Origin of the sequence: Pseudooceanicola aquaeponti, from assembly GCF_050897975.1 — a bacterium.
Classification (GTDB): domain Bacteria; phylum Pseudomonadota; class Alphaproteobacteria; order Rhodobacterales; family Rhodobacteraceae; genus Pseudooceanicola.
The window spans coordinates 447370-504028 of record NZ_JBPAXY010000005.1; the positions used below are offsets into that span (position 1 = coordinate 447370).

At 68.8% G+C, this 56659-nt stretch carries 47 protein-coding genes and 2 tRNA genes (1 of these 49 cut by a window edge); 18 read left to right on the forward strand and 31 right to left on the reverse strand.

Features of this window, described 5'->3' with window-relative positions; genetic code table 11:
- The first annotated feature begins 50 nt into the window (after nt 1-50).
- Complete coding sequence (locus ACRARE_RS14615; protein WP_432657183.1) at nt 51-1025, forward strand: glycosyltransferase family 2 protein; 975 nt, start codon at nt 51-53, stop codon at nt 1023-1025.
- A gap of 9 nt (nt 1026-1034) precedes the next feature.
- Here ACRARE_RS14615 and ACRARE_RS14620 read toward each other — a convergent pair whose 3' ends face one another.
- The gene (locus ACRARE_RS14620) at nt 1035-1598 is read right to left on the reverse strand and encodes an anti-sigma factor domain-containing protein (RefSeq protein WP_432657184.1); all 564 of its coding nucleotides are present in this window, start codon (nt 1596-1598) and stop codon (nt 1035-1037) included.
- Nucleotides 1595-2137, reverse strand: a complete 543-nt coding sequence (locus ACRARE_RS14625) for a sigma-70 family RNA polymerase sigma factor (RefSeq protein WP_432657185.1) — start codon at nt 2135-2137, stop codon at nt 1595-1597. Before ACRARE_RS14625 ends, ACRARE_RS14620 begins: the two co-directional genes overlap by 4 nt.
- A 170-nt stretch (nt 2138-2307) precedes the next feature.
- On the opposite strand from ACRARE_RS14625, the gene cobS reads away from it, so the two are divergent.
- The 3 genes from cobS to ACRARE_RS14640 all read left to right on the forward strand — a co-directional run bounded on the left by cobS (nt 2308) and on the right by ACRARE_RS14640 (nt 4518).
- Entirely contained in the window at nt 2308-3291 is a 984-nt protein-coding gene (gene cobS / locus ACRARE_RS14630; protein ID WP_432657186.1) for a cobaltochelatase subunit CobS, read from the forward strand.
- A gap of 12 nt (nt 3292-3303) precedes the next feature.
- A complete protein-coding gene (locus ACRARE_RS14635) occupies nt 3304-3981 on the forward strand; it encodes an aspartate/glutamate racemase family protein (RefSeq protein WP_432657187.1) in 678 nt (225 codons plus the stop codon).
- Nucleotides 3982-4074: 93 nt separating this feature from the next.
- A complete protein-coding gene (locus ACRARE_RS14640) occupies nt 4075-4518 on the forward strand; it encodes a hypothetical protein (protein ID WP_432657188.1) in 444 nt (147 codons plus the stop codon).
- A 147-nt stretch (nt 4519-4665) separates the two neighbouring features.
- Here the strand turns inward: ACRARE_RS14640 and ACRARE_RS14645 are convergent, their stop codons facing one another.
- Both ACRARE_RS14645 and ACRARE_RS14650 read right to left on the reverse strand, forming a co-directional pair.
- Complete coding sequence (locus ACRARE_RS14645) at nt 4666-5703, reverse strand: zinc-dependent alcohol dehydrogenase family protein (protein ID WP_432657189.1); 1038 nt, start codon at nt 5701-5703, stop codon at nt 4666-4668.
- Between the two features lie 205 nt (nt 5704-5908).
- Nucleotides 5909-6922: an AraC family transcriptional regulator gene (locus ACRARE_RS14650; protein ID WP_432657190.1), complete on the reverse strand. Its 1014-nt coding sequence runs from the start codon at nt 6920-6922 to the stop codon at nt 5909-5911.
- Nucleotides 6923-7158: 236 nt separating this feature from the next.
- Between ACRARE_RS14650 and cobT the strand changes: the two genes are divergently transcribed.
- The 3 genes from cobT (at nt 7159) to ACRARE_RS14665 (ending at nt 11590) form a co-directional block, all read left to right on the forward strand.
- Nucleotides 7159-9036, forward strand: coding sequence for a cobaltochelatase subunit CobT (gene cobT, locus ACRARE_RS14655; RefSeq protein WP_432657191.1), 1878 nt, complete (start codon nt 7159-7161; stop codon nt 9034-9036).
- Nucleotides 9037-9357: 321 nt separating this feature from the next.
- On the forward strand, nt 9358-11169 hold the full coding sequence (locus ACRARE_RS14660; protein ID WP_432657192.1) for an aminopeptidase P family protein: 1812 nt from the start codon (nt 9358-9360) through the stop codon (nt 11167-11169).
- Nucleotides 11170-11248: 79 nt separating this feature from the next.
- Complete coding sequence (locus ACRARE_RS14665) at nt 11249-11590, forward strand: DUF427 domain-containing protein (RefSeq protein WP_432657193.1); 342 nt, start codon at nt 11249-11251, stop codon at nt 11588-11590.
- A gap of 259 nt (nt 11591-11849) precedes the next feature.
- On the opposite strand, the gene ACRARE_RS14670 is transcribed toward ACRARE_RS14665, so the two are convergent.
- Nucleotides 11850-13538, reverse strand: a complete 1689-nt coding sequence (locus ACRARE_RS14670) for a chloride channel protein (protein WP_432657194.1) — start codon at nt 13536-13538, stop codon at nt 11850-11852.
- Between the two features lie 329 nt (nt 13539-13867).
- Here ACRARE_RS14670 and ACRARE_RS14675 point away from each other — a divergent pair, with 329 nt between their 5' ends.
- Both ACRARE_RS14675 and ACRARE_RS14680 read left to right on the forward strand, forming a co-directional pair.
- The gene (locus ACRARE_RS14675) at nt 13868-15550 is read left to right on the forward strand and encodes a helix-turn-helix transcriptional regulator (protein ID WP_432657195.1); all 1683 of its coding nucleotides are present in this window, start codon (nt 13868-13870) and stop codon (nt 15548-15550) included.
- Nucleotides 15551-15600: 50 nt separating this feature from the next.
- Nucleotides 15601-16128, forward strand: coding sequence for a hypothetical protein (locus tag ACRARE_RS14680; RefSeq protein ID WP_432657196.1), 528 nt, complete (start codon nt 15601-15603; stop codon nt 16126-16128).
- Nucleotides 16129-16392: 264 nt separating this feature from the next.
- On the opposite strand, the gene recN is transcribed toward ACRARE_RS14680, so the two are convergent.
- The 13 genes from recN to ftsW all read right to left on the reverse strand — a co-directional run bounded on the left by recN (nt 16393) and on the right by ftsW (nt 31400).
- Nucleotides 16393-18045: a DNA repair protein RecN gene (gene recN / locus ACRARE_RS14685; RefSeq protein ID WP_432657197.1), complete on the reverse strand. Its 1653-nt coding sequence runs from the start codon at nt 18043-18045 to the stop codon at nt 16393-16395.
- Between the two features lie 91 nt (nt 18046-18136).
- The gene (locus ACRARE_RS14690) at nt 18137-18985 is read right to left on the reverse strand and encodes an outer membrane protein assembly factor BamD (RefSeq protein WP_432657198.1); all 849 of its coding nucleotides are present in this window, start codon (nt 18983-18985) and stop codon (nt 18137-18139) included.
- Between the two features lie 225 nt (nt 18986-19210).
- Nucleotides 19211-20131, reverse strand: a complete 921-nt coding sequence (lpxC, locus tag ACRARE_RS14695) for a UDP-3-O-acyl-N-acetylglucosamine deacetylase (RefSeq protein ID WP_432657251.1) — start codon at nt 20129-20131, stop codon at nt 19211-19213.
- Between the two features lie 248 nt (nt 20132-20379).
- Complete coding sequence (gene ftsZ / locus ACRARE_RS14700) at nt 20380-22188, reverse strand: cell division protein FtsZ (RefSeq protein WP_432657199.1); 1809 nt, start codon at nt 22186-22188, stop codon at nt 20380-20382.
- A 167-nt stretch (nt 22189-22355) separates the two neighbouring features.
- Nucleotides 22356-23693: a cell division protein FtsA gene (gene ftsA / locus ACRARE_RS14705; RefSeq protein WP_432657200.1), complete on the reverse strand. Its 1338-nt coding sequence runs from the start codon at nt 23691-23693 to the stop codon at nt 22356-22358.
- A 64-nt stretch (nt 23694-23757) separates the two neighbouring features.
- Nucleotides 23758-24699 carry a cell division protein FtsQ/DivIB gene (locus ACRARE_RS14710; protein WP_432657201.1) on the reverse strand — a complete coding sequence of 314 codons (942 nt, stop codon included), beginning with the start codon at nt 24697-24699 and terminating at the stop codon, nt 23758-23760.
- Complete coding sequence (locus ACRARE_RS14715) at nt 24687-25607, reverse strand: D-alanine--D-alanine ligase (protein ID WP_432657202.1); 921 nt, start codon at nt 25605-25607, stop codon at nt 24687-24689. Before ACRARE_RS14715 ends, ACRARE_RS14710 begins: the two co-directional genes overlap by 13 nt.
- 125 nt (nt 25608-25732) lie before the next feature.
- The gene (gene murB, locus ACRARE_RS14720) at nt 25733-26719 is read right to left on the reverse strand and encodes a UDP-N-acetylmuramate dehydrogenase (RefSeq protein WP_432657203.1); all 987 of its coding nucleotides are present in this window, start codon (nt 26717-26719) and stop codon (nt 25733-25735) included.
- Between the two features lie 136 nt (nt 26720-26855).
- Nucleotides 26856-27143: a hypothetical protein gene (locus tag ACRARE_RS14725; RefSeq protein ID WP_432657204.1), complete on the reverse strand. Its 288-nt coding sequence runs from the start codon at nt 27141-27143 to the stop codon at nt 26856-26858.
- Nucleotides 27144-27150: 7 nt separating this feature from the next.
- The gene (locus ACRARE_RS14730) at nt 27151-27396 is read right to left on the reverse strand and encodes a DUF2484 family protein (protein ID WP_432657205.1); all 246 of its coding nucleotides are present in this window, start codon (nt 27394-27396) and stop codon (nt 27151-27153) included.
- A 306-nt stretch (nt 27397-27702) separates the two neighbouring features.
- On the reverse strand, nt 27703-29100 hold the full coding sequence (murC, locus tag ACRARE_RS14735) for a UDP-N-acetylmuramate--L-alanine ligase (RefSeq protein WP_432657206.1): 1398 nt from the start codon (nt 29098-29100) through the stop codon (nt 27703-27705).
- A 4-nt stretch (nt 29101-29104) separates the two neighbouring features.
- Entirely contained in the window at nt 29105-30226 is a 1122-nt protein-coding gene (gene murG / locus ACRARE_RS14740; RefSeq protein WP_432657207.1) for an undecaprenyldiphospho-muramoylpentapeptide beta-N-acetylglucosaminyltransferase, read from the reverse strand.
- Between the two features lie 7 nt (nt 30227-30233).
- Complete coding sequence (gene ftsW, locus ACRARE_RS14745) at nt 30234-31400, reverse strand: putative lipid II flippase FtsW (RefSeq protein WP_432657208.1); 1167 nt, start codon at nt 31398-31400, stop codon at nt 30234-30236.
- A gap of 224 nt (nt 31401-31624) precedes the next feature.
- On the opposite strand from ftsW, the gene ACRARE_RS14750 reads away from it, so the two are divergent.
- Nucleotides 31625-32800 carry a BaiN/RdsA family NAD(P)/FAD-dependent oxidoreductase gene (locus tag ACRARE_RS14750; RefSeq protein ID WP_432657209.1) on the forward strand — a complete coding sequence of 392 codons (1176 nt, stop codon included), beginning with the start codon at nt 31625-31627 and terminating at the stop codon, nt 32798-32800.
- A 59-nt stretch (nt 32801-32859) separates the two neighbouring features.
- On the opposite strand, the gene murD is transcribed toward ACRARE_RS14750, so the two are convergent.
- From murD to ACRARE_RS14795, 9 genes are all read right to left on the reverse strand, one after another.
- Nucleotides 32860-34263 carry a UDP-N-acetylmuramoyl-L-alanine--D-glutamate ligase gene (murD, locus tag ACRARE_RS14755; protein ID WP_432657210.1) on the reverse strand — a complete coding sequence of 468 codons (1404 nt, stop codon included), beginning with the start codon at nt 34261-34263 and terminating at the stop codon, nt 32860-32862.
- A gap of 338 nt (nt 34264-34601) precedes the next feature.
- Nucleotides 34602-35684 carry a phospho-N-acetylmuramoyl-pentapeptide-transferase gene (gene mraY, locus ACRARE_RS14760; RefSeq protein WP_432657211.1) on the reverse strand — a complete coding sequence of 361 codons (1083 nt, stop codon included), beginning with the start codon at nt 35682-35684 and terminating at the stop codon, nt 34602-34604.
- Nucleotides 35685-35742: 58 nt separating this feature from the next.
- Nucleotides 35743-37176, reverse strand: coding sequence for a UDP-N-acetylmuramoyl-tripeptide--D-alanyl-D-alanine ligase (locus tag ACRARE_RS14765; RefSeq protein ID WP_432657212.1), 1434 nt, complete (start codon nt 37174-37176; stop codon nt 35743-35745).
- Nucleotides 37173-38687 (reverse strand): UDP-N-acetylmuramoyl-L-alanyl-D-glutamate--2,6-diaminopimelate ligase, encoded by a 1515-nt coding sequence (locus ACRARE_RS14770; RefSeq protein ID WP_432657213.1) that lies wholly within the window; start codon nt 38685-38687, stop codon nt 37173-37175. Before ACRARE_RS14770 ends, ACRARE_RS14765 begins: the two co-directional genes overlap by 4 nt.
- Nucleotides 38688-38799: 112 nt before the next feature.
- The gene (locus ACRARE_RS14775; protein WP_432657214.1) at nt 38800-40590 is read right to left on the reverse strand and encodes a peptidoglycan D,D-transpeptidase FtsI family protein; all 1791 of its coding nucleotides are present in this window, start codon (nt 40588-40590) and stop codon (nt 38800-38802) included.
- Nucleotides 40587-40964 carry a cell division protein FtsL gene (gene ftsL, locus ACRARE_RS14780; protein WP_432657215.1) on the reverse strand — a complete coding sequence of 126 codons (378 nt, stop codon included), beginning with the start codon at nt 40962-40964 and terminating at the stop codon, nt 40587-40589. Before ftsL ends, ACRARE_RS14775 begins: the two co-directional genes overlap by 4 nt.
- Entirely contained in the window at nt 40961-42013 is a 1053-nt protein-coding gene (gene rsmH, locus ACRARE_RS14785) for a 16S rRNA (cytosine(1402)-N(4))-methyltransferase RsmH (protein WP_432657216.1), read from the reverse strand. The genes ftsL and rsmH overlap by 4 nt, the downstream gene beginning before the upstream one ends.
- Nucleotides 42014-42016: 3 nt before the next feature.
- A complete protein-coding gene (locus ACRARE_RS14790) occupies nt 42017-42658 on the reverse strand; it encodes a division/cell wall cluster transcriptional repressor MraZ (RefSeq protein ID WP_432657217.1) in 642 nt (213 codons plus the stop codon).
- 779 nt (nt 42659-43437) lie between these two features.
- Nucleotides 43438-44541, reverse strand: coding sequence for an Mrp/NBP35 family ATP-binding protein (locus ACRARE_RS14795; RefSeq protein WP_432657218.1), 1104 nt, complete (start codon nt 44539-44541; stop codon nt 43438-43440).
- 555 nt (nt 44542-45096) lie between these two features.
- On the opposite strand from ACRARE_RS14795, the gene ACRARE_RS14800 reads away from it, so the two are divergent.
- The gene (locus ACRARE_RS14800) at nt 45097-45315 is read left to right on the forward strand and encodes a DUF1127 domain-containing protein (protein WP_432657219.1); all 219 of its coding nucleotides are present in this window, start codon (nt 45097-45099) and stop codon (nt 45313-45315) included.
- 12 nt (nt 45316-45327) lie between these two features.
- Here ACRARE_RS14800 and ACRARE_RS14805 read toward each other — a convergent pair whose 3' ends face one another.
- A complete protein-coding gene (locus ACRARE_RS14805; protein WP_432657220.1) occupies nt 45328-46017 on the reverse strand; it encodes a hypothetical protein in 690 nt (229 codons plus the stop codon).
- Between the two features lie 353 nt (nt 46018-46370).
- Nucleotides 46371-48809, reverse strand: coding sequence for an ATP-dependent helicase (locus ACRARE_RS14810; protein ID WP_432657221.1), 2439 nt, complete (start codon nt 48807-48809; stop codon nt 46371-46373).
- A gap of 312 nt (nt 48810-49121) precedes the next feature.
- On the opposite strand from ACRARE_RS14810, the gene ACRARE_RS14815 reads away from it, so the two are divergent.
- On the forward strand, nt 49122-52565 hold the full coding sequence (locus tag ACRARE_RS14815) for a pyruvate carboxylase (RefSeq protein ID WP_432657222.1): 3444 nt from the start codon (nt 49122-49124) through the stop codon (nt 52563-52565).
- 378 nt (nt 52566-52943) lie between these two features.
- Here the strand turns inward: ACRARE_RS14815 and ACRARE_RS14820 are convergent, their stop codons facing one another.
- Nucleotides 52944-53099, reverse strand: coding sequence for a hypothetical protein (locus ACRARE_RS14820; RefSeq protein WP_432657223.1), 156 nt, complete (start codon nt 53097-53099; stop codon nt 52944-52946).
- A gap of 127 nt (nt 53100-53226) precedes the next feature.
- On the opposite strand from ACRARE_RS14820, the gene ACRARE_RS14825 reads away from it, so the two are divergent.
- Complete coding sequence (locus ACRARE_RS14825) at nt 53227-53877, forward strand: thermonuclease family protein (RefSeq protein ID WP_432657224.1); 651 nt, start codon at nt 53227-53229, stop codon at nt 53875-53877.
- Here the strand turns inward: ACRARE_RS14825 and ACRARE_RS14830 are convergent.
- On the reverse strand, nt 53868-54377 hold the full coding sequence (locus tag ACRARE_RS14830; protein ID WP_432657225.1) for a MarR family winged helix-turn-helix transcriptional regulator: 510 nt from the start codon (nt 54375-54377) through the stop codon (nt 53868-53870). The two genes, ACRARE_RS14825 and ACRARE_RS14830, sit on opposite strands and share 10 nt — an antisense overlap.
- Nucleotides 54378-54499: 122 nt before the next feature.
- Here ACRARE_RS14830 and ACRARE_RS14835 point away from each other — a divergent pair, with 122 nt between their 5' ends.
- From ACRARE_RS14835 to ACRARE_RS14855, 5 genes are all read left to right on the forward strand, one after another.
- Entirely contained in the window at nt 54500-54925 is a 426-nt protein-coding gene (locus ACRARE_RS14835) for an organic hydroperoxide resistance protein (protein WP_432657226.1), read from the forward strand.
- Between the two features lie 124 nt (nt 54926-55049).
- A complete protein-coding gene (locus ACRARE_RS14840) occupies nt 55050-55748 on the forward strand; it encodes an SH3 domain-containing protein (RefSeq protein WP_432657227.1) in 699 nt (232 codons plus the stop codon).
- A gap of 161 nt (nt 55749-55909) precedes the next feature.
- Nucleotides 55910-55984, forward strand: a tRNA-Gly gene (locus ACRARE_RS14845).
- A 39-nt stretch (nt 55985-56023) separates the two neighbouring features.
- Nucleotides 56024-56098, forward strand: a tRNA-Gly gene (locus ACRARE_RS14850).
- 201 nt (nt 56099-56299) lie between these two features.
- A protein-coding gene (locus ACRARE_RS14855; RefSeq protein WP_432657228.1) for an ABC transporter ATP-binding protein crosses the window boundary here: on the forward strand, nt 56300-56659 show its 5' end (the start). The gene runs 675 nt beyond the window's last position; the window shows 360 of its 1035 coding nt (coding positions 1-360); it begins with the start codon at nt 56300-56302; its stop codon lies off the right edge, out of view.

A 56659-nucleotide genomic window follows, 5' to 3' on the forward strand; every position in this document is an offset into this window, starting at 1 on the left:
CTTTGCCCTAGAACAGAGCCAGTGCCGCGCGCCCCAAAGGATCCCTGCCCATGTCTGCCCCCCGCCCTGCCCTGGTCGCCTGTATGCGCAACGAGGGGATCTTTGTGCTGGAGTGGCTGGCCCATCACGCCGCCCTGGGCTTTGCCGAGATCATCGTGGTCAGCAACGACTGCACCGACGGCTCGGACGCCCTGCTGGACCGGCTGGCGGCGCGCGGGCTGGTGCATCACATACGCCAGGAGGTGCCGCCGGGCGTGGCGCCGCAGGATGCGGGGATGGATCTGGTGCTGGCCCATGCCCGCGCCCGGGAGCTGACCCATCTGCTGCATATCGACAGTGACGAGTTCCTCTATCTGCCCGAGGGCGATCTGGCCGCTCTGCTGGCGCGCACCCGGGCCGCCGATGTGGTGCCGATCCCCTGGCGGATGTTCGGCGACAGCGGCGTCACCCGCTGGACCCCGGGCGATCTGGTGACCCTGCGCAACACGCGCGCCGAACCGGCCCCCGAGCCCGGGCGGACCAAGTTCAAATGCCTGTTCCGCGTCGCCAGCTTTGCCCGCGCCACCGATCACAACCCGCTGGAGCCGCTGGTGGACGCGCCCCTGGTGCTGACGCCCGAGGGCGTGGAACTGTCCAACCGTTCGCTCCATCAGGCGAAATCGGCGCGGTTCCGCCCGCATGAGCTGGCCGCCGGGGCCCGGGCGGCGCAGCTTTATCACTACGCGGTGCGCGCCGAGGATTGCTTTTTGCTGAAGAACGATCGGGGCGATGGTCAGGGCAAGGCCGAGGCGGGGGGCAAGTACCTGCTGGGCTCGCGCTGGCACGGCGAGGCCAACCGAAACGAGGTCGAGGCCCCGGCCCTGGCCGCCCGCGCCCCCGCCCTGCGGGCGCAGATCGCGGCCTGGCGCGCCGATCCCGAAACCGCCCGGCTGGAGGCCGCCTGCGGCCAGTGGTTCGAGGCCCGGCGCGATAGCTATCTGACGCCAGAGCGGCGCGCGGCGTTGTCTGCGCGGCGGCGCGGCTAGGCCCCGGCCCTACTCGGCGCGGCGCAGGGCGCCGGTGGCCAGCACGGCCCCCGTGGGCCGGCCCTCGGGGGCCCCGCCCGCGGGTTCATCGGTCACCGCCAACACCGCGCCCTCCAGCCGGGTGGCCAGCGCGGGCGACAGGGGCAGGTCTTGCCGCGCTGCGCCCTCGGGCCAGACCAGCAGCGACAGCGGCGCGCCGTCGGCACTGACCCACCACAGATGCAAGGCGCGGCCCGGCGCGGCCTGACCCGCCAGCAACTCCAATGTCAGCAGACCCTCGGCGGGGGTCACCTCGGCAGCCAGGCGCAGCGGCGCCTCCTCGGCGCCGATCCGGGCGTGATAGGCGGGGGCGGCCAGATCCGGGTCGGGCTGCATCCAGCCCAGTTCCCAGGCGGCGAAGGCCAGAAGCGAGGCGGCCATGCTGCCGATCACCAGCTCGCCCAGCCCCAGCGAGGCCAGGAAGCCGCGCCAGCCCGGCGCCGGGCCCTCCTCTTCGGGCAGATCGACCTCTGCCGCCGGGCGCTGCGCCTCGGTCTTGGGATCCCGCCCCGGGGGCCGTGCCGCGCCGCTCATCGGGCCAGGCAGGCGCGCAGTTTCAGCAGGCTGCGCCGCAGCCAGGTGCGCATGGTGTTCAGCGGCACATCGAAGCGGTCGGCCAGATCCTGGTAGGAATGACCGTAAAGATAGGCGCCCCGCACCGCCTCGGCGCGCTCGGCCTCCAGCTCATCCAGACAGGCCACCAGCCGGGCGCGTTCGTCGCTGGCGATGGCCTGCGCCTCGGGGCCCGGCGCGGCCGAGGGCAGCTCTTCGGCCTCGGCCAGATCCTCGCCCCGCGCCCGGCGGGCGCGCAGCCGGTCAATGGCGGTATTGCGCGCAATGGTGATCAGCCAGGTCATCGGGCTGTAACCGGTGGCGCGGTAGCGGTCAGCATTGCGCCAGATCTTCACGAAGCTGTCCTGAAGGGATTCCTCGGCCTCGGCCCGGCGCCCCAGCACCCGCAGCGACACGCCGAACAACTTGGCCGAGGTCAGCGCATAAAGCTCCTGGAAGGCCTGCCGGTCCTCACGCGCGACCCGGGCGATCAGCTCTTCGATGTCTTCCAGCGTTGCCATCGCCCGCCCCTTGCCTTGTCCTTGCGACCGCCCTGTCCCCGGCCCGCCGCCCGCCCGCGCCCCCCGGCGCCTGCGATTTTGCCCTTTCCCTCGCCGTTCGCTTCGATATGGTGCGGCCCAGACCCGCGAATGCTGCGGGTGCGAATGATGCAGGAAGGGGTAAACCGACCATGGCCGAGGGATCGCTCGACAGCAACGCCAAACCGACCGAAGAGATTTCCGTGCGCGAAACCTTCGGGATCGACACGGACATGGTGGTGAAGGGCTTTGAAGAGCGCACCGACCGCGTGCCCGAGGTGGACAGCACCTATCGCTTCGACCCCGACACCACGCTGGCCATCCTGGCGGGCTTTTCCCACAACCGCCGCGTCATGGTGCAGGGCTATCACGGCACGGGCAAGTCGACCCATATCGAACAGGTCGCGGCCCGGCTGAACTGGCCCACCGTGCGCGTCAACCTCGACAGCCACATCAGCCGGATCGACCTGATCGGCAAGGATGCGATCAAGCTGAAGGACGGGATGCAGGTGACCGAGTTCCACGAGGGCATCCTGCCCTGGGCGCTGCGCAACCCTGCGGCAATCGTCTTTGACGAATATGACGCCGGCCGCGCCGACGTTATGTTCGTGATCCAGCGGGTGCTGGAAACCGACGGCAAGCTGACCCTTCTGGACCAGAACGAGGTCATCACGCCGAACAAGTATTTCCGCCTCTTCGCCACCTCCAACACGGTGGGTCTGGGCGACACCACGGGCCTCTATCACGGCACCCAGCAGATCAACCAGGCCCAGATGGACCGCTGGTCGCTGGTGGCGACGCTGAACTATCTCAGCCATGACGCGGAAACCGCGATCGTGCTGTCGAAGGCGCCGCATTACAACACCGAGAAGGGCCGCAAGACCATCAGCCAGATGGTGACTCTGGCGGGTCTGACCCGCACGGCCTTCATGAACGGCGACCTGTCCACCGTCATGTCGCCGCGGACCCTGATCAACTGGGCCCAGAACGCCGAGATCTTCCGCAACACGGGCTATGCCTTCCGGCTGACCTTCCTCAACAAATGCGACGAACTGGAGCGCCAGACGGTGGCCGAGTTCTATCAGCGCTGCTTTGACGAGGAGCTGCCCGAAAGCGCCGCCGCTTCGGCCAGCTAAGAGGGCGAACAGATGCATATCGGCCTGATCGGCGGCATTGGCGTGGCGGCAAGCCTGGTTTACTACCAGCGGCTGGCAGCGCGTGTCGCCGATCTGGGCGGGACCATGGAAATGACCCTGGTCCATGCCGATATCCAGGAACTGATCGCCAACAACCTGGCCTGGAACGCCGACGCCCAGGCCGAAAGCTATGCCCGCTATATCGACCGGCTGCGTGACGCCGGCGCCGATTGCGCCGCGATCACCTCGATCGGCGGGCATTTCTGCTATCCCGAGACCGAGGCGCGGTCCTCGCTGCCGCTGGTCAGCGCGATTGCCCCGCTGGACACCCATTTTGCCGCCCAGGGCCTGAAACGCGTCGGCCTGCTGGGCACGGCAAATGTCATGCGCACGCGGCTGTTCGGCCAGATGGCGCAGACCGAGGCGGTGGCGCCCGAGGGCGATCTGGACGCCATCGGCAAGCTCTATCAGGACATCGCCGTCAGCGGGGTCTGCACGCCAGAGCAACGGGCCGAGTTCTTCGAGCTGGGCCAGGCGATGGTCCGCGATCAGGGGGCCGAGGCGGTGATCCTGGCGGGGACCGACCTGAACCTCGCCTTCGATCGCGACGCGGGCTATCCGGTGGTCGATGCGCTGGACATCCACGTCGCCCTGCTGGCGGATCTGGCCACGGGCCGGCAAAGCCTTTAGGCCGCGCTGTCCCGGCGGGACCGCCGCCCCATGAACCCTTTCTTGACTCCTGCCCCGGCACAGTGACGCCCCGTTCCCTGCCGGAGCCCTGTCATGGCCGCCCCGCCTGCCCGCCGCCTTGCCCCCCGCCTTACCCGCGTTGTCGTCCTGCCCTGTCTGCTGGCCGCCCTGGCCACGGCCCTGCCCGCCGCCGGGCCGCTGCGTGACGCCTCCCTGAGCGACGGGCCGCCACCCTCTGCCCTGTTTCTGGCGGAGTGTGCCGGGCGGCTGTCGGCCCTGATGGAGCATCAATGGCTGCTGTCCTCCGCCGCAGCCCCGGCCACCGAGGCGCGCCGCGCTCGGATGCTGGCCCGTCTGGCCGCCATCCCTGCCGCCGCCTCGCCCCGTGCCCTGCTGGCCGGCCGTATCGAGGCCAAGGCGGCCCAGGCGGCGCTGCTTGGCCGCGCCAGCTTTGCCCGGACCGAGGCCGAACGCCGCGCGGCCAGTCGGCTGGCGGCGCGCCTGCTGGCCCCCTGCGACAGCGCGCCGAACGGCTGACCGCCGCCCGGGGGCCGGGCGGCGGTTGATCCTTCACGAGAGAGAGAAGGTGTGGGCAAGGCCCTGCCGGGGAGAGGACAGGCGCTTGCCCGGGCCCGACCGGCCGGGAACGCTCCGGCCGGACCCTGCCGCCTAAGTGTGGCGGCGTCAGGCGCTGAGGATGACCTTCATCGCCTTTTCCTTGGCGGCATTGCCGAAGACCTCGTAGGCCGCCATCATCTCGTCCAGCTTGAACCGGTGGGTGACCAGTTTCGCCGGATCCACCTTGCCGGTGCCAAGGGTCTTCAACAGCATCGGCGTGGTATTGGTGTTCACCAGGCCCATGGAAATGTTGATGTTCTTGATCCACAGCTCTTCGATGCGCAGCGAGACCGGCGCGCCGTGGACGCCCACGTTGGCGATATTGCCCCCGGCCGAGACGATCTGCTGGCAGGTGTCGAAGGTGGCGGGCACGCCCACGGCCTCGATGGCCACGTCGACCCCCTTGCCCTCGGTCATCTCCATGATCCGCTCCAGCACCTCATCCTCGCCCACTTGCAGCGTGTCGGTGGCGCCGAACTGGCGCGCCAGGGCCAGGCGGGCGGGGTCCATGTCGATCATCACGATCCGCGCGGGCGAATAGAACTGCGCCGTCAGCAGCACCGACATCCCCACGGGGCCCGCGCCCACGATGGCGATCGTGTCGCCGGGTTTGACGGAGCCATATTGCACCCCGATCTCAAAGCCGGTCGGCATGATGTCCGACAGCATCACCAGCGCCTCTTCATCGGCGCCCTCGGGGATCGGATACAGCGAGTTGTCGCCATGGGGGATGCGCACATATTCCGCCTGGGTGCCGTCGATCGTATTGCCCAGAACCCAGCCGCCATCCTCGCAATGGGCATAAAGGCTGCGCTTGCAGTTGGCGCATTTGCCGCAAGAGGTGATGCAGGAGATCAGCACCGCGTCGCCGGGTTTGAAATTGGCCACGGCAGAGCCGGTTTCCTCGACGATGCCCACCCCTTCATGGCCCAGGGTGCGACCCGCCTCGACGCTGGGCACATCGCCCTTCAGGATATGCAGATCGGTGCCGCAGATCGTGGTCTTGGTCACCTTCACGATCACATCGGTCGGGGCCAGGATCGCAGGCTTGTCCTTCTCGATCCAGTCCTTCTGACCGGGGCCTTGGTATACGAGCGCCTTCATCGGTCGGTCCTCCTCTTGGGTATTGCAAAGACCATCCCGCCGGGGCCCGGCTGCGGGCGCGAGGCGGCGGATGGTATGCAACAGTCTATGAAGGCGGCGCGGCCAGGCACCAGCGACCGGCCCCGGCCCAGGGGGTCGAGATCGGAAATCCGGGATCCATTCGGGAAGCAAAGAGAGGTGGACCCCGGCGGGCCCCGCGCGCGCCTCAGCCGCGCGGGGTGCGGTGCAGGGTCTGGCCCGGGGTTTCACCGAAACGGGCGCGATAGGCGCGGGTCATGGCGCCCAGGTTGATATAGCCCTGGGCGCCCGCGATGGCGGTCACGCTTTGCCCCGGGGCGGCCCCCTCCAGCGCCGCGCGCAGGGCGTCCAGGCGCAGGGCGGTCAGATAGCTGTGCGGGGTGATGCCGCGAAACTCGCGAAAGCCCGAAGACAGGCTGCGGGTGCTGATGCCCAACTGGGCCGCGATCTCGGTGATCGTCGGCGCCTGGGCCGCCTGCTCCTGCATCAGCCGCTCGGCCTCGCGCACATAGCGCGGCGCGGCGCCGCGCGCGCCGGTTTCCAGGTCCAGCCCGGCGCCCCGGGCCCAGCTTTGCAGCAGTTCGATGGTCAGCGTCTCTTCGATCTGGGCCGCGATCCGGGGCGAGCTGACGGCGTCGTGGCGCGCATCCAGCGAGCGGGTGGCATAGTCCAGCAGCGCCAGCCAGGCCGATTGCGCCCCACCGAAAACCAGGCGCCGGGTCCACAGCCGGTCGTCGGGGACGAAGCCGTACCAGCGTTCGGCGGCGGCCTCCATCAGGCGGTGCGGGATGGTCAGGTTGAATTGCAGATCCTGGCCGTCGGCCTCGTTCCAGTAGTCGGTGCGGCTGCAATCGACCACATAGCTTTCGCCGGGCCGCGTCTCGACCTGGCTGTCGCCGCCCAGCGGGTGGCGGACCCGGCCGCGCAGGGTGTTGACCACGATGATATTCCCCGAGGCGGGGTCGAACTCTTCGGTCCGGGTGGGCACGCCAAAGCGGAAGCGGCTGAAGGTGATCTGGCCGATCTGCACCCGGCGCAGGATTGCGTCGGGGCGGCTGCGCGGATCGACGGGGCGGATCTGCATCCGCATGTAGGTCTCGCAGCAAAAGCTGTCGACATCGCGCCAGTCGGCGGAGAAGGTGCGTTCGCCGGTCAGCAGGGGCGCGCCCGTGCCGTCCTCTACCAATGCGGTTTCCAGCATGTTCCCCACCCCTCCCGTGGCCAGTCCCTGGCACCGCCGCAGCGGCCCTTTGGCCCGCCCCATGATGCGAAAGCGCGGCGCATCGGTCAATTCCCTGACCCATGGGCAAGCGCCCGCCCCCCTTTCGGCCCCGGGCCGACCCCGACGGGGCGCCGCGCCGCCGCCTGCGTCCTCTTGCACCGCGCCCGCGTCGCTTCGCGCTTGCGACGGCTTCGGCGGAATGCTTTATCTTCCCCATGAGCAAGCCCAGCGACAACCCCGCCGATCCGTTCAAGAAGGCCCTGGCCGAGGCCACCAAGGTCATGGCCGACGATGCCGATCTGAACGTGCAGTACAGCGTCGACCCTTCGGGCCTGTCGGCCGACCAGATGCGCCTGCCCCAGGTCTCGCGCCGCATGTCCAAGGACGAGGTGCTGCTGGCGCGCGGCACCGCCGATGCGCTGGCCCTGCATCACCGCTATCACGACGCCGCCACCCACGGGAAATACCAGCCCGAGGGCCAGATGGCGCGCGAGCTGTTCGAGGCGATGGAAACCGCCCGCTGCGAGGCCATGGGCGCCCGCGACATGCCCGGCACCGCGGGCAATATCGACCACAAGATCGGCGCCGACGCCCGGCGCCTGGGCTATGACGGCATCAAGGAGCGCGGCCAGGCGCCGCTGCCCGCCGCCGCCGGATACCTGATCCGCCACCTGGCCACCGGCCGCCCGATGCCCGCCGGCGCCCAGAACGTCATGGACCTGTGGCGCCCCTTCATGGAAGAGCGCTGCGGCACCACCCTTGAGGATCTGCAAGAGCGCCTCTCGGACCCCGCCGCCTTCGCCCGCTTCGCCCGCCAGCTGATCGACGATCTGGGCTATGGCGACCAGCTGGGCGATGACCCGGACGGCGAGGACGACGAGGCGATGGACGACGCCGAGGAGGCGCCCGACGAAGAGGAGCAGGATCCCGACTCGACCGGCCAGGACGACAGCGAGGACCAGCCCGAGGCCAGCCCCGAGCAAAGCCAGGAAGAACAGCAGGACCAGTCCGAGGCCGAGGTCAGCGCCGATGACATGGCCGACCAGGAAGCGGGCGAAGAGGCCGAGATGCCCGAGGGCGAGGCCCCGCAAGAGCCCCCCGCGCCTGCGCCGGTCAGCGATGCCGACCCGAATTACACCGTCTATACAGACGCCTATGACGAGGAAGTCCTGGCCCAGGATCTGGCCGACCCGGCCGAGCTGGAACGCCTGCGCGCCTATCTCGATCAGCAGCTGGACCCGCTGAAAGGTGCCGTGGGCCGCCTGGCCAACAAGCTGCAACGCCGCCTTCAGGCGCAGCAGAACCGGTCCTGGGAATTCGACAAGGAAGAGGGCGTGCTGGACGCCGGGCGCCTGGCGCGCGTGGTGGCCAACCCCACAACGCCGCTGTCGTTCAAGGTCGAGAAGGACATGGAATTCCGCGACACCGTGGTGACGCTGCTGCTGGACAACTCCGGCTCGATGCGGGGCCGCCCGATCTCGATCGCGGCGATCTGTGCCGATGTTCTGGCCCGCACGCTGGAGCGCTGCTCGGTCAAGGTCGAGATCCTGGGCTTTACCACCCGCGCCTGGAAGGGCGGGCAAAGCCGCGAGAAATGGCTGGCCGATGGCCGCCCGCAGCAGCCCGGCCGCCTGAACGACCTGCGCCACATCATCTACAAACAGGCCGATGCGCCCTGGCGGCGGTCCCGCGAGAACCTCGGGTTGATGATGAAGGAAGGCCTTCTGAAAGAGAATATCGACGGTGAGGCCCTGGAATGGGCGCACCGGCGCATGGTGGGCCGCCGCGAGGCGCGGCGCATCCTGATGGTCATCTCGGACGGGGCGCCGGTGGACGATTCGACCCTGTCGGTGAACCCCGCCAACTTCCTGGAAAAGCACCTGCGCGACGTGATCGCCATGATCGAGAAGAAGAAGGCGGTCGAGCTGATCGCCATCGGCATTGGCCACGACGTGACCCGCTATTACCAGCGCGCGGTGACCATCACCGATGTGGACCAGCTGGCGGGCGCCATGACCGAACAGCTGGCAAGCCTTTTCGACAACGACCCGCGCGCCCGGGCCCGCTTTGCGGGGATCCGCAAGGCGGGCTGAGGCTGGGTGATGAGAGGGGGCGCTGCCCCCCCCGTCGCCGGATGGCGACACGCAGAGGGAGGAGGGGGGCTCTGCCCCCCTGTCGCCGGATGGCGACAAATGGAAGGACAAGGGGGGGATCTGCCCCCCTTTCGCCTGCGGCTCAATTCCCCCCGGGATATTTTTGGCCAACAAATAGACAAAGGGGGGAGGCGCCCGGCGGCGCGGCTCTGCCCGGAGCGTCGGGCGGCGCCCTGCGCCGGAGGGGAGGCGTTTTCGCCTCGCCCCCCGGGACCGGGGCGCCTAGAGTGGCCGCGACAGGAAAGACCCCGAGGGATCAAGATGTTCCAGACCTTTGAAACCCCGTCCTCGCCCGAACAGGGGCCGCCGCGCCTGGGCGATCTGCGTCAGGCCATGGAGGCGCAGGGCCTTGACGCCTTTCTGGTGCCGCGCGCCGATGCCCATCAGGGCGAATATGTGGCGCCCCGGGACGAGCGGCTGGCCTGGCTGACCGGCTTTACCGGCTCTGCCGGGTTCTGCCTGGTGACCGCCAGTCGCGCCGGGGTCTTCGTCGATGGCCGCTACCGGGTGCAGGCGCGCGCCCAGGTGGCCGAGGATTTCGAGGTGGTGGCCTGGCCCGAAACCTCGATCGCGGCCTGGGCGCGGCGGGTGCTGCCCGAGGGCGGCGTGCTGGGCTTTGACCCCTGGCTGCATTCCCGGGGCGAGATCGACCGCATGAGCGCGGCCCTGGCGGGATCGGGGATCACCCTGCGCGCGGTCGCCGAGAACCCGCTGGATGCCGTCTGGGCCGATCAGCCCGAGCCGCCCATGGCGCCCATCGTGCCGCAGCCGCTGGAGTTCTCGGGCGAGAGCCTGGAAAGCAAATGCCGCCGTCTGGGCGCCGAGCTGGAGGCGGCGGGCGAGGCCATGGTGGTGCTGACCCTGCCCGACAGCATCGCCTGGCTGTTGAACATCCGCGGCGGCGACATTGCCCGCAACCCGGTGCCCCATGCCTTCGCCCTGCTTTTCGCCGACGGCCAGGTCGCCCTCTTTGCCGAGGACGAGAAATGCGACGAGGCGCTGCTGGATCATCTGGGCCCGGATGTGAACATCGAAGGGCCCGAAAGCTTTGGCCCCACGCTGGAGCATCTGGCGGGGCGGCTGACCCGGCCGGTGCGGCTGGATCCGGGCAGTTGCCCGGTCTGGGTGGAAGAGCGGCTGGCGGGGCTGGAAATTCACTGGGACAGCGATCCCTGCATCCTGCCCAAGGCCTGCAAGACCCCGGCCGAACTGGCGGGCACACGCGCCGCCCATATCCGCGACGCCGCCGCCATGTGCCGCTTCCTGGCCTGGTTCGAGGCCGCCCCGCAGCAGAGCCTGACCGAGATCGACCTGGTCACCCGGCTGGAGATCTTCCGCCGCGAGACCGGCGAGCTGATGGAGATCAGTTTCGACACCATCGCAGGCGCCGGACCCAATGGCGCCCTGCCCCATTACCGCGTCACCCATGACAGCAACCGGACCCTGGCGCCCGGGCAGCTGGTGGTGCTGGACAGTGGCGGCCAGTACCTGGACGGGACCACCGACATCACCCGCACCCTTCTGGTGGGCGCCGATACCGGCCAGGCCGAGAAAGAGGCCTATACCCGGGTCTTGCAGGGCATGATCGCCATCTCGCGCCTGCGCTTTCCGCGCGGCTTGGCGGGCAGCCATCTGGACGCCCTGGCGCGCTATCCGCTGTGGCTGGCCGGGCAGGATTACGACCATGGCACCGGCCACGGTGTGGGCGCCTATCTCTGCGTTCACGAGGGGCCGCAGCGCCTGAGCCGGGTCTCGGACGTGCCCTTGCAGCCTGGGATGATCCTGTCGAACGAGCCGGGCTATTACCGCGAGGGGGCGTTCGGCATCCGCATCGAGAACCTGATCGTGGTGGAAGAGGCCCCGGCCCTGCCCGGGGCGGACCCGCGCGACATGCTGAGCTTCGAGACACTGACCTGGGTGCCGATCGAGCGCCGGCTGATCCTGACCGACCGTCTGAGCGCCGAAGAACGCGCCTGGATCGACGCCTATCACGCCGAGGTCCGCGCCCGCATTCGTCCACTTCTGGACGAAGCCGCCGCAGTATGGTTGGATCGGGCAACGGAGACACTCTGACTTCGGGCCCGCAATGGGGGCTTTGACACGCGGATGTTACAGGCGCGCGTCAGGGAAGCAGGGGAAAAGAGGGACAGACATGAGTGATATCACGATCCGCAAGGCCGATGGCCTGTGGTCGGTCCGCGCCGGTGGCGCGGTGCTGGCCGAAAGCCGCAACGCGCTGAGCCTCAGCGAGCCGGGCTACCCCGACATCATCTATTTCCCGCGCGAGGATATCGCGATGGCCTTTCTGGACAGCAGCGACCACGCCAGCCATTGCCCGAAGAAGGGCGATGCGCGCTATTTCTCCATCGTCACCAAGAGCCAGACCCTGGAAAACGCCGCCTGGTCCTATGAGGCGCCGCTGCCGGGGGCGGAAGAGATCGGCGGGCATATCGCCTTTTACGCGACCGATTTCGTGACCATCGAGCAGATCTGAGGGGGGGGGCACTGCCCCCCGTCGCCGGATGGCGACGCATGGAAGGACAAAGGGGGGCTCTGCCCCCCCTTGAGGCCTGGCGGGCTCCTTCGCGGCTGAAATCATCCACCGGGCGATTTCCAAGACGCCGCTTAGCCCCCGGGATATTCTTGGCAATGAGAAGAGAGGGGCGAGGCGCCCCGGGTCTGGCCCGGGCGCGGGCCTGGGAGGCTCTTGGCGCCGAGGTCAGCGACGCGCGCAGCCAGGACGCGCGGAGCGGCTAGCTGTGTTCCTCGCGCGCGGTGGCGGCCAGGGCGCGGTTGTAGGTACGCAGCGCATCCACATGGAAAAGCGCCCCCAGAAGCTCGGGCGGCTTGCCCGGCTGGGGGGGCGAGATCACCGGAAGATAGGGCTCCAGGGTGCGCTCGAAAACCGGGAAGGCCGCCTCCAGCGTCACGCTGGCGTCCAGGTAGAGGCCCTTTTCCACCATCTCCCAGCAGGTCGCCTCGGCCGCCGCGCGGTCGGCGCCGCAGGGGCGCATCACGTCGCGCACCCGGAACATGGCCAGCAGGTATTCCTGCGGCCCCGCCGCCAGGTGGATGTCGCGCCGTTCCAGCTGGGTCAGGAAGAACGAGCGTTTGACCAGTTTCGAGCCGATGGCGGTCGAGATCGACACCGTCACCATCACCGCCAGGGCGGTGGTCCAGTTGCCGGTCAGCTCGAAGACGATCAGCGTGGTCGAGATCGGCGCGCCCAGCACCGCCGCCGCCACGCCGCCCAGCCCCGCCAGGGCGTAGAGCGAGGGGCTGCCCGACTGGTCGGGGAAGAGGCCCGTGGCGATGAACCCGAAGGCCAGGCCGGTCAGCGCGCCCAGCATCATCGAGGGCGAGAATACCCCGCCGCCCATGCGCCCGCCCATGGTGATGGCCGTGGCCAGCGCCTTGATCAGCGCAAAGAGGATCGCCTGTTGCAGCAGCAGCTCGCCCGAAAGGGCGCGCAGCGTCGTCTCGTAGCCCACGCCGATGATATGCGGGAACCAGATCGCCATGATCCCCAGCAGGGCCCCGGCCACCGCCGGCCGCAGGAACCGCGGGATGCGGATGCGCGCCTGGATCCGGTTCGCCACATCCTCGGACAGGAAGATCGCCCGCATGAAGAGGCCCGCCACCACACCGCAGACCGCCCCGAGCAGCAGGAAGGCGGGCAGTTCCTCGTAGAATTCCAGGATCGAGGCACCGGGCAGGACAAACTCTGCCGTTTCCCCGAACTGCAGCCGCGAGATCACCGCGCCCGCCACCGCCGCCACGGTGATGGGGGCGAAGGCATGGATGGCGAAGTGGCGCAGCACCACCTCCAGCGCGAAAAGCGCCCCGGCAATGGGCGCGTTGAACGAGGCCGAGACGGCGGCGGCCACCGCGCAGCCCAAGAGGTCGCGGCCCATGATCCCGTCGGCCTTCAGCCGGTTCAGCACCCAGCTGGACATCACCGCGACCAGGTGCACCACCGGCCCTTCGCGCCCCGAAGAGCCGCCCGTGCCCAGGGTCACCAGCGAGGCCAGGGCCGAGCCCAGCCCGGCGCGCCCCTCGACCCGGCCATTGTTCAGCGCCGCCCCCTCGACCACATCGGCGACCGAACGCACGCGGCCATCGGGGGTGAAGACATGCAAAAGGATCCCCGCGATCAGCCCGCCGATGATCGGCACCACCAGCACCACGTACCAGGGCAGCCCGCCCGCCAGGGAGTGCAGCCGGTGCACGTCCTCGGCCCCGTAAGAGATCTTTTGCAACAGCGCGATGCCCCGGCGAAAGGCCAGGGCCACGCCCCCGGCGGCCACGCCGATGGCCAGGGCGATCAGCCAGAACTGCAACTGGTTCGGGCCCCGGGTGCGCAGGATGGCCCAATAGGCGCGCAGCTGGGAAAAAAGCGTGGCCAGTGCCCCGGTCATCCACCCTGCGTCGCGCCCGCTCATGCCTCGTCCGCCTCTTCGCTGCCCTCGGCCCGACCGCGCGCGGCGCGGTCGCGGCCCCGCCCGCCGACTGGTCCGACACGGGGCACCTTTCCCTTCTAGGACAAAGGCCTGGCGCGGAAAAGGGGCCGCGCAGCCCTGCCGTGCCCGCGCCCCCACCTACGACCATTGCCCCGGTTGATCGCGGCCCCGGGCCTGCGCTTTCATCCCCCGACCCCCGACAGAGGCGCGCGTCTCGGGGCCTGGGCATGGCGGACAGGCCGCCCAGGCGCCGCGACGGCCCGGGGGCAAGGGCATGGCCAGGGGGCCAGCCACAGGGGAGATGAAGACCGATGCACAAGCGCCCCGGGCGCAGCCCGGCCGTATCCGGGGGAAAGCCGACGGCACAGGCGGCCTGGGCGGGCGCGCCCGGTGCGGCGCCGCTCTATGACCGGGTGATCGGACGGCTTTACGACGTGGCCCTGGACCCGCGCCACCTGGAGGATTTCCTGGACGATTGGGACCGGCTGCTGCGCCCGCTGCGGGCCCTGCGCGGGGCAGAGGGCGGCCTGGCCGATGCCCCGCCGGAGACAGCGGCAGAGGGCGCCGAGCAGGCGCAGGCGCTGGCGGCGGCCCTTGGCCCGCATCTGCAACGGGTGATCCGCCTGCTGAACCAAAGCGCCGCCGCCCCGATCCTGCCCCCCGAAGAGGCACTGTTGCGCCAGCTGGCGCGCCGCGCGGCCTTCACGGTCGACAGCGACCTGGGGCTGAGCGGGGTGACGGCGGCGGCCACCGCCCTGCTGGAGGTGCGCCCGGGCGATCCGCTGACCCGCCTGCCGCTGGAGCGGGCGCATCTGGCCCTTCTGGAGGATCGGTTGCGCCGCCTGCTGGCCCCGCATCGCGACGCCCCCGAACTGGCCGCCACCGCCCGGGGCCCGGCGACGGCGCCCTCCGGCAGGCGCCCCGCCGAAGGGGCCACACCGCCCGGTTCCGAGGCACTCGACCTGCTGCGCCTGCGGCTGGCGTCGGGCGGGCAGCTGCTGCTGGCTCAGCTGGCCCGCCACAGGCCCCCGGACGGGCCGCCCTTCGCCCTGGTGGCCACCTCGCTGCTGGACTGGCCGGCGGGGCTGAACGCCCTGCTGCGCGCCGCCTTCGGCCTGACCCGGGCTGAAACCGAGATCCTGCGCGGCCTGTCCGAGGCGCGTAGCCTGCGCGACATCGCCGGGGCCCGGGGCCGATCGGTGGAAACGGTGCGGGCACAGATCAAGGCGCTGATGGCCAAGACCGAAACCCGCAGCCAGGCGGAACTGCTGCGCCTGGTGCTGTCGCTGGGCCCCCTGCCCACGCTGGAAGAGAGCCGCCCCCCCGGCCCGGACCACTGGGTGGTGCGCAGCCCGGCAGAGTTGGCCGCTGCCCGGATCCAGGACGGGCGGCACCGCCTGGCCGTCGAACAGGCCCAGGTGGCCGCAGCCGGAAGCGGCTCTGCCCTTCGGTCCAGCACCCCCGAAGACGGCCTGGGCGACGCGAAGGGCGCGGCCCTGGCGGCCATGGCCCCCGACCGCCAGAGGCAGGCTGCCGCCCCGGATCCCGACAGGCCTCTTCCGGCCCCGCCGGGCCGGGGGCGGCGCTCTGGGGGCATGGTGCGCTTCAGCCATGGTGGCGGGCTTTTGCCCTTGCGCCCCTTTGCCCGGCTGGCCCGGCCCGGCGGACGGCAGGTCGAATATCTGGAGCTGGGCGCGCCCGAGGGGCGCCCGGTGCTGTGGCTGCATGGCCCGCAGGGGGTGTGCCGCCTGCCCGCCCGGCACGAGGCGGCGGCGCAGCGCCTGGACCTGCGCCTGCTGGTGCCGATCCGGGCGGGCTATGGCGCCTCGGACCCCCCCCCGAGGGCGGGCCGCGCCTTGAGGCGGATTGCGCCGATATCCTGGCCCTGCTGGACCGGCTGGAAATTCCCCGCGCGCCGGTCATCGCCCTTTCGGACGAGCTGGCCCTGGGCGCCGCCCTGCTGCGCCACGCCCCGGCGCGGCTCACGGCGCTGATCGCCGTCGCGCCGCCGCCGCTCTGCCCGGGGCGCGCCGATCTGGCCCGGATGGGGCGCTGGCACCGCTTCCTGCTGGGCACCGCCCGCGACCTGCCCGACCTGGTGCCCTACATGCTGAGCCTGTCCAACGCCATGGCCCGCCGCCTGGGGCCAAGCGGGTTTCACCGCAAGCTTTATGCCGGATCCGAGGCCGATCGCACCACGGCTGCCAGCCTGGATTTCCAATGCGTCCAGGCCGCCGCCCGCGAGATCCTGATCGGCGCCGATGGCGCGCTGCTCAAAGCCGTCCATGACGGGCTGATCGCCAGCACCCGGCACGACCTGCGCCCCGATCTGGCGGCGCTGGAGGGCGGGGCGCCGGTGCATCTGCTGTCGGGGGCGCAAAGCCTGCGCGCCGATCCCGCCGAGGCCCTGGCGATAGAGCGGGCCTTTCCCTGGATCGACTACCAGCGCTTCGATCAGGCGGGGGAACTGCTGCATCTGCAAGAGACGCCCCGCCTGCTGGCCCTGGCCGCGCGCCACGCCACGCCCCCTGCCCCGCCGCCCGGTCCTGACGCGGCGGGCGGCCAGAGCTGACCGCCCAGGGCCGCGACGCCCGCCCCCTGCCCGCGCCCGGCGCGTCCCCCAACTGGGGTATGACCCCGGGGAAAGAACCTGCTTCTCTGGACAGGCGTAACCAGTGGTTGTGGTGTCAGTAGCCTCCGTGTCGCGCGCACGCCCCCCCAAAGTGTGCGGCGCGGCACGGATCGGTGACGGCGGGGCAGAAAGCCGCGCTTCTCAACCGTGAAGCTCAGCCTGGCAGGGCCGATGGCGTCTGGCAGGCTACGGGCGCCCGGGGGCCTATTCGGCGGCGATCAGACGGCGGGCGGCGGCGCGGGCCTCGGCGGTGACCGCATCGCCCGAAATCATCCGCGCCAGTTCATCCACCCGCGCCTCGGCATCCAGGGGCGCCACGGTCGACAGGGTGACATCCCCCTCGACCCGTTTCGCCACCTGCCAGTGATGCGCGCCGCGCGCGGCGACCTGGGGCGAATGGGTGACCACCAGAACCTGGCCGCCCTCGGCCAGCCGCGCCAGGCGGCGCCCGACCGCATCGGCGGTGGCCCCGCCGACACCGCGGTCGATCTCGTCGAAGATCATGGTGATATTGCTGTCGTCCCCGGACAGGCAGACCTTCAGCGCCAGCAGAAAGCGCGACAGCTCGCCGCCCGAGGCGATCTTGGCCAAGGGCCCCGAGGGGGCGCCGGGGTTGGTGGCGACGGTAAAGAAGACCTCGTCACGGCCATCGGGGCCGGGTTCGGCGGGGTCGATCTGGGTGACGAAACGGGCGCGCTCCATCTTCAGCGGCGCCAGCTCGGCCTCGACGGCGCTGTCCAGGCGGCTGGCGGCGGCTCGGCGGGCCTCGGTCAGGCGGGCGGCCAGATCGGCATAGGTGGCATCGGCGGCGCGCAGCGTGGCCTCCAGCCCCGAGATCTGGCCCGCGCCATTGTCGATCGCATCCAGCCGGGCGCGCAGATCATCGGCCAGGGCGGCCAGTTCGTCGGGGGCCACGTCATGTTTGCGGGCCTGGGCGCGGATGGCAAACAGGCGCTCTTCGGTGCTTTCCAGCTCCAGCGGGTCGAACTCCAGCGCCTCCAGGCAGCGCACGACGCCGTCTGCAGCCTCGTCCAGCTCGGCCAGGGCGCGGGTCAGGGCGGCCAGGGGCTCGTCCAGCTGGCCCTCCAGCCCCTCGGCAGCGCCTTCCAGCCAGCGCAGGGCGTCGGTCATCGGCCCCTCGGCGCCGTCCTGGCCCAGGGCCTGATGGGCCCGGGCCACATCGCCGCGCAGCTTCTCGGCGCTTTGCATCAGGCGGCGGCGGGCGTCCAGCTCGGCCTCTTCGCCCGGCTCGGGCGCCAGCTTGTCCAGTTCGGCCACCGCGTGACGCAGATAGTCTTCCTCGGCGGCGGCGGCGGCCAGGGCGGCGCGGGCCGCCTCCAGCTTTTTCTGGGCGGCAGAGCGCGCGCGCCAGGCCTCGCGCAGCTCGGCCCGCAAGGCTTCGGTCCCCGCGAAAGTGTCCAGGATGGCGCGATGGCCGCGCGGGTTCAGCAGGCCCCGGTCATCATGCTGGCCGTGCAGTTCCACCAGGGTTTCCGACAGCGCCCGCAGCACCTGCCCCGAGACGCGGCGGTCGTTGACCCAGGCGGTCTTGCGCCCGTCGCGGGTATTGACCCGGCGCAGCACCAGTTCCTCGCCCCCGGGCAGGCCCGCCTCGTCCAGCACCGCCTGGGCGGGATGGTCGGGGGCCAGTTCGAACCAGGCGCTGACCTCGCCCTGCTCGGACCCTTCGCGGACCAGATCGGCGCGGCCGCGCCAGCCCAGCACGAAGCCCAGCGAATCGAGCAGGATAGACTTGCCCGCCCCGGTCTCGCCGGTCAGCACGTTGAGGCCCGGCTGGAAGTCGAGTTCCAGCCGGTCGATGATCAGCATGTCGCGAATGTCGAGACCGCGCAGCATCGGCGCCTCCCTCAGCGGGGGGCCGTAACGCCCCCGCGGCGGGTCGCGCCGAAGGAGGCGAAGCGGTCTTGGACAGGCGCCGGGCTCTGCATCAGATCCAGTCGCCCTTCACCGTCTGGCGGTAGATCCGCGCCAGCCAGCTGTTGCCGCGCGACTTGGCCTCAAGCCCGCGCTTGGTCAGCAGGGCGTAGGCGTCTTCGTACCAGTCGGTCGAACGGAAGTTGTAGCCCAGAATCGCCCCGGCGGTCTGCGCCTCGTCGGTCAGACCCAGCGACAGATAGGCCTCGACCAGGCGATACAGCGCCTCGGGCGTATGCGAGGTGGTCTCGAATTCCTCGACCACGACGCGGAAGCGGTTGATGGCGGCGCCGAAATGGTCGCGCTTCAGGTAGTAGCGGCCCACCTCCATCTCCTTGGCGGCCAGGTGGTCGAAGGCCAGTTCGAACTTCAGGATCGCCGACTTGGCATATTCGCTGTCGGGGTAACGTTCGATGACCTGACGCAGCGCCTGCAGCGCCTGGAAGGTCAGGCCCTGGTCGCGGCCCACTTCGTCGATCTGGTCGTAATAGCTGAGCGCGAGAAGATACTGCGCATAGGGCGCATCCTCGGATCGCGGGTAGAAGTCGACGTAGCGCTGCGCGGCGGCGCGGCTTTCGTCGTAGTTGCGGGCGGAATGCTGGGCGAAGGCCTGCATGATCAGCGAACGCTGCGCCCATTCGGAATAGGGATAGAGGCGTTCGATCTCCGAGAAATACTCGGCGGCATCCTCATAGGCGCCTTCCTCGACCTCGTATTCGCCACGCTCGAAGATCTGCTCGGCCGTGTAGGTTTCCATCGGCACGCGCTGGTCCGCGACACCGGAACCCCCACCACAGGATGCCAGAGCACCCAAGAGCAGAACGCCTCCTGCCAGCTTTGTTCGGAAACCGCTGCCGTTCATGCCTGCAAACCCCTTCAGCGTCATCTTCGTCGGGCCCCCCGGACGGGCGGCCGCAGATCGGTCCTAGCACAGAAAATTCCGGTGCAAAACGCCTTTACGCCCCCGAGGCGGGCAAAGCCGCGCGGCGCGTCCGAAATGCGCGACGCCGCCCCGGGACGGAGCGGCGGCAGACCGCCAGAGGGGCGGCAAATTCGGGGGTTCGGGGACGCTGACGCAGCCGCGCGGTCAGGCGACGGCAGGAATTTCCGCCGGGGTGACACCCGCGCCCGGCAGGCGTGCGGCATCTTCCGCCGTGCAAGAGCGCAGGCGGTAGTTGGCCTGATCGGCGAAAAGGGCGCGCAGCAGCGTGTTGGTCAGGGCGTGACCGGCGCGGATGCCCTCATAGCGGCCCAGAATCGGCGCGCCCGCCAGGGCCAGGTCGCCGAAGGCGTCCAGCATCTTGTGGCGCACCGGCTCGTCCGCGTGGCGCAGGCCCGAGGGCGACAGCACCGCGTCGCCGTCGACCACCACCGCATTGTCCAGGGTGCCGCCCAGGGCCAGGCCATTGGCCTGCATCATCTCGACGTCGGACTGGCGGCAGAAGGTGCGGCTGTCGGACAGCTCGCGCACGAAGGCGCCGTTCTTGACCACCAGCTGGCGGTCCTGCACGCCGATGGCGGCGTCGGGAAAGTCGATATGGAAGGCGATCTCGAGCTGGGCGGCGGGCAGCAGCCGGGCGATGGCCGGGCCGTTCTGCACCTCGACCGGGCGCAGCACCTCGATGGCACGCAGCGGCGCCGCCTGGGTGGCCAGCCCGCGCCACAGGATCCCGCGTACGAAGGGCGCGGCGGAACCGTCGAGGATCGGCACTTCGGGGCCGTCGATTTCAACCAGGGCGTTGGAGATGCCGCAGCCCGCGATGGCCGCCATGACGTGTTCCACGGTCGAGACGCTGGCGCCCGAGGCATTGACCAGACGGGTGCACAGCGCGGTGCGCTCGACCGCGTTCCAGCGGGCGGGGATCATCCCCTCTTCCTCGGTCAGGTCCGAGCGCCGGAACCAGATGCCGTAGCCAGCCTTGGCCGGGCGGATGGTCAGCGTCGCGGGGGCACCGGAATGCAGGCCCTGACCGCTGAAACTGACCGGCGCTTTGATCGTCTGTTGCACGTTGCTCACCCCAGGTGTCCGATACGACCTGTCCCGGCCGTTAACTGCTCATTAGGTACGGGCTGTGGAAAAAAGGCTCAACTCACTCTTTGCAACGGATTGAAACATGCGCTGTAACATTTCGCCGAGCCAGGACGGCGCCAGAACAAACAACTGATAAAAAAGCAGAAAAGCCGCCCAAGGGCGGCTTCTCCGTAGTGATAGTGACCTTGCGGCAGTGCAGCGAAATCCGCCCTGCCGATCCGCGATCAGTTGGCCTGACGGCGCAGGAAGGCCGGAATTTCGATCCGTTCCTGATCCGGGTCCGCCTCGGGCTGGACAGCGCGACGGGGGGCCGGGGCGGCCTTCGGCTCGACCCGCTGTTGCGGCGCCTGCATGGCGGGCTGGCTGCGCTGTTGCGGCGCGGCACCATGGGCGCTTTCGCCGTGGCCGGTCATCCGGTTGATCAGCGAGTTGATGCGCGACCGCGAGCGTTCCGGGCCTGCCTCGGCGCCGAACTCGGCGCGCTGCGGCATCTCGCGCGGGGCCTGCTGCTGCGGCACGGCGCGGGGCGCGGGCGGCTGCTGCGGCTGTTGCGGGGCACGGGCGGCCTCGCCACGCGGCACCTTGGACACGGCAGCCTGAAGGCGGGCCATGGTCTCGGGCGAGGGCTGACCGGCGCGGCGCGGCGTGGGGGCCACGTATTGCTCACGCTGGCTGTGCTCGTCCACCGCATGGGCCATCGGCGCGGCTTCGGCACGGCGCGGCTGGTAGGCGGGCGGCGGCAGGTCGTCCTGCGGCTGCGGCGCATAGCTGGTGCGCTGTTCCGGGCGGGCCTCATAGGCTTCGGGTTGCGGCTCATAGCCCATGTGGCTGTCGTCCACGACCTCGTCCATCATGTCGCCCTGCGGCGCATCCAGATCGTCGAACAGGGTCGGCGCGGTCTCGTAACGCTCGTCCATCTGGGCGTGCTGACGCGCGGCGGGCTGCATCTGCGGGGCCGGTGCGGGTTCGGGCTGCGGCGCGGGGGCCGGCTCTTCCATCTGCACCTGGGGCTTCAGCGGCTCGGCCATGCGGCGACGGGGCACCGGGATGTCCTGGTGCACGTCCGAGGCGTCGATGCCGGTCGCGACGACGGAGACGCGCATCGCGCCTTCCATCGACTCGTCCAGGGTCGAGCCGACGATGATGTTGGCGTCCTGGTCCACTTCCTCGCGGATGCGGTTGGCCGCCTCGTCCAGTTCGAACAGGGTCAGGTCGTGGCCGCCGGTGATGTTGATCAGCACGCCACGGGCGCCTTTCAGGCTGATCTCGTCCAGCAGCGGGTTGGCAATCGCCTTCTCGGCGGCTTGCAGCGCGCGGGTCTCGCCCTCGGCCTCGCCCGTCCCCATCATCGCCTTGCCCATCTCGTCCATCACGGCGCGGACGTCGGCAAAGTCGAGGTTGATCAGGCCCGGACGGACCATCAGGTCGGTCACGCCCTTGACGCCCTGGTAGAGCACGTCATCGGCCATCGAGAAGGCCTCGGTGAAGGTCGTCTTCTCGTTCGCCAGGCGGAACAGGTTCTGGTTCGGAATGATGATCAGCGTGTCCACGACCTTCTGGAGCTGCTCGACGCCCTCCTCGGCCTGGCGCATCCGCTTCACGCCTTCGAACTGGAAGGGCTTGGTGACCACGCCCACGGTCAGCACGCCCAGCTCGCGGGCGGCCTGAGCGATGATCGGGGCAGCGCCGGTCCCGGTGCCGCCGCCCATCCCGGCGGTGATGAAGCACATATGTGCCCCCGCCAGGTAATCGACGATCTGCTCGATGCTCTCTTCCGCCGCGGCGGCACCCACGGTGGGCTTGGCGCCAGCACCAAGGCCTTCCGTGACCTTCACGCCCAGCTGGACGCGGGATTGAGCATGGCTTTGCTGAAGGGCCTGGGCGTCGGTGTTCGCGACGACAAAGTCGACACCTTCCAGCTCCTTCTCGATCATGTTGTTGACGGCATTACCGCCGGCCCCGCCCACACCGAACACGGTGATACGCGGCTTCAACTCTTCTCCCATGCCGGGAACGCTGAGGTTCAGTGTCATAGAATTTTCCGCCTGCTTGGCCCCTTTGCGGGGTTTTTTCTGCCTATCACGTAAAACATTAACGCTTTCCCGGGGCGTCGTCACCCCAAAATCAGCGAAAAACACCAAATCTGCCCCGCGAACCGCAAGCGTTCGCGGCATTTCGCCGAAAGCACTTTATATTGCGGTTACCAGTTCTCGCGGAACCAGCGAACGGCGCGCTTCAGCGACCGGGCCGGGTAGCGATCCAGCGGCAGGTCGAAGTCCCACCATTCGTCCTGCGGATGCGCCGCGAACAGGCACATGCCGACCGCCGAGGCAAAGCCCGGACCGGTCGCCGCCTGCGGCAGGCCATGCACGCGCAGCGGGCGGCCCAAGCGCACCTGCTGGCCCAGGATCTTCGAGGCCAACCCGTCCAGGCCGGGGATCTGGCTGGCGCCGCCGGTCAGAACGATCTGCTGGTTGGGCAGGCTGTCGAAGCCCGCCGCGTCCAGACAGTGGCGCACCTCTTCGAGGATCTCCTCGACCCGGGGGCGCATGATCCCGATCAGCTCGGCCCGGGTGCAGGTGCGGCGGTCGTGTTCGTAATCGCCGGTCTCGCCGCCGATCTCGATCCGCTCACGATCATCCATGCCGGTGGCGTGGACGCCGCCGTAGAAGGTCTTCAGCCGCTCGGCATTGGCCGTGGGGATTTGCAGCGCCATGGAAATGTCGCCGGTCACATGCTCGCCGCCCATGCGCACCGCATCGGCATAAATCATGTGTTTCTTCATGAAGATCGACAGCGAGGTGGTGCCGCCGCCCATGTCGATACAGGCCGCGCCCAGCTCCTGCTCGTCCTCGACCAGCGAGGAGATGCCGGTGACATAGGCCGACGACGCGATGCCCGCCAGTTCCAGGTCGCAGCGCTTGACGCAATGGGCCAGGTTCTGCACCGCCGCCGCATCGACGGTCAGCATATGCATGTCGGTCGCCAGGGTGTTGCCGGTCTGGCCACGCGGGTCCGACAGGCCAGAGCGGAAATCCAGGGCGAAGTTCACCGGCTGGGCGTGCAGCACCTCGCGGCCCTCGCCGTAGTCGGGCAGATCGCAGGCGGCCAGAACGCGGCTGACGTCCTGTTCGGTGACCTGATCGCCCTCGACCTCGACCTCACCGGCCAGGCCATAGCTGCGCGGACCGGCGCCCGAGAAACAGGCGATGACGTGGTCCACGCGCACCTTGGCCATCTTCTGCGCCGCTTGCAGGGCGGTGCGGATGGCGCGTTCGGTTTCCGGCATGGCGTCGATCTCGCCGAAGCGCACCCCGCGCGAACGGGTGGTGGCGGCGCCGATCACCCGGAACCCCGCCTGCCCCGCCAGGCTGCCCACGCCGTCCATCGGCAGGGCACCGCGACCCGCGCCGTCGAAGCGCAGGATCAGGCAGGCGATCTTCGAGGTGCCCACGTCAAGGACCGCCACGACACCGCGCTGCATCGCCGCCTTGCGCATGTTCCGCATGGCCCGCTGGGATTGATAGAGCTCCGTCATCATCTGTCGCCTGTCGCCTCTTCCTGTCGGTCTTGCTTGCCGAATTGATCTTGTGTCGTCGCCGTCAATTGCCTGCGTTCGCGCTCATCACCAGGCTTTGGATGCGGCGCCAGTCGGTCACCGCCCCCTCGCTCAGCCGCAGGGTGGGTCGGCTGGCCAGCCGCATGTCCACCGCCACCAGGTCGCGCGCCAAAAGTTCCTGCGCCTCGTCCAGTGCCAGCACCCGTTCCAGGGCCTGCACCGGTTTCTTCTCGGGCAGCAGGATGCGCTGATCGCGATCCAGCACCACATCCCAGCGACGCCCGCCGATCCGTTCGAGGCCGCGAATGCGCCCCCGGATCGGTTCGGCCGCGGCCAGGATCGCCAGCGCCTCGGGGATCGCGGCGGGCTGGCCCGCACCGGCCAGCAGCGGCAGGTCCGGCCGGGTCAGGCGCTGATGCACCGCGCCGGTCACCACGCCATCGCTGTCCACCAGATCGAACCCGTCGGGCCCGCGCCAGATCGCCACCGGCAAACGTTCGGTCACCTGCACCCGCAGCTCGCCGCCATCGCGCAGCTGAAGCGCGACCTCGGCCACCGAGGGCAGGCTTTCGATCGAGGCCTTCAGCCCGGCCAGGTCGATGTCGAAGGACGAGCGCGGCAGGTCCAGTTCGGCAACTTCGCGGATGTCTTCCTCGGTCACCGGCGAGGCGCCGGTCACTTCCATCACCTGGACCATGAACTGCGGCATGGTCTCGAACTGGTGCTTCCAGCCGTAAAGGGTTGAAACGACCGCATCGCGGCGCCCCTCGTCGGCCAGGTAAAGATGCATGGCGCCAAAGCACAGCGCGGCGGGCAGCACGATGCGCAGCGCCAGCCGGTAGCCCGGGGTCAGCAGGAAACGCTGCATCCGGTAGGCCCAGCGAGAGGGCGCGGGATCAGAGCGCGCGGCCCTGCGGGCCCGACGCGGCGCGGCGGGCGCGCGCAGGTCCGAGGTGGGGCGCGGGTGGCGGCTCAGCGTTCGCATGAGGCGTCCTCCACCAGCCAGCGGCACAGCGCGCCAAAGGACAGACCCGCGGCGGCGGCATGTTCCGGCGACAGCGAGGTGGGCGTCATGCCGGGCTGGGTGTTGGTCTCCAGCAGCACCAGCCCCTCCAGGCCCCTGGCATCATCCCAGCGGAAATCGGTGCGCGACAGCCCGCGACAGCCCAGCACCTGATGGGCGCGCAGGGCATGGGCACGGCAGGCCTCGGCGATCTCGGGCGGAATCTGGGCCGGGCAGACATGGCGCGATCCGCCGGGGGCGTATTTCGCCTCGTAGTCGTACCAGCCGTCGGTCAGGATCTCGGTCACCCCCAGGGCCGCCTCGCCCAGCACCGACACGGTCAGCTCGCGCCCGGGGGCGTAGGCCTCGACCATCAGCAGATCGGGCATGTCCTCGGCCACGGCGGGGGGCGCATTGGCCCCTTCGGGGACGATGTAGACGCCCACGGAAGAGCCCTCGTTATAGGGTTTGACCACATAGGGCGGTGCCATCACATGGGCGGCACGGATCGCGGCCTTGTCGGCCAGCAGGCTGTCGACCACCGGCAGACCGGCGGCGCGATAGACATCCTTGGTCTTTTCCTTGTCCATCGCCAGGGCCGAGGCCAGCACGCCGGAATGGGTGTAGGGGATGCGCAGCCATTCCAGCACCCCCTGGACGCAGCCATCCTCGCCCCAGCGACCATGCAGGGCGTTGAAAACCACATCGGGGGCGATCTCGGTCAGGCGCGCGGCAAGGTCGGGCCCCGCATCCACGCAGACCACCTCAAACCCTTCATCCCGCAAAGCGGCGGCGCATTCACGCCCCGACGACAGCGACACCTCGCGTTCCGCAGAGGAGCCACCCATCAGGAGTGCCACTTTCGGGTTTGCCCTGCTCGACGAACCCATTTGCCTCAGTATCCCGGACCTTTGCGGCCCTTTATCGTTCCGTCCGGCGCCCAATTGCGCCGGGGGCCTCCTTCACCCTGCGGGTATTGTCGGCCTGTCGCTGCTCACGCCTTAAGGCGCTGTTATCAATCGTTCTCTGCGGTGGTAGCGGCGCTGCCCAGGCCATCCTCGACCGGGGTCTGACCCGGCGCGACATCGCCTATCCGCATGATTTCCCAGTGTAGCTCTATTCCCCGGTTTTGAAAAACCCTTTTTCGCACCTCCTCGCCCAGGGATTCCAGGTCGCGCGCCGTGGCCGTGCCGGTGTTGATCAGGAAGTTCGAATGTTTCTCGCTCATCTGCGCCCCGCCAAGGCTGTGGCCACGCAAACCCGCCTCGTCGATCAGCTTCCAGGCTTTCAGGTCCTGCACGTCATCGGCGCGCCCGGTCGAGGAAAAGCCCCCCGGATTGCGGAAGGTCGAACCGGCCGAGCGGTCCTTCACCGGCTGGGTCGCGTCGCGCATCGCCAACTGCTCGGCCATCCGCGCGGCCAGGGCCTGCGCGTCGCCTGCGGGGGGCGCGAAGGTGGCCTCGGTCACCACCCAGTCAGCGGGCAGATCCGCATGGCGATAGGCCAGCCCCAGCTCATCCGCCGTCATCTCCCGCGCCTCGCCCGCCCGCGTCACCACCCGGACGCTGCGCAGCACATCGGCCACATAGGCGCCATAGCAGCCCGCGTTCATCCGCACCGCGCCACCGATCGACCCGGGGATGGTGCGCAGAAAGGTCAGATCCAGCCCCGCATCCGCCGCCTTGCGGGCGATGTTGCTGTCCGGCGCCGCCGCGCCCGCGATGACCTGCCCCTCGGCGATCCGGTGCCCGTTGAAGCCGCGCCCCAGCCGGATCACCACCCCGCGAAGACCGCCATCGCGCACGATCAGGTTCGACCCCACCCCCATGGGAAAGACCGGCACATCCGGGTCCAGCGCCGCCAGGAAGGCACAAAGGTCCGCCTCGTCCGCGGGCTGAAACAGCCAGTCGGCGGGGCCACCGACGCGCAGCCAGGTTAGGCGCGACAGGTCCTTGTCGCGGGTCAGGGTGCCCCTGATCTCGATCTCGTCCGGTCGGGCCATGGGGCGCATCCCCCTCTTCTCATTGCCTGCAAATATCCCGGGGGAGTCGCCCACAGGGCGGCGGGGGCAGCGCCCCCTGCCCGGTTCGGCCCAGATAGCAGCGCCCGCCCAGCCGGACAAGCGGCGCCCCGAGCCCTCAGCCGCGCAACTCGGCGATCAGCCAGCCCAGAAGTGCCCCGGCCCCGCCGAGGATCAGCAGCGCCCAGCCCAGCATGTGGATGAGATCCGGCAGAATGGGCGCATTCATCCCAGGCACCTGCGCCCGGGCGGGCAACAGCATCAGGGGCACCACGGTAAACAGCCCGATGGCCGGCAGGGAAAAGGCCAACCCCAGCTCATCCTCCAGGGCCCAGCGGAAAGAGGCGACCGCCACGATCAACCCGATGATCAGGGGCAGCCCCAGGATCAGCAGCAGATCCACCATGCCCCGGCTAGTCCAGGCGCGAGCGCACCCAGCGGGTCAGGTAGATGACCGGCCAGCGCAGCACCGACATGCCGCCCAGAAGGACGACCAGCCCGGCCCAGGGGCCATGCTGCATGGTGACGAAACCCAGGATCGGGATCCCCAGGGCAATCAGCAGATAGGCCCGGCTCCAATGGTCATCCCGCGAGGGGACCATGGCCAGGACATTGGCCGCGACACCCCAAAGGGCGGCGAGAAGAATCGATTCGCTCATCGGCTGCCTCCTTGCGCTTTTCGCGGGGGTTTCATCGGGTGGGACCAGCCAGGGGTTCCTGGCGCCTTTGCCCAGTGGATCCAGTCCACCACGGCCCGGAAACACTTTTTTCGCGGCCTGTTGCTCTTTGGCCATAGCTTACCCGCAAAGCCCTGCATCGACAAGAAAGTTTTCCTGTCGCGCGGCAGCGGAAACGCTGTTGCAGAAAGCGAAGGTCGCCGCCCCGTTCCCCGGGCAGCGGGAAGGCGCTCATGCCGAAGGCGCCAGAGGCCGCCCTGCCCCTGCCGGGGCCGGGCCGCGGGTCGATCAGGCGGTCAGGCGGTCGGCCAGGCGGTTGGCCCAGGCCGAGATCGTGCCCGCACCAAGGCAGACCACCATGTCACCCGGCTGGGCCTGTTCGCGCACCAGCCGTTCCAGATCCTCTTCCGAGGTGATGGCCCGGGCGTGGCGGTGTCCGTGGCGGATCATCCCCGCCACCAGGTCATCGCGCGAGGCGCCGGGAATGGGATCCTCGCCCGCCGCATAGACCTCGGCGATGGCGACCACGTCGGCTTCGTTGAAGCAGGCGCAGAAATCCTCGAACAGGGAGTGCAGGCGGGAATAGCGGTGCGGCTGGTGCACGGCGATCACCCGGCCCTCGGTCGCCTGGCGGGCGGCCTTCAGCACGGCGGCGATCTCGACCGGGTGGTGGCCGTAATCGTCGATGATGACCACGCCGTTGGCCTCGCCCACCTTGGTGAAGCGGCGGTTCACCCCGCCAAAGGCGGCCAGGGCGCTGCGGATCTCGTCCAGCTTCATCCCCAGATGCCGCGCCACCGCCACGGCGGCCAGCGCGTTCGAGACGTTGTGATCGCCGGGCATCGGCAGGGTGCAGCCCTCGATCACCAGCCCCTCGGCCTGAAGCGCCACATCGAAATGCGCCACCCCCTGCTTGTAGCTGAGGTTCACCGCCCGCACGTCCGCCTGAGCGTTGAAGCCATAGGTGGCGACGCGGCGGTCGGTGATCTTGCCCACCAGGGCCTGCACCTCGGCATGATCAGTGCAGCAGACGGCGATACCGTAGAAGGGGATGTTCGACACGAAATCCAGGAAGCCCTGGCGCAGGCTGTCGAAATCGCCCCAGTGGTCCATATGCTCGGGGTCGATATTGGTGACGATGGCGATCGTCGCGGGCAGGCGGTTGAAGGTGCCGTCGCTTTCGTCCGCCTCGACCACCATCCATTCGCCCAAGCCCACGCGCGCGTTGGACCCATAGGCATGGATGATCCCGCCGTTGATCACGGTCGGGTCGAAATGGCCCGCGTCCAGCAGGGTGGCCACCATGGTGGTGGTGGTCGTCTTGCCATGGGTGCCTGCCACGGCGATGTTGGATTTCAGCCGCATCAACTCGGCCAGCATCTCGGCGCGGCGCACCACCGGCAGGCCGCGCAGGCGCGCCTCGTCCAGCTCGGGGTTGCCCGGCTTGATGGCGGAAGAGATCACCACCACCTGCGCCCCATCCAGGTTCTCGGCCCGCTGCCCTTCGAAGACATGGGCGCCCAGCCCCTCCAGCCTTTCGGTGATGGGCGAGCGTTTCAGGTCAGAGCCCTGCACCGTGTAGCCGTGGTTCAGCAGCACTTCGGCGATGCCCGACATGCCGATGCCGCCGATGCCCACGAAATGGATGGGGCCCACGTCTCCGGGCAGTTTGGTGGCGGCATTCATCGGTTCAGTCCTCTTTCGTCGTCTTCGTCATGGCGCGCATGGCCAGCTCTTCGACCATGTCGGCCAGGGTCTCGGCGGCTTCGGGCTTGCCCAGGGACAGGGCGGCCCGGGCCATCTGCTCTGCCCCCTGGGGATGGTCAAGGACAAGCTGGATGTTCTCGGCCAGGCTGTCCGGCGTGAACTTGCTTTCGGGCATGACGATGGCGGCGCCCGCCTCGGCCAGGCCACGGGCATTGGCGGTCTGCTCGTCGCGGATGGCGATGGCCAGCGGCACCAGGATCGACGGGCGGCCGATCACCGACAGATCGGCGATGGTCGAGGCGCCCGCGCGGGTGATCACCAGCTGCGCCTCGGACATGCGGCGGGGCACGTCGTGGAAGAAGGGCTCGACCTCGGCGTCGACACCGTGATCGGCGTAGAACTGCGCCACGCGCTCCATATCCTCGGGCCGCGCCTGTTGGGCGACGCGGATATTGGCGCGGGCCGCCTCCGGCAGGGCGGCGATGGCGGCGGGCACCACGTCGGAAAGGATGCGCGCGCCCTGGCTGCCGCCCATCACGAGAACCGACATCGGGTAATCGCCCGGCGCGATATAGCCCGCGCCCGCGCGGTCGCGGATCGCGGCGCGCACCGGGTTGCCCACATGCCAGCCCTCGACGCCCTCGGGCAGTTCGGTCGGCCAGGTGCCGCAGGCGATGGCATCGACCCGGGTCGCGAAGACCTGGTTCACCCGGCCCAGTACGCCGTTCTGTTCATGGATCATGCGCGGCTTCTTCAGCAGGAAGGCCGCGGCCATGGCCGGGATCGCCGGATAGCCGCCAAAGCCCACCACCGCCGCCGGGCGGTCGCGCCACATGCGGAAGGTGGCGCCCAGGACACCGGCGGCGATGCGCAGGGGCACCACGGCCTTGGCCAGCAGACCGCCGCGCGCAAAGGTGGCCGAGGAGAGCTGTTCCACCTCGACCTCTTTCGGGAAACCGCCCGCATAGCGCGCGCCGCGCGCATCCGTGGACAGTTTCACCCGCCAGCCACGGGCCAGCATCTCCTCGGCCAGGGATTGGGCGGGGAACATATGGCCACCGGTGCCGCCGGCAGCGATGACAAGTAGGGGGGCGTCCAGGTTCATCTTGTTCTTAACGTCCTCGGCCCACCAGAAGATCGACGATCTGGTTCTGGGGGCGGGTTCGGGTAAAGGCCAGCAACATCCCCACGGCGATCCCCCCCGCGATCAGCGAAGAGCCCCCGTAGGAGACGAAGGGCAGCGTCATGCCCTTGGCGGGCAGCAGGCGCACGGCGACGCCCATGTTGATCATCGCCTGCACGCCAAAGACGGCGGCCAGCCCGGTGCCCGCCAGGCGGGTGAAGGGGTCGCGTTCCTTCATCAGCCGGGTAAAGCTGCGCAGCACCACGGTGGCGTAAAGGGCGATGATGATCATCACCAGGACCAGGCCGTATTCCTCGGCCGCCACGGCGATGATGAAATCCGTATGGGCATCGGGAAGCGACATCTTCACCCGCCCCTCGCCGACACCGACGCCGAAGAAGCCGCCCTCGCGGATGGCATTGGCGGCAAAGCCCAGCTGGGTGGTCGGATCGACCTCTTGCGCCAGGAAACCGTCGATGCGGCGCGCAAAGTGGTCCGAGCTTTCATAGGCCACCGTGCCGCCCAGCACCACCAGACCGGCGATACCGACCAGCAGCAGCATCGGGGCACCGGCGACGAAATACATCACCCCCCAGCCGAACAGGATCAGGCTGGCCTGGCCGAAGTCGGGTTGCAGGATCAGCATCATGACGATGACGCACATGATCACGAAGGAATAGGCGCGGCCCGGAGGCCCGTTGATCTCTTGCGCGGCGGACATCATCCAGGCGGCCACCACGACGAAGACGGGTTTGAGGAACTCCGAGGGCTGCACCGAGGCGAAGCCCAGAGAGTACCAGCGTGTCGCCCCCTTGCCGAAGTCGGTGCCGAAGATCGGCAGCGCGGCCAGGGCGACAAAGGCCAGGGCAAAGCCGATGGTGGCCAGCCGCCGCACCGTCGCGGGCGTCATCATCGAGGTGATCACCATCGCCGTCAGCGCCAGCGCGCCGAAGAAGGCCTGCCGCTGCACGTAGTAGAAGGGGGCCTCGCCATTGCGTTCCGCCAGCGGCGGAGAGGCCGCGAAGCCCAGCAAAAGCCCGACCCCGAAAAGACCCAGGATGCAGGCCAGGGTCAGCTTGTCCACCGTGCGCCACCACTTGGGAACCACCGGTTCGCCATCCCGCACGGGGATGGCGCCATATACCATCTCAGTCATGACGTCCGCTCGATGCCCGGGTTTCCCGGTGCGCTGTTGCCTCATCGGGTCCCTTGCCGGGACCTCTGGCGCAAAGTGTAGCCCTTTTGCCGCGCTGAGGCCAGCGCGAAAGCTGTCACGGAATTGTCATGGGCGCGCCTCCGCCCCTTGCAAATCAGGCCCGGGCGGGGTGGTCCGGCGCGGGCGGGCTTGCGCCCGGGACGCTTCTGCCGCAGGAGGGCGGAATGAACTTCGACACGATCATTCTGGGTGCCGGGGCCGCCGGGCTGATGTGCGCCGCCCATGCGGGCGGGCGCGTCCTCTTGGTGGATCACGCCAAACGCCCGGGCGAGAAGATCCGCATCTCGGGCGGCGGGCGCTGCAACTTCACCAATACCGACGCGGGCCCGGTGAATTTCCTGAGCGCCAACCCGCATTTCGCCAAATCCGCCCTGGCCCGCTACACGCCCTGGGATTTCGTCGGCCTGGTCAGCGAACACGGCATCGCCTGGCACGAGAAAACCCTGGGCCAGCTTTTCTGCGACGACAGCGCGAAACAGATCGTGGCCATGCTGACGGGCCTCTGCGAGGCCGCGGGCGTGCGCCTGGCGCTTGAGACCTCGGTCGAGGGGGTCCGCCACGGCCCCGAAGGCTTCTCGGTGGCGCTGCGCGAGGGGGGCCGGCCGCTGATGGCGCGCGCCCGCAACCTGGTGGTGGCGACGGGGGGCAAGTCGATCCCCAAGATGGGCGCCACCGGCCTGGCCTATGACATCGCCCGCCAGTTCGGCTTGGAGGTGACGGAAACCCGCCCCGGCCTGGTGCCGCTGACCTTCCCCGAGGGCCGCTTTGCCGCGCTGTCGGGCCTGTCGCTGCCCGCGCGCGTCACCAGCGGCCATGCCTTCGACGAGGCGCTGCTGTTCACCCACCGGGGGCTTTCGGGGCCCGCGGTGCTTCAGGCCAGTTCCTACTGGCGCGAGGGCGAGGCGATCACGGTGAACCTGCTACCCGGCGCCGATCCTTTCGAGGCCCTACGCGCGGCGCGGCCCCAGGTCGGGCGGCGCAGCCTGATCCGCAGCCTGGATGCCCTGCTGCCCGCGCGGCTGGCCGATCACCTGGGCGCGGCCTGGGGCCTGTCGGGCAACCTGGCCGATCAGTCCGACCGGGCCCTGCGCGATCTGGCCGACCGGCTGACCGGCTGGACCCTGACGCCTTCGGGCAGCGAGGGCTACCGCACCGCCGAGGTCACCCTGGGCGGGGTCAACACCGCGGGGCTGGATAGCAAGACCCTGGCCGCCAAGTCCCTGCCCCAGCTGTATTTCATCGGCGAATGCGTCGATGTGACGGGCTGGCTGGGCGGCTATAACTTCCAATGGGCCTGGTCCAGCGCCATGGCCGCCGCCGAGGCCCTGCGCGCCGGGTAAGAGGATGGCGGGGTGACCCCCGCCCTACGGGCCTCAGCGACAGACACCCCGCCTCTGGCTCAGCCCTCCAGGACGCGCGCCACCTGGGCCGCGAAATCCTCGCCGCGTTTCTCGAAACTGTCGTACTGGTCGAAACTGGCCGCCGCAGGCGCCAGAAGCACCGTCTCGCCCGGCTCTGCCTCGGCGGCGGCGCGGGCCACGGCCCTGGCCATGTCGGTGCAGACCTCGGCCTCGACCCCCTTCAGCTGCATGGCGAAATCGGCGGCCTCGCGGCCGATCACATAGGCCTTCACCACCTCGCCCGTGGCCGCCAGCAGCGGGTCCAGCCCGCCCTCTTTCTGCAAGCCCCCGCAGATCCAGCGAATGCGTTTGAAGGCGCCAAGGGCCTGTCTGGCGCTGTCCACATTGGTGGCCTTGCTGTCGTTGACGAAGGTCACGCCGCCCGCCTCGGCGATCCGTTGCGACCGGTGCGGCAGGCCCTCGAAACTGTGGAAGGCGCCTTCGATCACCCGGGGTGCCAGGCCAAGGCTACGCGCCACCGCATAGGCGGCGCAGGCGTTCTGGTGGTTATGGGCGCCGGGCAGCCCTGCCACCGCGCGCAGGTCGATACTGCCCACCTGACGGCCCTTGCGGTATTCCGACAGGAAGCCCTTGCGGGCAAAGACCAGCCAGCCCGGCCCGGCCAGCTTCTGCCCCGAAGAGATGCGGATCACCCGGTCGTCCGCCGCCCCTTCCGAGAGCTGCCCGGCCAGGAACATCCCCTCGGCCTCGTCCACGCCGATCACCGCCCGGTCCGGGCCCCCTTCCGCGAAAAGGCGCCGCTTGGCGGCGAAATAGCCGCCCAGCCCGGCGTGCCGGTCCAGGTGATCAGGCGAGAGATTGGTGAAGACGGCCACGTCCGGGGTCAGGGCGCGGGCCAGCTCGGTCTGGTAGGAGCTCAGTTCCAGCACCACCACGCCGCCGTCGCCGGGGGGCGAGATATCCAGCACGCCGCGCCCGATATTGCCCGCCAGCTGCACCTCGCGGCCCGCCTCGGCCAGCACATGGGCAATCAGCGCCGAGGTGGTCGACTTGCCGTTCGAGCCGGTGACCGCCACCACCTTGGGCGGCGTGTCGAAGTCGATCCAGTCCCCCTGCCCCAGCGAGCGGAAGAAGAGGCCGATGTCATTGTCCACCGGCACCCCCGCGGCCAGGGCATTGGCGATGGCGGGATGCGGGCGCGGGTAGAGATGCGGGATACCCGGCGAGGTCACCAGACAGGCCAGCCCCTCGACTCCCTGGGGCCTGGTCAGGTCGCGCAACTCCAACCCCTCGGCTGCCGCGATCTCGGCGGCGCGCGGCCCGTCGTCCCAGGCCACCACATGGGCGCCACCGGAGCGCAACGCCCGGGCCGCCGCCAGCCCGGACCGTCCGAGCCCCAGAATGGCCACCTGCTGCCCTGCGAACCCATCGACCGGAATCATGCGCGTCTCCTTCTAAGTGCACGGCCCGGACAGTGCCCCCGGAGCATGGGGAGTTGCAAGCTGGTCGCGGGGGGCCGCCTCCGGCGGGAGTATTTTGGGCCCAGTGAAAGAGCGGGGGCATGGGCGAAAGAGGCGCCGGGGACATACATGGTCAGCGTGCCGAGCGCGGGGGGCCGAAAGTGGGCCAGCCAGCTGGGAGAGGCGCGCGCCCGGCCCGAAGGCGAAAGGCCGGCCCGAGGCGGACCGGCCCTTTTCCATTTTTTGGCCAGAAATATCCCGGGGGTATCTCCGGCACGGAGACTGGGGCAGCGCCCCCTGCCCCCTCGGGCGCTAAGCGTTTAGCGCAGCTTCAGCGTGGCCAGGCCGACGATGGCCAGGATCAGCGAGATGATCCAGAAGCGGATGACGATGGTCGGTTCCGCCCAGCCCTTCTTTTCGTAGTGGTGATGGATCGGCGCCATCAGGAAGACCCGTTTGCCGGTGCGCTTGAAATAGGCGACCTGGATGATCACCGACAGCGCCTCGACCACGAAGAGGCCGCCGACAATGCCCAGAACGATCTCGTGCTTGGTGGCCACGGCGATGGCGCCAAGGGCGCCACCGAGCGCCAGCGAGCCGGTGTCGCCCATGAAGACCGCCGCCGGGGGGGCGTTGTACCACAAAAAGCCCAGGCCGCCGCCGATCAGGCCCGAGACGAAGATCACGATCTCGCCCGTGCCGGGGACGTAGTGCAGGCCCAGGTAATCGGTGAAAGTGGTGTTGCCGACGAAATAGGCGATGATGCCAAGGGCGGCAGAGGCGATCATCACCGGCATGATCGCCAGCCCGTCCAGACCGTCGGTCAGGTTCACCGCATTGGCCGCGCCGACGATCACGAACATGGCGAAGGGCACGAAGAAGACACCGAGGTGCAGCAGCACATCCTTGAACACCGGGAAGGCGATGGCAAAGCGCATCTCCTCGGGGTGGAACCACGAGGCCCAGAGTGAGGCCAGCAGAGCGATCAGAAAGCCGAGCGCCAGCCGCATCTTGGCCGAGACCCCGGCGGTGTTCTGTTTCGACACCTTGGCGTAGTCGTCGGCAAAGCCGATGGCGCCGAAGGACAGGGTCACGAAGAGGACCAGCCAGACATAGGGGTTGTCCCACCGCGCCCAGAGCAGCGTCGCCGTGGTCAGGGCGCCGACGATCAGCAGCCCGCCCATGGTCGGCGTGCCGGCCTTGGCCAGGTGCCCCTCGGGGCCGTCCGAGCGGATCGGCTGGCCCTTGCCCTGGCTGCGGCGCAGCACGTTGATCAGGCGCGGGCCGAAGAAGAAGCCGAAGAACAGCGCCGTCAGGAACGCCCCCCCCGCCCGGAAGGTGATGTAGCGGAAAAGGTTGAACAGGTCACCGCCATCGGACAGGGCGGTCAGCCAGTAGAGCATCGGGTCAGGGTCCTTTCAGGCGGGCCGCCCGGCAGGGCGCCGGATCGGCGGGGGCCTCTCAATCGTCGGCGGGATGGCTCAGTTTGCGCAGGGCGTCAACCACGGTTGACACTTTCGACCCCTTCGAGCCCTTGATCAGCACGACATCGCCGGCATCCACCAGCCGCAGGGCATTGGCGGCCAGGGGCTGGGCCGTGTCGCAGAAGCGGCCGCGCTGATGCAGGGGCAGCGCCTCGTAGAAGGGTTTCATCCGGGCGCCGACGCAATGGATCAGGTCGATCTGTTCCAGCGCGGACAGATCGGCCAGGGCGCGGTGCATGGCCAGCTCTTCCGCGCCCAGTTCCAGCATCTCGCCCAGAACGGCGATGCGGCGGCCATGGGCGTGGCGGCCCAGGTTGTCGCGCGGGCGCGAGGCGGCCAGCACGTCCAGCGCGGCCCGCATCGAGGCGGGATTGGCGTTGAAGGCATCGTCGATCAGCTCGAAGGACAGGGCGCGGTCCAGCGGGTCAAGAATGCGCCACTGGCGCAGGCCGCGGCCCGGCGGCGGCACCCAGCGACCAAGCGCCGCCAGCGCCAGCGCCCGGTCGAGGCCCAGCACATGGGCCACGGCCAGCACCGCCAGCGCGTTCAGGGCGAAGTGCCGCCCCGCCGCCTGAACCTTCCAGGTGACCGGGGTGCGCCAGGCGCGGGCCTCGCAGACCAGGCAATCCTCAGCCAGGTTCACCTGCATCAGCCGGTGATGGCAGTTGCGGCTTTCACCGAAGCGCAGCACCTTGGCGCCATTGGCGCGGGCGCCTGCAACCAGGATCGGCGTCGTCTCCAGATCGCCATTCAGCACCGCCACCCCGCCGGGTTCCAGCCCCTCGAAGATCGCCGCCTTCTCGCGCGCGATGCCCTCGATATTGTCGAACGCTTCAAGGTGGGCGGCCACCACGGTGGTGATCACCGCCACGTCGGGCCGGGCCAGCCGGGCCAGGGGGGCGATCTCGCCGGGGTGGTTCATGCCGATCTCGATCACCGCCAGTTCGGTGTCGCGCGGCATCCGCGCCAGGGTCAGGGGCACGCCCCAGTGGTTGTTATAGCTGGCCTCGGCGGCATGGGTCTTGCGCTGCGCGGCGAAGACCTCGCGCAGCATCTCCTTGGTCGAGGTCTTGCCGGCCGAGCCGGTCACCGCCACGACGCGGCCCGTCATCCGGGCGCGGGCTGCGCGGGCCAGGGCCTGAAGCCCCTCCAGCACATCCTCGACGATCAAGAGCGGCGCATCGGGGGCTACATCCTCGGGCACCCGGGTCACCAGGGCGGCGGCGGCGCCTTTCTCCAGCGCCTGGGCGACGAAGTCATGGCCGTCGCGGGCCGCCGACAGGGCGACGAAGAGATCGCCCGCCACCAGGGTGCGGGTGTCGATGGAGACGCCCGAGGCCGTCCAGTCGCCGCGCGCCTCGCCCCCCGTGGCGCGGGCGGCCTCGGCGGCGGGCCAAAGATCGCGGCTCATGCCAGCCTCCCGTCGAGGGCGGCCACGGCGACCGAGGCCTGTTCCACATCATCGAAGGGATAGACCGTGTCGCCCACGGTCTGGCCGGTCTCATGCCCCTTGCCCGCGATCAGCAGGGCGTCGCCGGGGCCAAGCGCGTCGATGGCGCGCAGGATCGCCTCGGCGCGGTCGCCAACCTCGATCGCCTCGGGGCAGCCCATCAGGACCGCCTGACGGATCGCCGCCGGATCCTCGGAGCGGGGGTTGTCATCGGTGACAAAGACCAGATCGGCGTTCTCCGCCGCCGCCTGCCCCATCAGGGGCCGCTTGGTGCGGTCGCGGTCGCCGCCGGCGCCGACGATGCACAGGATGCGGCCCATCACATGCGGGCGCAGCGCCTTCAGCGCGGTCGAGACCGCGTCGGGCGTATGGGCATAGTCCACATAGATTGCCGCGCCGTTGTCGCGGGTCGCGGCCAGCTGCATCCGGCCACGCACCCCGATCAGATGTGGCAGCACGCCGAAGACCTCGTCCGGGGTTTCCCCGGTCAGCAGCGCCAGCCCCGCGGCCAGCAGCACGTTTTCCCCCTGAAAGCCGCCGATCAGCTCCAGCGGCACCTGGTATTCCTGACCGTTGAAGCCGACGCGCAGGATCTGCCCCTGCGGCGTGAAGCGGCGCGCGATCAGGCGCATCTCGGCCTCGGCGCATTCGCCCACCGTCAACACGTCCAGCCCCTGTTCCTCAGCCCGGGTGGCCATGGTGCCCCCGCGCGCCCCGTCCAGGTTGATCACCGCGTGGCCCTCGGGCGCCAGAACGCGGGTGAACAGCGAGGCCTTGGCCTCGAAATAGTCGTTGAAACTGGCGTGATAGTCGAGGTGATCCTGGGTCAGGTTGGTAAAACCACCGGCCTGCAACACCACCCCGTCCAGCCGCCGTTGCGCCAGCCCGTGCGAGGAGGCCTCCATCGCGCAATGGGTGACACCGGCGCGGGCCGCCTCGGCCAGGACGCGGTGCAGGGTGATCGGTTCGGGCGTGGTATGGGCCAGGGCGTGGGTATAGTCCCCCTCCACCCCGGTGGTGCCCAGGTTGATCGCCGTATGGCCCAGGGCCTGCCAGATCTGGCGCAGGAAGGTCGCGACAGAGGTCTTGCCATTGGTGCCGGTGACGGCGGCCATGACCCGGGGCTGGGCGCCGAACCACAGGGCGGCGGCACAGGCCAGGGCCTGGCGCGGGTCCTCGGCCACCACCAGCGCGGCCTCGGCGCCCGCCAGGGCCTCGGCGGCGATCCGCGCGCCCTCGGCATCGGTCAGGATGGCGGTGGCACCCTGGGTCAGGGCGGTGGCGATGAATTCGGCGCCATGAATGCGGGTGCCGGGCATGGCGGCAAACAGAAAGCCCGGGGCGACATCGCGGCTGTCCACGGCCAGCCCGGTGACCTGCACCTCGCGGCCCGCCCGGGCGGTCAGCCCCAGTTCGGCCAGGCTCTTGGTTCCTGCGCCGCCCCCGTTCGCCCTGCCCTCTTCGTCGGTCATCCGCGTCGCCTTTCCGGGCCCCCGCCCACGCTGTGCGCTGTCTCTGCCCGGTCCGGCCCCGGAAACGCCCGGCCCCGCCAGGGCGGGCCAGCCGTCCCGGCGCCCGGGCGGATCAGTTCGATGTCAGCGTTATATCAGCCGCCGAGACGGGTTCAACGGCAGGCCGCAGCCCCAGCAGGGGGGCGATGCGCCGGATCGCCTCGGCCGCCACCGGCACGGCAGTCCAGCCGGCGGTGCGGCGGTCCTCGCCATAGATATGGGTCTCGGGCTCATCCAGCATCAGGATCAGCGTATAGCGCGGGTCCGAGGCGGGGAAGATCGAGGCGAAGGTGGCGATCGTCTTGTCCTCGTAATAGCCGCCCGAGGGCTTCAGCTTGTTCGCCGTGCCGGTCTTGCCGCCCACCTCGTAGCCCTGCACATCGCCGAAGGAGGCGGTGCCCTCGGTCACCACTTCGCGCAGCATCTGGCGCAGGCTGGCCGAGGTGGCCTCGGACATGACGCGGGTGCCCTCGGCGGGCAGGTCCCGTTTCAGCAGGGTCGGTTTCAGCAGCCGCCCGCCATTGGCGATGGCGGCATAGGCCGCGGCGATATGGGTCAGCGAGACCGACATACCGTGGCCATAGGACACGGTCATGGTGGTCAGTTCCGACCAGTTCGACTGGGTGCGTGGATCGGTGCCCGAGGCCTCGGCCAGTTCCAGCGGCACCGGATCCATCATCCCCAGACGCCGCAGGAACTGCTGCTGACGCTCGGCGCCGATGCGCTGTGCCAGCCGCGCCGTACCGATGTTCGAGCTTTCCACCAGGATCTCGCGCACATCGGTTTCGGTGCCCAGGTAGTGATCGTCGGAAATCGCGAACCGGCCCCAGCGGATCGGGCCGCGGATGTCGATCACCGTATCGGGGGTGGCGATCCCCTCTTCCAGCACCTGGGCGATGGTGAAGGCCTTGAAGACCGAGCCCAGCTCGTAGACGCCCTGCACCGCGCGGTTGAACAGCGGGCTGTCGTCCGGGTGCCCCGAGGTCGGGTTGTGCGGGCGGTCGTTGGGATCGAAGTCAGGCAGGCTGGCCAGGGCCACCACCTCGCCGGTGTCCACATCCATCAGCACGGCGGCGGCGCCCTTGGCCTGCATCAGCGACATACCGCCCGCCAGCACCTGCTCCAGCGCCGCCTGCACCGTCAGGTCCAGCGACAGGCGCAGCGGCTGACCGGCCTTGGCCGGGTCGCGCAGGCGTTCGTCGAAGGCGTGCTCCAGCCCGGCAGAGCCCTTGATCTCGGCCCAGCGGGTGCCCTCGTTGTCGAAGCTGGCGCCGCCCAGCAGATGCGCGGCGACCGGCCCGTTGGGATAAAGACGCATCTCGCGCGGGCCGAAATGCAGGCCCGGTTCGCCGATGTCATGCACCTGCTGGCGCTGTTCGGGGCTCAGCGTGCGGCGGATCCAGTAGAATTTCGACCCCGGCGTGGTGAAGCGGCGGGTCAGGGTCTCGGCGTCCAGCTCGGGGAAGATCCGCGCCAGTTCCTCGGCCGCATGTTGCGGCGCGATCATCTGGTGGGGGTGGGCATAGAGCGCCGAGGTTTCCATGTTGGTGGCGAGGATGCGGCCCCGACGGTCGACGATCTCGGCCCGGGTGGCAATGGGCTGGCTCGCGGCGCCGGCGCTGGCGGTGCGCGGTTCGGTGCTTTCCGAGGCGGCCATGACGCCCATGCGCAGACCGATCACCGAGAAGGCACAGAAGAAGGCCAGGCCCATGACCAGAAGCCGGGTCTCGGCCCGGGCGCGGGCCTGGTCGCGCATTTCCTCGTGACGGCGGCGGATGTTCTCGCGCTCGATCACATCGGGGTTCTCGCCCCGGGCGCGGGCATCCAGGATCCGGGCCAGCGGGCGTAGCGGGGTGCGGGTCATTCTGTGTCCTCCGCCCCGGCCTGATCCGGCGCAGGCCCCAGCGACGAGACGTCGACGGGATTGTTAAACACCACCTCCGGCATCGGCGCCGGGGGGAAGCGGATCTGGGTCACCTTGCCGAACTGCGACGGGTCCAGCGGCTGCAATTGCAGGTCGGGAAAGTTGATCTCGGCCAGCTCGCGCAGGCGGTCGGGACGGTTCAGATAGGCCCATTCGGCGCGCAGCATGTTCAGCCGGGCGCGGGCCTGGGCGATATCGTCCTGCAACTGCTCGGACCGGGCAATGGCCGACTGGGTCTCGTAATTCTCGCGGTAGGCCCAGAAGGCCAGGCCGATCACGAAAAGGGCAGAGACGAGATAGAGAAAGGTCTTCATCGTTTTCTCCCGCCTTTCTGGGCCGGTTTCGGCGCGCCGGGCATCCCCATGGCCGCGCGGTCGATCTCTTCGGCAGGGGCCGAGGTGCGGAAGCCGACGCGCAGCCGCGCCGAGCGCGCGCGCGGGTTCACCGCCAGTTCCTCGTCATCCGGGCCGATGCCCTTCTTGGTCTTCTGGGTAAAGGCCGCCACCTCGGCCTCTTGCACCGGGGCATAGCGGTTGACGTTGCCGGAATGGCCGGTGCGCAGCTGGAAGAAGCGTTTCACCATCCGGTCCTCGATCGAGTGGAAGGTGACCACTGCCAGCGCCCCGCCGGGTTTCAGCGCCCGCTCGGCGGCCATCAGCCCCGAGGCCAGGGCGCCGTATTCGTCGTTCACCGCGATGCGCAGCGCCTGGAAGCTGCGGGTGGCCGCATGGCTTTGGCCCGGCTTGGAGCGCGGAAGGCAGCGTTCGATCAGCTCGGCCAGGCGCAGGGTGGTGGTGATCGGCTCGACCTCTCGGGCGCGGACGATGGCCCGGGCGATGCGGCGCGAAGCGCGCTCCTCGCCATAGAGATAAAGGATGTCGGCCAACGCCCCCTCTTCCATCTCGTTGACCAGATCGGCGGCAGAGGGGCCCGACTGCGACATGCGCATGTCCAGCGGCCCGTCGCGCAGGAAGGAAAAGCCGCGTTCGGCCAGATCCAGCTGCATGGACGACACGCCCAGGTCCAGCACCACGCCGTCCAGCCCTTCGGGTACCTGGGCCTCGGCCACCGCATCGAGATTGGCAAAGTTGTCCTGGACGATCTGCAACCGATCCCCATAGGCGGGGGCCCAGCCCTGCGCCATCTCCAGCGCCAGGGGATCCTGGTCGATGCCGATCACCCGGTCCGCCCCGGCCTCCAGCAGGCCGCGCGCATAGCCGCCCGCGCCGAAGGTGCCGTCAATCCAAGTGCCGGAAACCGGGGCCACGGCGGCCAGCAGCGGGCGCAGCAGCACGGGCACATGGGGCGCCTCGGCCTTTGCATCCGGTCCGGAGGGTTTCGGGGGCTCGGGGTGATCGGTCATGGATCAATCCTCCGAGGACGGAACGAGGGAAAGATGCGGCCGCGCCTGGGCCTCGGCCCGCAGATCGTCCAGCAGGGCCTCGGGATCGAAATCCTCGTCCTCGTCGTCCAGCAGCGCTTCCTGCTCTTCGACCATGGCCTCGTAGGCCTCGGGCCGCCAGATCTGGAAGGTCTTGCCGACGCCGGCAAACAGCACCGTCTCGCCCGCGCCCACGCCGATCTTCTCGCGCAGCTTGGCAGGCAGGACGATCCGGCCCGTGTCGTCGATGGCAAATTCGGTGGATTGCGAGATGTACCAGCGGCGCATCAGCTTGGTGCGCGGCTTGGACTGCGGCAGGCGCAGGATCATCTCGACCGTCTCGGACATGGTCTCGGCCGAATAGCATTCAACGTGATTGTCCAGGTGGCCACCAAAGACGGCATACATGCGGGCGGTCTTGCCGGGGGCGTATTCGCTGTCCTGGGATTCGAGCACGGCACGGAACTTGGCCGGGATGGACACCCGACCCTTGGAGTCCACCTTGAACTCCTCTTCACCCGTGAACCTTTTTTCGCTCAAGGCTCCACTCGTCCCCTGCCCCCACTTGACCTGAAAAACCAGTTGCGATTCCCTGAAACGGAAAACGGCGGATAGGACTGCTGCCACTGCCCTATCCGCCGCCCTCGTCCCGTTTCCGGGTGGTCCGACTACGCGCGGCCACCTGGGGGGATGTCTGCTCGCCCCGCGCGCCGGATCTCTGGTTATGTGTGATGAAGGCGGGGCCTGTACTACTAACTGCCTGGGATGTCTTGCGAGGTCTGTCGCCTCTTATGCCCTATGTTCCCGTCCTCATCTGCCAACATGGTTTACATGGGATGACATGGAAGGCAAATGGTTTTTAGGGGATTTCATGGGAAAACCTAGTCCCAGCAAGGGGTCGCGAACAACATATGGGGGTCCGCAAGGGGCGCTCAGGCGCTCAATTTGCGGCCCAAAGGGGGGCTTTCCACCAGATATGGTAGATCCCTGAGGCCCGCCCTGACCGGTGCCCGACAATCCCACAAGGCCCCATCAAAAGCGCAAAGCCGGGGCTGGACGTAGGGTAAAGCAGGGCGCCAGAGGCCCCGTCGTTCCCCCTCGCGCGCCTGCCCGGCGCTCTCGCCAGGGTGATTCGCCGCGATCGGGGCGCGATTGTCCTGTGATTGGCCCGGCGCGGGCGCCGACCCCGGCGGTGCCGGGCCGTCCCATGGGGAAAACCGGGCCAGTGCCGGGCGATCCCATGGCCCGCACCGGGCCAGTGCCGCAAGATCCCATGACCGAGCCCCAGGCAGGTGCCGGGCCATCCCATGGCCGGTGCCCCCCCCTGCCCCGACGCAAAACCCCCGGCGCACCAGGCACCGGGGGCAAAGGGAAAGAGCGCGATAACGTCCTGCGTCGGGAAAGGCTCAGGCCTGCCCTTCGGCGATCAGCCGGGCGGCCAGATCGGCATAGGCCTGGGCCTGCGCCCCCTCGCCCAGGGCAATGGGGGTGCCCGCATCGCCGCCCAGGCGGGTGTCCAGATCCAGCGGCAGGGCGCCCAGCAGGGGCACGCCCAGCTTCGCGGCCTCGGCGGCAACGCCGCCATGGCCGAAGGGATGCGCCTCATGCCCGCATTGGGGACAGATATAAGAGGCCATGTTCTCGACCATGCCGACCAGCGGCACCTTCAGGGTCTGGAACATGTCGATGGCCTTGCGCGCATCCAGCAGGGCCACATCCTGCGGGGTCGAGACGATGATCGCCCCGTCCAGCGAGGACCGCTGGCCCAGGGTCAGCTGCACATCGCCGGTGCCCGGCGGCAGGTCGATCAGCAGCACGTCCAGCTCGCCCCATTGCACCTGGGTCAGCATCTGCTGCATCGCGCCCATAAGCATGGGGCCGCGCCAGACCACCGCCTTGTCCTCGGCCATCATCAAGCCGATGGACATCAGGGTCACCCCATGGGCGGTCAGCGGCTCGATCGTCTGGCCATCGGGCGAGGCGGGCCGTTTCGTGGCCCCCATCATGCGCGGCTGCGAAGGGCCGTAGATATCGGCATCCAGCAGACCGACCTTGCGGCCCTGTTTCGCCAGGGCCACCGCCAGGTTGGAGGAAACGGTGGATTTGCCCACGCCCCCCTTGCCCGAACCGATGGCCAGGATCCGCTTCACCCCTGCCGGGCGCATCGGCGCGGTCTGCGGCTTGGGGTGGCCGCCCAGCTTCAGGCTCGGGGGCGCCCCGGCGCCTGCGGGGGCGGCCCCGCGCCCCGCGCCCGAGGGCTTGCCCTCATGGGCGGTCAGCGCGGCGGTGACCCGCTCGATTCCCGGCAGGGCGGCGACCAGATCCTCGGCGGCGGCGCGGATCGCCTCCATCTTGCGGGCGGTGGCAGGATCGGGCGCCTCGATGACAAAGCGCACCGTGCCGCCCTCGACCGACAGGGCGCGGATCATGTCGCGACTGACAAGAGAGCCGCCATCGGGCAGGGTCAGACGGTTCAATTCGTCCAGAATCTGGTCACGGGTCACGGTCACGGGGGGCACTCCTTCAGGCCTGAGACGGGCTTTGCGTCAAGGTGCGCATTTTGGCGCAAGGAACAAGGGGCGCCGCGCAGATCGCCGAAACAACCGGCTGCGCCTTGGCGCACGGCCATTGCTGCACCGCAGCATGGCGCGCCGCCAAAGCGGTTTGGAAACGGCAGCGCGACGCAGACTCCAGCCAGGCGCACGGCCCGGAGCCCCGCCAGGCATTCATTTCCACACATATAATCGAAACGACGTAGCGTCACGAATCCCAGGCTTGTTTTACTGGGGTGCCGCACATATTCCGCCCAATTCTTGGGCATTAAGGCGGCGTTCACTTTAGGTCATGATTGCTTATGCGCTTGCTGCATAGCGGCGTTGAGGATCCGTCCATTGTGCATACGCAGCAAATGCGCAAATAAGGTCACAACAGCGGCGACGGAGACAGCCGGAACGTTAGCGCCAACAAGCGGCGCAAGGGACCGGAACCTGAACTGCGATACTAGTTTACACCTGTTTTCGACCCGTTCCCACGATGTCGAGTTCGTTACGTGAAGGATGAGTGAAATGGCATACGCAACCCACACCCCGGCCTCCCTGGCCCCGCAGTCCGGCTTCCCCCGGTTCCTCGGTTCGGTGGCGGCCCGCTACGCACGCTACTCCAAATACCGGCGCAGCATTTCCGAGCTGTCCGCGCTTACCAACCGTGAGTTGTCGGACCTGGGCCTGCACCGGTCGATGATCAAGTCGGTCGCCTACGAGGAAGCCTACGGCGCCTCGGCGTAACGACACCTGGGATCAGTCGGCCCTCTCCTCCTCCCTGGGCCACTGAGACTGGCGGCGGTGCCTCTCCTCCTCCCTGGCACCGCCGCACCGAATACCGGAGCTAAAGGCTCCACCACAGTTCGCCACCCTCTCCTCCTCCCTGGGTGGTGATGTCAGTCCCGGCGGGAGCTCTCCTCCTCCCTGCTCCCGCCGGAACACTGACAGCCCATACGGTCGCTCTCTCCTCCTCCCTGAGCGGTCGTTGTATCCCGGAGATGCCTCTCCTCCTCCCTGGCATCTCCGGACCCATTCAGGGGACGTTCCGCAAGGTCCTTCCCCAGCCAGTTCGCCGCTCTCTCCTCCTCCCTGAGCGGTGATGTCAGTCCCGGCGGGAGCTCTCCTCCTCCCTGCTCCCGCCGGAACACTGACAGCAGATACGGTCGCTCTCTCCTCCTCCCTGAGCGCCCGTTGTATCCCGGAGATGCCTCTCCTCCTCCCTGGCATCTCCGGACCCATATCGGGGACGTTCCGAACGGTCCTTCCCCAGACTTTCGCCGCTCTCTCCTCCTCCCTGAGCGGTGATGCCAAGACCGGCGGAGGCTCTCCTCCTCCCTGCCTCCGCCGGACGTCTTGGACGACATACGCGGCCCTCTCCTCCTCCCTGGGCCCGCGTTGATTGACCGCGGTGCCCTCTCCTCCTCCCTGGGCACCGCGGTTTTTCATTTTCAGGACAGGTGGTTGTTGGGCGTCAGCCCAGCTGCGCAGGGGGCCTTGCCCCCTCTTGGGCCCCTGCCGGGCTCAATTCGCCCCCAGAGCATTTGTAGCTTCAGGATAGAGTGCGCCGAAGCCCGGCGCGGCACCGTTGCCCCGCAAGACCAGGGCCCTGCGACCACCCCTTTGCGCAAGTCCGGCACAGCTGCGGGAGCGCCTTCTTTCCATTCGATGGCTGGAAATACTCCGGGGGGAATGACGCGCGCAGCGCGGCAGGGGGGCAGGGCCCCCTGCCTGTCACATGTGTCACCTGCGACGACCACCGGGCAGAGCGCCCGCCCCCTCCGATCCGTTGATGCAAACCCTCAGAAGGGCACGTCATCCGGATTGGTGACGAATTTCGCCACGACCTTCTTCACCCCGGCCTTGTCGAAGGCGATCTCGAGCTTGTCACCCTCGACCCCCAGGATCTCGCCATAGCCGAACTTCTGGTGGAACACCCGCTCGCCTACCGTGTGGGACGAAGCGGCGGTCATGTCGATGACCGGGCTGCGGCTTTCGCGCGGCTGGCTGACCGGGCGCTCGCCCGCGCGGGCCTGCATCCGGCGCCAGCCGGGGGAGTTGTAGACATTGGCCTCGGCCATGCGCGTCTCGATCCCCGATTGCACCGACCCGCCCGAGGCCGCACCATAGCCGCCACCGTAGAGACCCGGGGGCGTCAGCACCTCGACATCCTCTTCCGACAACTCGTCGATGAACCGCGAGGGCAGCTGGCTTTGCCATTGCCCGAAGACCCGCCGGTTGCCCGCGAAGGAGATCGTGCACAGCTCTTCGGCGCGGGTGATGCCCACATAGGCCAGGCGGCGCTCCTCTTCGAGGCCCTTCAGGCCCGATTCGTCCATCGAGCGTTGCGAGGGAAAGAGCCCGTCTTCCCAGCCGGGCAGGAAGACCACCGGAAACTCCAGCCCCTTGGCCGCGTGCAGGGTCATGATCGACACCTTGGGTTCGGCATCGTCGTTGCGTTCGTTGTCCATGATCAGCGCGACATGTTCGAGGAACCCTTGCAGGTTGTCGAAATTGTCCAGCGCCTTGACCAGTTCCTTGAGGTTCTCCAGCCGGCCGGGCGAATCCGGGTTCTTGTCGTTCTGCCACATCTCGGTGTAGCCCGATTCGTCGAGGATCTGTTCGGCCAGCTCGACATGGGAAAACGGCGCCTGGGGCCGGTCGTCGTCCATCACCACATCGTCTTCATCCGCCAGGGTGGCGGCGGTGGTGTGCAGCCGGGCCACCTCGTGCCAGCGGTCGATCTGGTCGATGAACAGCGACAGCTGCGCCGCGCCCTTCCCCGTAAGTCCCTTGTCCTGCAACAGGATCCGCGCCCCATCCAGCAGCGAGGTGCCATTGGCCCGGGCCGCCATCTGGATCTTCTGCTGGGCCTTGTCGCCCAGGCCACGCTTGGGCTGGTTGACGATCCGCTCGAACGCCAGGTCATCGCTGGGCGAAGTCACCAGGCGGAAATAGGCCATGGCATCGCGAATCTCGAGCCGTTCGTAGAAGCGCGGGCCGCCGATGACGCGATAGGGCAGGCCGATGGTCAGGAAGCGGTCTTCGAAGGCGCGCATCTGGTGCGAGGCGCGCACCAGGATCGCCATTTCATCGGCCGAGAAGCGGCGCAGCGCCCGAGTGCCGCCTTGCAGCGCCTCGATCTCGTCGCCGATCCAGCGGGCCTCTTCGTCGCCGTCCCAATGGCCGATCAGGCGGATCTTCTCGCCCTCTTCGGCCTCGGTCCACAGGGTCTTGCCCAGGCGGTTTTCATTGCCCGCGATCACCGCCGAGGCGGCGGCCAGGATATGCGGGGTCGAGCGATAGTTCTGTTCCAGCCGCACCACCTTGGCGCCGGGAAAATCCTTTTCGAACCGCAGGATGTTGCCCACCTCGGCGCCGCGCCAGCCATAGATCGACTGGTCGTCATCGCCCACGCAGCAGATGTTCTTATGCGCCCCCGCCAGCAGACGCAGCCACATGTACTGCGCCACGTTGGTATCCTGGTATTCGTCCACCAGGATGTATTTGAACCAGCGCTGGTACTGCTCCAGCACATCGGGGTGGGCCTGGAAGATGGTGACCATGTGCAGCAGCAGGTCACCGAAGTCGACCGCGTTCAGCTCGCGCAGGCGGGTCTGATAGTGTTCGTACAGCTCGGTGCCGCGATTGTTGAAATGCGGCGCTTCCGAGTTGGGCACCTTGGCCGGGGTCCAGCAGCGGTTCTTCCAGTGGTCGATCAGCCCGGCCAGCTGCCGCGCGGGCCAGCGTTTCTCGTCGATATTGGCGGCCGCGATCACCTGTTTCAGCAGGCGGATCTGGTCGTCGGTGTCCAGAATGGTGAAGTTGGTCTTCAGTCCCGCCAGTTCCGCATGGCGGCGCAGCAGTTTCACGCAGATAGCATGGAAGGTGCCCATCCAGCGCACGGAGTCGCGCACCGAGAAGGGCGGCGCCGCCAGCCGGTCCTTCATCTCTTTCGCGGCCTTGTTGGTGAAGGTGACGCACAGGATTTGGTCCGGACGGGCGCGCCCGGTAGTCATCAGATGCGCCACCCGCGCCATCAGCGCCTTGGTCTTGCCGGTGCCCGCCCCCGCCAGCATCAGCACCGGACCGTCCAGCGTCTCGACCGCCTCGCGCTGCGCGGGGTTCAGATCGTCCAGATAGGCGGTGCTGCGCATCCCGGCCATGGCCCGCTGCGTGAGAGAGCCGCGCGCGGGCGCCGCCGCCGCTTCGAATGCGTCATCTTCGGAATAACTGCTCATGGCCATCAGACTAGCGAAATCGCCGGACAAGGGAAAGAGACGTTCCCGCTCCGTTCTCTCTCTTTTTGCGCCAGGGCGATCCGGCGCCGAAGGGGGCGCCCCGCCGCCCCTGCCCGGCAGGTCGCAATCCGCCGGAATTGCGCCGCAGCCGATGCGCCTGCCCATCCCCGCGCCATGACAGGATAAGCCATGCGCTGAGCGAATTAATTGTTCATGCAAATTACTTCGGCACTTGCGCTGCGCTGCGGCATCGCGTTTGCTGGGGAAAAGGGGCGGATTTGCACGCCCCGTGCCTGCAGACGAGGAGCAGACATGGCCGAATTCCAGAAAATTCTCATCGCCAACCGGGGTGAAATCGCCATCCGGATCATGCGGGCGGCAAACGAGATGGGCAAGACGACCGTCGCCATCTATGCCGAAGAGGACAAGCTGGGGCTGCATCGCTTCAAGGCGGACGAGGCCTACAAGATCGGCGAGGGGCTGGGCCCGGTCGCCGCCTATCTGTCGATCGAAGAGATCATCCGCGTCGCCAAGATGTCCGGGGCCGATGCGATTCACCCGGGCTATGGCCTGCTGTCCGAGAACCCCGAATTCGTCGATGCCTGCGTCGCGGCGGGCATCACCTTCATCGGGCCCAAGGCCGAGACCATGCGGGCCCTTGGCGACAAGGCCAGCGCGCGCAAGGTGGCCATCGCCGCGGGCGTGCCGGTGATCCCGGCCACCGAAGTGCTGGGCGATGACTTCGACGCCATCGAGAAAGAGGCGGCCGAGATCGGCTATCCGCTGATGCTGAAGGCCAGCTGGGGCGGCGGCGGGCGCGGGATGCGCCCGATCAACGGCCCGGAAGAGCTGAAGGACAAGGTGCTGGAAGGCCGCCGCGAAGCCGAGGCCGCCTTCGGCAATGGCGAGGGCTATCTGGAAAAGATGATCACCCGCGCCCGCCACGTCGAGGTGCAGATCCTGGGCGACAAGCAGTGCCATATCTACCACCTCTATGAACGCGACTGTTCGGTGCAGCGCCGCAACCAGAAGGTCGTCGAACGGGCCCCCGCCCCCTACCTTTCCGAGGCGCAGCGCGAGGAGATCTGCGAGCTGGGCCGCAAGATCTGTGCCCATGTGAATTACGAATGCGCGGGCACCGTCGAGTTCCTGATGGATATGGAGACGGGCAAGTTCTACTTCATCGAGGTCAACCCCCGGGTGCAGGTGGAACACACCGTCACCGAAGAGGTTACGGGCATCGACATTGTCCAGGCCCAGATCATGATCGCCGAGGGCAAGAGCCTGGCCGAGGCCACCGGCAAGGCCAGCCAGTATGACGTGCGCCTGACCGGCCACGCGCTTCAGACCCGGATCACCACCGAGGATCCGCAGAACAACTTCATCCCCGACTATGGCCGCATCAGCGCCTATCGCTCGGCCACCGGGATGGGCATCCGCCTGGACGGCGGCACCGCCTATGCGGGGGGCGTGATCACCCGCTATTACGACAGCCTGCTGGTGAAGGTGACGGCCAGCGCCCAGACGCCCGAGAAGGCCATCGCCCGCATGGACCGCGCGTTGCGCGAGTTCCGCATTCGCGGCGTCAGCACCAATATTGCCTTCGTGCAGAACCTGCTGAAGCACCCGACCTTCCTGAACAATCAGTACAGCACGAAATTCATCGACACCACGCCCGAGCTGTTCGATTTCCGCACCCCCGCCGACCGGGGCACCAAGGTGCTGACCTATATCGCCGACGTCACCGTCAACGGCCATCCCGAGACCAAGGGGCGCGCCGGTCTGCCCGAAGGGTTCAAACTGCCCTCCCCGCCCCCCGCCGGGCCGCAGGTGCCCCCGGGCAGCAAGACCCTGCTGGACGAAAAGGGCCCCAAGGCCGTGGCCGACTGGATGCTGGCGCAGAAGCCGCTGCTGATCACCGATACCACCATGCGCGACGGCCATCAGTCGCTTCTGGCCACCCGGATGCGCTCGATCGACATGATCCGCGCCGCCCCCAGCTATGCCGCCAATCTGCCGCAGCTCTTCAGCCTGGAATGCTGGGGCGGCGCCACCTTCGACGTCGCCTTCCGCTTTCTGCAAGAGGATCCCTGGCAACGGCTGCGCGACATCCGCGCCGCCTGTCCCAATATCCTGACCCAGATGCTGCTGCGCGGCTCCAACGGGGTGGGCTATACCAACTATCCCGACAACGTGGTGCAGGCCTTCGTCAAACAGGCCGCCGCCACCGGCATGGATGTCTTCCGCGTCTTCGACAGCCTGAACTGGGTCGAGAACATGCGCGTTGCCATGGATGCGGTGATCGACACCGGCAAGATCTGCGAAGGCACAGTCTGCTACACCGGCGACATCCTGAACCCCGACCGGGCGAAATATGACCTGAAATACTACGTCGCCATGGCCAAGGAGCTGGAGGCGGCGGGCGCCCATGTGCTGGGCCTCAAGGATATGGCGGGGCTGCTGAAACCCGCCGCCGCGCGGGTGCTGTTCAAGGCGCTGAAGGACGAGATCCAGATCCCCATCCACTTCCACACCCACGACACCTCGGGCATCGCGGGCGCCACCATACTGGCCGCCGCAGAGGCGGGCGTGGATGCCGCCGATGCGGCGATGGACAGCTTCTCGGGCAATACCTCGCAGCCGACCCTGGGCTCGATCGTCGAGGCGCTGATGCATACCGAGCGGGACACCGGGTTGGATATCGAACAGATCCGCCAGATGTCCGACTACTGGGAAGCGGTGCGGGCGCAGTACGTGGCCTTCGAAAGCGGGATGCAGGCCCCGGCGTCGGAGGTTTATCTGCACGAGATGCCCGGCGGGCAGTTCACCAACCTGAAGGCGCAGGCGCGCTCGATGGGGTTGGAGGAACGCTGGCACGACGTGGCCCATACCTATGCCCAGGTGAACCAGATGTTCGGCGACATCGTGAAGGTGACGCCCTCGTCCAAGGTGGTGGGCGACATGGCGCTGATGATGGTCAGCCAGGGGCTGTCGCGCGAAGAGGTCGAGGATCCGGAGCGCGAGATCTCCTTCCCCGACTCTGTGATCGACATGATGCGCGGCAACCTGGGCCAGCCCCCGGGCGGCTTCCCGCCCGCGCTGGTGGCCAAGATCCTGAAGGGCGAGGCGCCCAATACCGAACGTCCCGGTGCCCATCTGCCGCCCGTGGATTTCGAGGCGGTGCGCAAGGAGATCTCGGAAAAGCTCGGCGGGCGAGAGGTCGACGACGAGGACGTCAACTCCTACCTGATGTACCCCAAGGTCTTCCTCGACTACGCCACCCGCCACGCCCTTTACGGCCCCGTGCGCACCCTGCCCACCAAGACCTTCTTCTACGGCATGGAACAGGGCGAGGAGATCTCGGCCGAGATCGACCCCGGCAAGACGCTGGAGATTCGCCTGCAAGCCGTGGGCGAAACCCATGAGGACGGCGAGGCGCGGGTCTTCTTCGAGCTGAACGGCCAGCCCCGGGTGATCCGCGTGGCCGACCGATCGGCCACCGGCGGCGCCGCGGCGCGGCCCAAGGCGGATCCGACCAACGCGGCCCATGTGGCGGCCCCGATGCCGGGCGTCGTGGCCTCGATCGGGGTCAGCGCGGGCCAGGCGGTGAAACAGGGCGACCTGATCCTGACCATCGAGGCGATGAAGATGGAAACCGGCCTGCACGCGGATCGCGACGGCACCATCAAGGCGGTGCATGTGACGCCCGGCGCGCAGATCGACGCCAAGGATCTGCTGGTGGAATACGAGGACTGAGGGGACGGCAGGGGCTCTGCCCCCGCCGCCGAAGGGCGGCAAATGTCCGGAAAAGGGAGGCTCTGCCCCCGCCGCCGTGCGGGCGCCTCCCCCGGGATATTTTTGGCAAAAGAGAAGAGGGGGCGAGGCGCGCAGAGCCTTGCCGCCGCGCCGGGATATCAGAACGCCCTTGACGGATGCACAAAGGGCGCCTCGTGGGGCGCCCTTTCTCTTATCCGACAGCCGGAAATACTCCGGGGAAGTCGCCCGCGGGGCGGCGGGGGCAGAGCCCCCTTTTCCCTTCCATGTGCCGCCATCCGGCGGCGGGGGCAGAGCCCCCTTTGCTTTCCATTTGCCGCTGTCCAGCGGCGGGGGCAGCCCCCCTGCTCCGCGCGGGCCTCAGCCGTCCTTGCGCTCGGCCGCCTTCTTCATCCGCTCCAGCAGCTCCTCTTTCGAGGGGCGCCCCTTCTGGGCCGCCGTGCGATCCTGATCCTTCGCCTTGTGGCGCGGAACGCCCTTGTGCGCCTTGGGCGCCCCCATCTTCGAGTAATCCATCGCGTCCTCCTTGGACAATGCTGGGCCCGCTCATGCCTCTTTACCACGGATCCGGCAAGAGCTTGATCGCGGCGCCCCATCCCGACTAGGTCTGGCGTTAACCTTTGTTAACGCCCCCGGAGTCGCCATGCGCTTGTCCCTGATCCTGCCTCTCTGCCTCCTGCTGCCCGGCGCGGCCCTGGCGCGCGAGGTCGCGGGAACCGCGCGGGTGATCGACGGCGACACGCTAGAGCTGCGCGGACAGGTGGTGCGCCTGCTGGACATCGACGCGCCCGAGACCGGGCAGGACTGCCACGGCGCCCCCTGCGGCACCCGGGCCACGGCCTATCTGAAACGGCTGACGGGGCGGCGGACGGTGACCTGCCGGGGCAGCGAGATGGATGCTTACGACCGGCTGCTGGCCCGCTGTACCGTGCAGGGCCGCGACCTGGGGGCCGAGATGGTACTGGCCGGCCATGCGGTGGCCTTTCGCCGCTACGGGCTGACCTATGTTGACCAGGAAAAGGTGGCCCGGATCGAGGGGCGCGGCCTTTGGGCCCGGGGCACACCGGTCATGCCCTGGGACTATCGCGCCGGGCGCTGGCAGCAGACCGCCGCCACCGCCCCCCGCGCCGATTGTCCGATCAAGGGCAATATCAACGGCAAGGGCCAGCGCATCTATCACACCCCCTATTCCGCCCATTACGAGCGGACCCGGATCGACCCCAGCAAGGGCGAACGCTGGTTCTGTAGCGAGGCCGAGGCGCTGGCGGCAGGCTGGCGCGCGCCCTACCGCTGATCGCCCTGGGCGCGCGCCCGGGCCCGGGCCTCGGTCTCGGCGATCTGGCGGCGCAGCGCGCGCAGGGTGGCCAGGCTCTGGTGATAGCTGTCCTCGGACAGGCCGCCGTCGCGGGCGATGCAGCCCGGCACCTCGGCCGCCGCCGCCGCCCGGGCGCGGCCCGTCTCGGTCAGCCGGATCTCGACCCGCCGTTCATCCGTGGTCGAGCGCACCCGGTCCAAGAGCCCCGCCGCCTGCATCCGCTTCAGCAGTGGCGACAGGGTGTTGGTCTCCATCGACAGGGCGCGGCCCAGCTCGCCCACCCCCTGGCCGTCCTGCCCATGCAGCAGCAGCAGCACCAGGAACTGCGGATAGGTCAGCGACAGCTTGTCCAGATAGGGGGCGTAAAGCCGGATGAAGGCATGGCTGGCCGCATAGAGGTTGAAGCACAAGAGCGCCTCGGTCGCCGCCAGGGGGACGTCGGGCCCAGAGGGCGCAGAGGGATCGGAGGCCTGGGTCATGTCCCTGAGATAGATCGCACACGATCTTGTCGCAAGTCCGGGGGTGGGGCTTGCCTTCGCGCCAACGGGTCCTATTTTATATCGTACACGATATAGTCACCTGCGATAGGAAAGGAAATCCGATGTCCATCACGCCGCTTTACACCACCTCCGCCACCGCAACCGGGGGCCGCGAAGGCCGCGCCGCCACCGCCGATGGCGCCCTGGCGGTCGCCCTGGTCACCCCCAAGGAGTTGGGCGGCGCGGGCGGGGACGGCACCAACCCCGAGCAGCTGTTTGCGGCAGGCTATGCCGCCTGTTTCCTGTCGGCGCTGAAGGCCGTCGCGCGGATGCAGAAGGTCGCGGTGCCCGACAGCGCCGAAGCCAGCGCCGAGGTCGGCATCGGCAAGCGCGAGGATGGCGGCTTTGCCCTTCAGGTGGCGATCACCGTCAGCCTGCCCGGTCTGGAGGCCGACACGGCGGATCAGCTGATCGCCGCCGCCCATGAGGTCTGCCCCTACAGCCATGCCACCCGGGGCAATATCGACGTGACCGTGGGCCGCGCCTGACCGCCCTGCCGCCGCCCCGCCGGGGGTGGCGGCGCCTCTGCCCTGACCCCGAAGACAGTAGAGCGGGCGGCCAAAGCCCCCTACCCTGGCAGCGGGGAGATATTCGCGAGGGGGAGGCGAGAGGATGCGGCGGCGCAAGCTGAGCCTGTGGGTCTGGGTGATCCTGGCCGGTTTCGGCGGGCTGCTGAGCCTCTTCGACGACCCGGCCCCGCCTTCGAAACCTGCCGCGATCCCGGCGCCGCCGCAGCTGGTCGAGCCCGACAAGGCTGCCACCGTGGCGCCGCGACGGACCGCCCTGCCCGCGCCAAGCGCGCCCCCGGCCCCCGCGCCAAGCACCGCCCATGTGGTCACCGCCTCCAGCCTGAACCTGCGCAGCGGGCCGGGGACCACCTCGGCGGTGGTGGGCAGCCTGCCCAGGGGCCGGGCGGTCGAGGTGATAGAGACCCGCCAGGGCTGGGCCCGGCTGCGGGTGCAGGGCCAGGGCGAAGGCTGGGTCGCCGCGCGCTATCTGGCCCCCGCCCCGCCGGGCACCAGCGCCCGCCTGGTCACCCGCACCGCCCTGCCTGCCGCGCCGCAACGGCGCCCGGCGGTGCCCGGCGGCGCCGATCTGACCCGCGCCCGGGCCCAGATCATCCGCCAGAGCATTGCCGCCTATCCCGGCCCCTGTCCCTGTCCCTACAGCATCAATCGCGGCGGCCGGCGCTGTGGCGGCACCAGTGCCTGGTCGCGCCCGGGCGGCTACGAGCCGCTGTGCTATGACGGCGATGTCACCCAGGCGCATCTGGCCAGCTATCTGGCGCGGCTGCGCGGCGCGGTGGACTAGGCCCGGCACCCTGGACAACGGCTCAGACACCGCCCCGCCGCCGTCCCCAGGGGGCGCCGCACCGCCTGCCACGGGCCCGTGTCACAAATTCCGCAAAAAGCTCGAAATTTCCTCTTGCAGCCGCCGGGCCGTCTTTGTACATCGTGCCTCACCAAAAGGAAGCGGGCGTAGCTCAGGGGTAGAGCATAACCTTGCCAAGGTTAGGGTCGGGCGTTCGAATCGCCTCGCCCGCTCCAATTGGACCCCAGACGGGAAACCCACCCGTCGAACCGGATGCGGGCGTAGCTCAGGGGTAGAGCATAACCTTGCCAAGGTTAGGGTCGGGCGTTCGAATCGCCTCGCCCGCTCCAACTTACCAAGACATCGCAGATGCTTCGACGATCCCACGGGATCGGGCCGAAGCTCTGCGGTCTGGTCTTCGCCAGCCCCCGACGGTCCCCCTGCCCCTATGGCGGTATCGGGCCCAGCCTGTCGCAAAAGCTTCACTTTCCTTGCCCTTAACTTGATACGTCCCGCATACTAAACGGGCGGTCAAAACACTGGGGTGCAGGATGACGGTCAGTATCAGCGAGGCGCGAAAGCGGTTCGGCAGCGAAACCGCGGTCGATGGAATCACCGTCGAGATTCCCGAAGGCGCCTTCTTCACCGTGCTGGGCCCCTCGGGCTGCGGCAAATCCACCCTTCTGCGCCTGATCGCCGGGCTGGAGCCGCTGGACGAAGGCCGGATCCACCTGTCGGGCCTGCCCGCCTCGGGGCCGGGCCACCATGTGCCCCCCGAAGATCGCGACGTGGCGGTGGTGTTCCAGACCTATGCGCTGTGGCCGCATATGGATGTGACCGGCAATGTCTCTTTCCCGCTGGAATGCGACGGGATGCCCCGCGCCCGGGCGCGCGAAGCGGCGCAGGTGCAC

Bases quoted from the DNA above. Each gene is read 5' to 3' on its own strand.
- ACRARE_RS14615 (WP_432657183.1), top strand. From the start codon at position 51: ATGTCTGCCCCCCGCCCTGCCCTGGTCGCCTGTATGCGCAACGAGGGG.
- ACRARE_RS14620 (WP_432657184.1), bottom strand. From the start codon at position 1,598: ATGAGCGGCGCGGCACGGCCCCCGGGGCGGGATCCCAAGACCGAGGCG.
- ACRARE_RS14625 (WP_432657185.1), bottom strand. From the start codon at position 2,137: ATGGCAACGCTGGAAGACATCGAAGAGCTGATCGCCCGGGTCGCGCGT.
- cobS (WP_432657186.1), top strand. From the start codon at position 2,308: ATGGCCGAGGGATCGCTCGACAGCAACGCCAAACCGACCGAAGAGATT.
- ACRARE_RS14635 (WP_432657187.1), top strand. From the start codon at position 3,304: ATGCATATCGGCCTGATCGGCGGCATTGGCGTGGCGGCAAGCCTGGTT.
- ACRARE_RS14640 (WP_432657188.1), top strand. From the start codon at position 4,075: ATGGCCGCCCCGCCTGCCCGCCGCCTTGCCCCCCGCCTTACCCGCGTT.
- ACRARE_RS14645 (WP_432657189.1), bottom strand. From the start codon at position 5,703: ATGAAGGCGCTCGTATACCAAGGCCCCGGTCAGAAGGACTGGATCGAG.
- ACRARE_RS14650 (WP_432657190.1), bottom strand. From the start codon at position 6,922: ATGCTGGAAACCGCATTGGTAGAGGACGGCACGGGCGCGCCCCTGCTG.
- cobT (WP_432657191.1), top strand. From the start codon at position 7,159: ATGAGCAAGCCCAGCGACAACCCCGCCGATCCGTTCAAGAAGGCCCTG.
- ACRARE_RS14660 (WP_432657192.1), top strand. From the start codon at position 9,358: ATGTTCCAGACCTTTGAAACCCCGTCCTCGCCCGAACAGGGGCCGCCG.
- ACRARE_RS14665 (WP_432657193.1), top strand. From the start codon at position 11,249: ATGAGTGATATCACGATCCGCAAGGCCGATGGCCTGTGGTCGGTCCGC.
- ACRARE_RS14670 (WP_432657194.1), bottom strand. From the start codon at position 13,538: ATGAGCGGGCGCGACGCAGGGTGGATGACCGGGGCACTGGCCACGCTT.
- ACRARE_RS14675 (WP_432657195.1), top strand. From the start codon at position 13,868: ATGCACAAGCGCCCCGGGCGCAGCCCGGCCGTATCCGGGGGAAAGCCG.
- ACRARE_RS14680 (WP_432657196.1), top strand. From the start codon at position 15,601: ATGGGGCGCTGGCACCGCTTCCTGCTGGGCACCGCCCGCGACCTGCCC.
- recN (WP_432657197.1), bottom strand. From the start codon at position 18,045: ATGCTGCGCGGTCTCGACATTCGCGACATGCTGATCATCGACCGGCTG.
- ACRARE_RS14690 (WP_432657198.1), bottom strand. From the start codon at position 18,985: ATGAACGGCAGCGGTTTCCGAACAAAGCTGGCAGGAGGCGTTCTGCTC.
- ftsZ (WP_432657199.1), bottom strand. From the start codon at position 22,188: ATGACACTGAACCTCAGCGTTCCCGGCATGGGAGAAGAGTTGAAGCCG.
- ftsA (WP_432657200.1), bottom strand. From the start codon at position 23,693: ATGACGGAGCTCTATCAATCCCAGCGGGCCATGCGGAACATGCGCAAG.
- ACRARE_RS14710 (WP_432657201.1), bottom strand. From the start codon at position 24,699: ATGCGAACGCTGAGCCGCCACCCGCGCCCCACCTCGGACCTGCGCGCG.
- ACRARE_RS14715 (WP_432657202.1), bottom strand. From the start codon at position 25,607: ATGGGTTCGTCGAGCAGGGCAAACCCGAAAGTGGCACTCCTGATGGGT.
- murB (WP_432657203.1), bottom strand. From the start codon at position 26,719: ATGGCCCGACCGGACGAGATCGAGATCAGGGGCACCCTGACCCGCGAC.
- ACRARE_RS14725 (WP_432657204.1), bottom strand. From the start codon at position 27,143: ATGGTGGATCTGCTGCTGATCCTGGGGCTGCCCCTGATCATCGGGTTG.
- ACRARE_RS14730 (WP_432657205.1), bottom strand. From the start codon at position 27,396: ATGAGCGAATCGATTCTTCTCGCCGCCCTTTGGGGTGTCGCGGCCAAT.
- murC (WP_432657206.1), bottom strand. From the start codon at position 29,100: ATGAATGCCGCCACCAAACTGCCCGGAGACGTGGGCCCCATCCATTTC.
- murG (WP_432657207.1), bottom strand. From the start codon at position 30,226: ATGAACCTGGACGCCCCCCTACTTGTCATCGCTGCCGGCGGCACCGGT.
- ftsW (WP_432657208.1), bottom strand. From the start codon at position 31,400: ATGACTGAGATGGTATATGGCGCCATCCCCGTGCGGGATGGCGAACCG.
- ACRARE_RS14750 (WP_432657209.1), top strand. From the start codon at position 31,625: ATGAACTTCGACACGATCATTCTGGGTGCCGGGGCCGCCGGGCTGATG.
- murD (WP_432657210.1), bottom strand. From the start codon at position 34,263: ATGATTCCGGTCGATGGGTTCGCAGGGCAGCAGGTGGCCATTCTGGGG.
- mraY (WP_432657211.1), bottom strand. From the start codon at position 35,684: ATGCTCTACTGGCTGACCGCCCTGTCCGATGGCGGTGACCTGTTCAAC.
- ACRARE_RS14765 (WP_432657212.1), bottom strand. From the start codon at position 37,176: ATGAGCCGCGATCTTTGGCCCGCCGCCGAGGCCGCCCGCGCCACGGGG.
- ACRARE_RS14770 (WP_432657213.1), bottom strand. From the start codon at position 38,687: ATGACCGACGAAGAGGGCAGGGCGAACGGGGGCGGCGCAGGAACCAAG.
- ACRARE_RS14775 (WP_432657214.1), bottom strand. From the start codon at position 40,590: ATGACCCGCACCCCGCTACGCCCGCTGGCCCGGATCCTGGATGCCCGC.
- ftsL (WP_432657215.1), bottom strand. From the start codon at position 40,964: ATGAAGACCTTTCTCTATCTCGTCTCTGCCCTTTTCGTGATCGGCCTG.
- rsmH (WP_432657216.1), bottom strand. From the start codon at position 42,013: ATGACCGATCACCCCGAGCCCCCGAAACCCTCCGGACCGGATGCAAAG.
- ACRARE_RS14800 (WP_432657219.1), top strand. From the start codon at position 45,097: ATGGCATACGCAACCCACACCCCGGCCTCCCTGGCCCCGCAGTCCGGC.
- ACRARE_RS14805 (WP_432657220.1), bottom strand. From the start codon at position 46,017: ATGAAAAACCGCGGTGCCCAGGGAGGAGGAGAGGGCACCGCGGTCAAT.
- ACRARE_RS14810 (WP_432657221.1), bottom strand. From the start codon at position 48,809: ATGAGCAGTTATTCCGAAGATGACGCATTCGAAGCGGCGGCGGCGCCC.
- ACRARE_RS14815 (WP_432657222.1), top strand. From the start codon at position 49,122: ATGGCCGAATTCCAGAAAATTCTCATCGCCAACCGGGGTGAAATCGCC.
- ACRARE_RS14820 (WP_432657223.1), bottom strand. From the start codon at position 53,099: ATGGATTACTCGAAGATGGGGGCGCCCAAGGCGCACAAGGGCGTTCCG.
- ACRARE_RS14825 (WP_432657224.1), top strand. From the start codon at position 53,227: ATGCGCTTGTCCCTGATCCTGCCTCTCTGCCTCCTGCTGCCCGGCGCG.
- ACRARE_RS14830 (WP_432657225.1), bottom strand. From the start codon at position 54,377: ATGACCCAGGCCTCCGATCCCTCTGCGCCCTCTGGGCCCGACGTCCCC.
- ACRARE_RS14835 (WP_432657226.1), top strand. From the start codon at position 54,500: ATGTCCATCACGCCGCTTTACACCACCTCCGCCACCGCAACCGGGGGC.
- ACRARE_RS14840 (WP_432657227.1), top strand. From the start codon at position 55,050: ATGCGGCGGCGCAAGCTGAGCCTGTGGGTCTGGGTGATCCTGGCCGGT.